This is a genomic window from Comamonas sp. wu1-DMT (assembly GCF_040187805.1).
GTDB classification, from domain to species: domain Bacteria; phylum Pseudomonadota; class Gammaproteobacteria; order Burkholderiales; family Burkholderiaceae_C; genus Comamonas; species Comamonas thiooxydans.
In genome coordinates, this window is the sequence record NZ_JBANEM010000029.1 from 1 (window position 1) to 52,179 (window position 52,179).

Genomic DNA, 52,179 nt, shown 5'->3' on the forward strand with positions numbered 1-52,179 from the left:
CATCACGCCCGTGGTGTTGGGGTCGACTTCTATTGGGACGCCCCAGAGTTCATCAGGCTTACCGAAGGAGTTGACGATGTTGAACTGCCGCAGCTCTTCGGGCGGCATCTTGATCAGCTTGGGGTAGGCGTTGTTATGGGCCTTCCAGTGCCTCAGGAACGTGTAGCAAACGCGCTTGTGGACTGTGTGGATCGGTGATTCATCGGTCATCGCGCGATTGTCTCAGAGGAGGGTGCTGCTCCGGTGCGTATGACTGGGAACGGCCAGAAGTAGACCTCAGACGTGTTCCTGACGCTGACTGCGTCTGGCTAAACCGAGCCATTCGCTGTCCAGTACCTGAACGGCAGCAACCGCCAACACCGGTCGTTGAAGACCGCCTGTCCTGAACGGCCCCTTCACAATGCTCTTGTGGGCTGCAGCCAGTTCGACTTGCTGCCACTTAATCCTGCTGTCTGCCTCTTGTCGTCAGTGCATGTCTATGAGTGACGTGACTGATAACGCAGCTGCCAAGAGATCAATTAAAAGGCCTTAGGGAAATTTCCTCCCTCGCGAAGAAATTTTCATTACCTGAATCAAGGTACATTGACTTCCCACAAATTATTACGCTTTGTGGAAATTTTTCATGTTAAACAGCCTGCGCGCTCGCCTGATCGGTATCTGTGTAGCTATCACCACACTCTCACTGCTTGCCCTGGCGCTCTCCACCTTTTTCTCGGTGCGTAGCAGTACCGAGCGCTCGCTCAACGAGCGCATAAGCCAGCTCACGAAGCTGCATGCCAATGATCTGGCCGAGTGGGTGCGAGACAAGCAGCGCATCACCAGCTCGCTGCAGCAGGCAGTGGGTAAGCAGGAGCCCGTGCCCTTTCTATTGGCGGCCAAGCAGGCCGGCGATTTCGACGACACCTATTTCGTCTACGCCAGCGGTGCCCACGTGTTCTCCCACCCCATGCCAGAGAACTATGTCGGTACGGAGCGCCCCTGGTACAAGCAGGCCGTGCAGGCAGGCAAGCCCAGTGTGACACCTCCCTACATTGATGCCAGCACCGGCAAGCTGACGATCAGCTTCGTCGAGCCCGTAGGGCCGGCCGGCCAGTACACCGCCGTGGTTGGCACGGACATGCATCTGGATACCGTGACGCGCAAGGTGAACTCCATCCACGCCACGGGCCAGAGCTTTGCTTTCCTGCTGGACGGGCAGTCCAACATCCTGGCCTATGCCAAGGCGGAACTGGTAATGAAGCCCTCCACCGGCATCGCGCCGCAGCTTGATGGCGGGCTGCTGCAGAAACTGGCCCAGGACGGCGGCAGTGCCGAAGTGGACGTGAATGGCGCAAAGCAGCTGGTCTATGCGTCCCGAGTGGAGGGCACGCCCTGGTTGCTGGGCGTGGCCGTGGACAAGACCGAGGCTACGGCCGCCGCACGCAAGCTGCTGCAGATGGAGATGCTGATCGCGGCGCTTTGTGTGGTGGTGGCCGTGGCGCTGCTGTCGGCCAGCGTGAACCGTCTACTGCGCCGTCTCTTAGTCGTTCGCGATGCATTGGAGGATATTGCCTCGGGTGAAGGCGATCTAACGCGGCGCCTGGATACCGCGGGCAAGGACGAACTGACCCAGATCGCCACTGCCTTTAACCATTTCACAGACAAGATAGCCGCCGTGCTGCTGCGCATCCGCCAATCCTCGGAGTCAGTGCGAATTGCCACCAGCGAGATCGCCAGCGGCAACCAAGACCTGTCCTCGCGCACCGAGCAGCAGGCCAGCTCGCTTGAAGAGACCGCTGCCGCTATGGAGCAGCTCACTGCCACTGTTCAGCAGAACGCGGCCAGCGCGCGCCAAGCCAGCGAGCTGGCGAGCAATGCCTCCGAAGTGGCCACCCAAGGCGGCGCCGTGGTGGGCCAGGTGGTGCAGACCATGGGCGGCATCGAGGCCTCGGCGCGACGTATCGTGGACATCATCCAGGTCATCGACTCTATTGCCTTCCAGACCAACATCCTGGCGCTGAATGCGGCTGTGGAGGCCGCGCGCGCCGGCGAGCAAGGCCGCGGCTTTGCCGTGGTGGCATCCGAAGTACGTCAACTGGCGCAGCGTTCGGCAGAGGCCGCTAAGGAAATCAAGGCGTTGATCGACGATTCCGTGAGCCAAGTCAGCACGGGCAGCCGCCTAGTGAATGCGGCGGGCACCACCATGCGGGACGTGGTGGACAGTGTCAACCGCGTCACGGCCATCGTGGCCGAGATCAGCAATGCCAGCCAGGAGCAAAGCCGGGGCATTGCCGAGGTCGGCTGCGCCGTTACCCAGATGGACCAGAGCACGCAGCAGAACGCCGCGCTGGTGGAGCAGGCCACGGCAGCAGCGCAGTCGTTGCAGCAGCAGGCGAACCAGTTGGCCGAAGTGGTGGCCGGCTTCAAGCTACAGGCCCACGATGCGAGCGAAGGCAGTAGTCGGTTGGCCGGATCTGCGGTTGGCTCGCATCGCTTGATGTCCCCCGGAAACCTCCGACAGGCCCAAACTAAAAATACGGCCCCTTCCCAAGGCTTCGAGAAGGATAAGGAGGCCCTCTCTCAAATTTGAGTGCTGATATGACCGTCATCCGGCTCACTGGTACATTTCATGGACGCTAGGGAGCGTCCTGGAGAACGCTTGAGCGGCTTTAGCCGTGAATCGTCGGTACGGCACAATCAATAGCCTCGACCCCAAAGCTATCCCTGCCAAGATCAGCAACAAGGAAGCGATGCTCCCTAGGGGGCATCGTTTTTTATGGCCTAGCCTATGATAGGCGTGTCCTCGTCACGCTCATGATCTTGACTGCTGATGGGTGACCGATAAGTCACGATGCAGCCTTGAGCCGCAGCAATCGCCGCATACCAGGCATCGGTTGTCAAAGCTCAGTTGACTGCAACGGCTCGCAAGCTCCTGTTCGCACGATGTGACTGCAGACATCCAGCGACCTATCTGCCTGCACTTGATGGTCGCTGTCCCCTGCACACCTGAAACCCGTCATTGGGCAGTCACCCGCGTCAATGCTCGGATGGCTGGTATGAGACGGTGACCGTTAGGAAGCATTGCGGCGACGAGCAGCGGTAATCGCTGCATAGAAGTCTTGGCCGACTGAAGACCGAAGGACAGCAAAGGGTCGTTTACGGACTTAGGTTTTGTCGAGGCTCGCATAAGGCTTTGCGCCAATCTCATGGCGCGATTGGCTCGGCCTCTCGCCAAAGTCCAACTTTTCGAGCCTTGGCCTCTTGCTCTGCAAACTCGTATTGCCCGCGCTCCTGCGGCGACTGTTCGCGGGCATATGCGCGAGACCACCAGCAAACAAGCGCGTTTTTGTGCATGGCATCGTCTTTAAAATCAAATAATTAGGTGATTTTGATGCCATCAACTGCAGAAGGCAGGGCTGATGGTATCGACGAGGCGGATGGTATTGGCGATGCTCGGTGCCATGCAAAGTGCCATCGAAACCCGCCGACTTCGTAAGACCGGCTAGTTCCAGATAGAGCCAGATAGAAATGAAAAAAGCCCGCGATATCGCGGGCTTGCATGAGAAAAGGTCTAAAGCTTGCGTGTCAGTTCACGCCAGCGCTTTATTCCCACTCAATTGTCAATGAAAAAAATAGGCTGGACTTTTTTGCATTTAAATGCATAGCTTTGGCTCATCAAAAGTGGCGGTGAAAAGTGCACATACCGTCAAAAGTACCGTCATCAATTTCCGTTGAGTCAACCTGTTACCTATGCAAGGCGGCAATACGTTGAAAGCATGCTTCTGGTTGAAATACCGACAGGACGTGACCCTAGACGTAGCATCCTACGTCGGCCAAGGTTTTGTAGATAGCGGAAGGTCATTCGAGCGCTTTGCGTTGATAGGCGCAAGCACCTCTTCGGATATAGCTACTAACTCGGAAAATTTTTGTACCGTAGGACCTCAATTAGCCGTGTGCAGCACGGGGGCGCCATTTCAACTTCTCACTTAATTCGGGGAAGAGAAGACCAAGGAAGGGGTTGAAACGGGTGTTGGGGTAGTACTGGTCTTCGGGCTTACGGCAGCCGTTGGCCACAGCATCCCGCCATACCTTCACACGGCCGACTGCTTCAGAGTTGGCTAACAGAGGCTTGTAGGTTTGCAGCGCCAAGTGATAGTGAACATGAAACTTGCGGGAGCTGGAGTTTTCCATGTCCCCTAGGATGGCGTTGACAACCTGCCAGATGCTGTCCAAGCGATAACCCACCACCTCGTTGCGCTTCATGGTGAAGAGCCGCTGCAGCGGCCGCGTGAGGATGCCACGGTGTTTGAGCACATCAGCGCCAACGTAATCCCTTTTCTCCAGTTCACGTCCAACCCGTTGCAGTTCATTCTCAATGGTGGCCAAAGTCTGGTCCATCGGAATATTGGGGAGCAGGTAATACGGATGATTGGACTGTTGCACGAACAGTTCCTCGAACCTAACAGCCAACTCTCTATCTGTGGTCGTGAACAGGCCTCCTTCCACGTGGTCAAGCACTTGGCGCTGCAAGATGGCCGTGCCAGGGTGAAACAACCAGTGCTTACGGTCCGAATCTCTGCTGAGGATGCGGTATAGCAAGTCGTAGTTGATTGCACGGTCGTCCCCTGATAGGTCCACTTCGAGGAAAGCGATGTTTTCCGCCTCAATGCGAACCATCCGCTCAGCATCAATGTGATTGGAGACGGTTACCTCAATGGCCAGTGAGCCATTCCAGATATGGCCGGGGTCTCCCTTAGCCTCAGCCAGAACGTCAGGCCGGGTCCGGCCAACGCGAGTCTCAAGTCGAATGTCCTTGAGGTCCAGCGTGGTAGCATCCACTTCACAGTCCTTATGCGTAAGGCCGGATCGCGAATAGCCGTCTTTCCATGGCACCCAAATGCCTGGAACATCAAGGCAGTCCATTTGGTGGAGGATTTCTTTGGCTGTCCAGTGCAGTAGCGTTTCGCGCGCAGGTGTTCTGCCGATTTCTGGCACAGCCTCCTCCGGCACCAAATCCAAGGCACTAAGCGCAGCTTGCCGAGCCTCCGCCGCTACTTCATCGGAGAATCCCGAATCAATGTCGGGACCCGTCCATAGTCCATCCCCAATTAGCACTGAGAGCCGTTCCCGAAGCTTCTCAGGAGTAAGCGATGCGACAAGGGGATCGTCGCTCTGTATGTGGATGGTCGGAGTTAGTGCGCCGGAGTCAGAAACCTCCAGCTTGCCAGAGAGCCGAACAATGAGCTGGCTGCCATCGTCCAGGAGCAGGACCGCTTCCACATCGCTCGACATAACCACGTCATTCACCACGAGATGCCTGGCGGGGCGCAGACGAGATGCCTTGTACTCCCGACCTGAAAGCCCCTGCTGAGCCACGACAACCTGGCGGGACGGCAAAGAGAGTGCCTTGAGGGCCTCAAGTTCGGTCCGCAACAGTATCTTGGAGACAGTCTGGCTGCACATGCCGCTGTCAGGCAGTTCTTTATGCCTGAAATGCGGAGTGATGAGCGCCTCGGGGTTGCCTGCATTCACGGCTTCCAGTCGCTCTCCACAGCCATAGCAGACGCAGCCGCACTTCAAGCCTGTGCGAATGCGTGGCAACTCGCCAACGAACCGTAGTTGCCCCGTTTCCTCTTCCTTGGCCCAAGCCATCTGCTGACGCTGGTTCTTTTTTTGCCTTGCGCGCAGCGGCCTGAGATTCGTTGGATTGCTCAATTTGGATATTGCTGGTCAAGTCTCCCCCAAGTTCTAGGCCAACCAGCCGGAGCCAGCTTGTATCGGAACTGTACCGTTATCTCCATAGGCTACCCAGATGAGCGGTTCTCCGAAGTGTGATGGTCATGGATGTTTCAAGACTTGTGACGACCAACAGCAGCGCACAGAGGTAATACGTGCAATAGGTTGGAATTCGCCTCCTTCCAGTGGGTAGAAATATCGCCTATCGTTGAGAGACATGACAACATCTCATCGAAGCTGGAAACCGACGTTACTCGGAAAGTTCTTCACTGCATCACCGAGCTGGAGCCTCGAGCTTTCTGGCGAGCGCTTCACCCTAAAGCTCGCAGGCAGAGAGCGTACCGACAGCGTGTTAGTCATAGAAGGTCTGACTGTTCATCGTGGACTGCCCTGGGCAACTGTGGAAGTGCCTACTGGCAATGGCAAAGCCCTCCACCTCAAAGGCATCACCAACAAGCAGGCCAAGCAACTTGAAGATGCAGTTGCTGATGGAATAACGGATGTTCGTATCCGGGAAGCGTCCGAGCGCCGTATTTCTGAGTTCAATGCCCATGTTGTAGCACTCATGGGATGGTCACAAGCAACCGCAGAGGCATACAACATCCAGCTCCGCAGACGTGGATGGATTGGTCAAGAGTTGTTGTCGCGAGTTTCAGCCAACAAGCCCATGCACTTGGCTAATCTGCTGAAGTTCCCGGATGTTCAAGCGCATTTGGAAGCACTGAGCGAGCCTATCAAGAAGGCTATTGATTTCTGGAAGAAGCCGGTCGACGCTTTCGTTGCAAGTGAGAACCGGAAGATGGCTGAGCACGCTTGCCGAGAGGACGCGACATTTTTTGACAGCGTTGAAAGCTCCCCCTTGACCGATGAGCAGCGACAGGCAGTAGTCTGCTTTGATAACCGTGTGCTTCTTGTCGCATCTGCAGGCTCGGGCAAAACCTCGACCATGGTCGCCAAAGCTGGCTATGCACTCAAACACGGTTACTTCGACGCGGACAAGATGCTTCTGCTCGCTTTCAACACAGATGCAGCAGCGGAGCTGCGAGAGAGAATAAACAAGCGGCTCACCCCACTTGGACTACCTGCCGGAAAAGTTGCTGCAAAGACTTTTCATGCCTTTGGCCTAGAGGTCATCGGGATGGCTACTGGTAAACGCCCCTCCATTGCATCATGGCTGGACGGAGGACAAGACCAAGAGGCAATCCTAGCTATCGCAGATGACCTCAAAGACAAGGACCCGGCATTCCGCATAACCTGGGACATGTTCCGCTTGGTCTTCAGGCAGGACCTACCGAAATTTGGCAAGGAACGCGAGGAAGCAGACTCGTGGGACTACAAGAATCGTCGCCCTGGCTTCTGGACGCTTAACAACGAGTATGTGAAAAGCCGAGGTGAGTTGCTCATTGCAAACTGGCTCTTCTACAACGGCGTCAAATATGAGTACGAGCGCCCATACGAGATCGATACAGCAGATAGTCAACACGGTCAGTACCACCCAGACTTTTACCTGACCGACGCCAATGCGTATCTCGAGCATTGGGGCGTTGACCAGGATGGAGAGCCACCAAAGGAATTCGTGGGCTACAAAGCGTCTATGGGCTGGAAGCGTGAACTTCACGCCAAGCATGGGACGACGCTTCTCGAAACGACGATGGCCGATCTGTGGAACGGCAGTGCTTTCCGATACCTCAGTGAGCAACTGCCTAAGCTTGGTATACAGCTTGACCCGAATCCAGATCGCGAGGTCCCTGGCCGTCAACCGATTGAGGCGCCAAGGCTAGCCAATACGTTTCGTTCCTTTCTTACTCACGTTAAGAGCAATCGTCTTTCGATACAAGACCTGAAGAATCGGCTGGAAAGCGGTAGCGCTGGTGCATTCCGTTTTCGACATGAGATGTTTTTGCGTTTGTTTGAGCAGATTTTTATCGCCTGGGAAGCAAAGCTACGGGCGGAGAATTGCATCGACTTTGAAGACATGCTCAACATGGCTACCGACTGTGTGGAAAGCGGTCGTTTCAAAAGTCCGTACGAACTGGTAATGGTCGACGAGTTCCAAGATGCGAGCCAAGCTAGGTCACGCTTGGTATCGAGCCTTACGCGCGGCCCCGACAGATACCTTTTTGCGGTCGGTGACGACTGGCAGAGCATCAACCGCTTTGCCGGCGCCGACCTCGCAGTAATGACCGACTTTGAAGCTCAATTCGGAAAAGGAACATCGTTGCGGCTCGAGACCACTTTCAGGTGTCCACAGTCACTGTGTGACATCAGCGGAGGGTTCGTGCAAAAGAATCCGAGTCAGTTGAAGAAGAAGGTTCGCTCCGCCAAGCCTGAGGTTGTGGAACCCATCCGCATCATCAGTGCAGAACAAGAGAGCCATATCTGGGGTTTGGTGCAACTGCGAGTCAATGAAATCGCACAAGAATCTGCTGCAGTAGGGAAGCGTTCAAAAGTCTACGTGCTAGGTCGCTATCGGAAGGAGCTTTCCTACATGCCTATGGCTTACGACGCCCAGTCAATTGACTTGAAGTTCATCACAGCTCATTCATCGAAAGGGCTCGAAGCTGACCACATCATCATTCCAGGAATGCATACCGTCGGCCTTGGCTTTCCCAGCCGAGTTGAGGATGACCCTGTTCTGCAACTGGCAATGCCATCCGAGGATGCATACGCTCATGCCGAGGAGAGGCGATTGTTCTATGTTGCAATGACCCGCGCACGGTTCTCTGTGACGCTCATCACAGTCGCTCAAAAAGAGTCGCCATTCCTCCACGAGCTCGTAAAAGACCACAAGCTTGAAATTAAAACTGCCGATGGAGAAACGTCGGCGGCTGAGGTCTGTCCTGACTGTGGCAAAGGATTTGTGATTGCAAAGAAAGGAAGGTGGGGACTGTTTCACTCTTGCAGCAGGTATCCACGATGCGAGTTCAAGCGCAGCCTCCCTAAAGATCAGAGATGGCCTACTCATAGCAAGACGGAGACTCGCCTTTGAGTACTTGGGCTTTGGCTACTTTTGAGGAGGCTTCACTCCCTCTGAGTTGTCATTGAGGCAGGGGGCAGAAGGCAAATGATGCTCAAGCATGGGAGTGTCGCTAACCAAAAAAAATGGCGAATACTGGACTGCGAGTATGAGCTAACAAAAAGTAAAGCTCTACTGACAAAGTATCATCCCATGCGATAGCGCTGACTCAAGATCAGACAGTAAATCGGGGGCTACCTGTCGTCACTGTGAAGAAATAGTGGCGGTGGTGCAGGCGAGGTCAAACAAAGAAAACTGGACTCGGCAAAGTGTCAGACATAAGAAGTTTTAGCGACAAGACCAAGGCTGACGATAAGAGTATTGGGTTTGATTTTCAATACTACTATTTCCTGTATCGCATCCTTAATTTGAAGACGGGCCAGACTGTCGGACTTGAGGTCAAAGACGACGTACATAGCGAGTTGGATGCCGACTTCAATATACTTTTTCAAATAAAACACACGGTAAAGAAGAACGCAGAGGGCGGAGCCATTGCGCTCACTGAACTGGATACTGACCTTTGGAAGACCATGCGCAATTGGTCTGAGATAATTATCGATAAATCTGAAGGAAGAACAGGAGTTCCTCAGCAATTAGATTACGTCCGAAAAACAGAGTTCCACTTGGTTACTAATAAGTCGCTCTCTACGAAGAATGAGTTTATCGCGAAGATCGTGGAATTTCAGGATGGTATGTGCGACGTAAATACTCTCCAAGTGCATCTGAAGTACTTAGAAGAAAAAACAGAAGATGACACCATTAAGGGATATATCCGTACGGTAGCGAAGCTCGAAAAGACGGTGTTAGATGCATTTCTTCGCCATCTAAAGTTCGAATTGGAGGTCGACGACATCATTCAACGATGTAAACAAGCACTTCGAGAAAAAATTATCGCTGAGGATAAGATTGACTTCGTCTTTGAAAGACTCGATTCAAACATCAGGAGCGAAAATTTTTTCACTGTCAAGAACGGTGAGTCTATCGTGATAAGTTTTGAGCAATTTTCCGCGAAGTACCGACGACTCTTTGATGGTGGACGGAGCAAGCAGCTTCAGTATTACCAGTTTTCCCCTGAAGTTCCTGCGGACATCTTTGCGCAAAGGTTTATCAAACGTCTTGTCGAAATTGAAGATATATCGCCAGACGATGAGGAAGATGCTGTCGAGTACACGAGGCACAAGCTGCGGATGACAACGCTACTTAGTCGCTGGGTACAAGCAGGCGACCTCGTTCAAGATGAAGTCATGGCCCTTCACGAAGACGTCGTACTACGGTGGAGGAACAACTTCAGGGGTGCATTCAAAAAATGCACAAATTCAGCCGCAGTTATTGAGGTTGCCACTGCAATACTTAAAACTCTGAGGAATGAGAGGTTTCAACTGAGCGCGGACCAACTACCCACCGAACTTAGTAACGGGGAGTTGTACCACCTGTCCGATATTGGTCGAATCGGTTGGCACCAAGACTGGAAAGAAAATGACTAGCGTATGGTCCGGGTATAACAATGTTGGAATTTGTGCTACGGCACTCATTAGCGTTCTCCAATACGCTCGGCATATCAGCGTTCCGAAAGCGCTTCTGGTGATGCCTCTCGTTATGCACGAGGCAACAGTGCGCCACCTCTCAGATGCCCGTGTTTTACATCGTGGACCGGCAGCCCTCGCTGCACAACGTCCCGACCTCTTCACCAATTTTTCAGAGAGGTACGATTCGAGCCTTGTTGCCTCTGTAAACGCCATTCAGTTGCTTGTTGCTTACGGGTATGCAACCTTCAATGACGGCCTTTCCCTAAAAACTCCACTGCAGATTGATGACTCATTTGGGAAACGCGCAGTAAAGATTGATAGAGCTTCCCGTCACATTGCGTCTTTGATGTCGAGTCCCGTTGACGAACTATATTTGAATTTCAGGGTGAAGATTTGAACTTCGGTTTTGATGCCATTACAATTTGGTCCCGCAGCGGGCAACAGCGTCAGCTTAAATTTGAGCGAAACCGCGTTAACGTGCTTACTGGGTGGAGTCATACAGGCAAAAGTGCACTGCTTGACATCATCGATTACTGCTTTTTAGCCAGTAGTCACAAGCTGCCAGATAGCGTTATCAACGAAAACGTCGGATGGTACGGCATAACGTTTTATATCAACGACAAGACTTTTACTATTGCTCGCCGAAGTCCGATAGAAAACGACGTTTCTAAGGACTACTACTTTTCCAGCGTTGGCACAATTCCTGAAAAGCCGGAGCCCGATACAGCGGAAGACGACATCAGAATTATCTTGGAGTCTGAGTTCAGTATCGATGAGAACGTGAAGCTTTCCTATGGGGGGGGCGGCGATTCGAGCCAATTCCAAAGTTTCGTTTCGATATTTTTTTCTTTTCAATACTATTTCGGAAGACATCATTACCAATAGTCGTACGTTCTTCGACAAGCAGTCTGAGGATCGATATCGGGAGGCACTGCCACGCATTTTCGATATGGCATTGGGAATTGATGACATCGCGAATATGAACGCTAGAGAGCGGCGGGATGCTCTGATGAGGGAGCTCCAGCGACTAGAGCGAAAAACAGCGTTACTCACGAATGGCCGAAGCACGTTTGATGAGGAGATTCGGGAAATCGCTCTGAGAGCGGCAGAGTATGGTTTGCTTGATGTAAAGCCCGCTGAGGTAACCAGAGAGGTGGTGTTGCAAGCTATAGAAGGCGCTGTGTCACAAGATGTGGGTCGCGATAATGACCGATACGCGAAAGTAAATTCGGAACTTATCTCCGTGAATCGGCGCCTGAGAAAGTTGCATCAATTTACTGATGAATATCGCTCTTATAAAGGGAATCTGCAGGGAGCGGAGGATAGTTTGCGTCCGATTCAGTTGCTTATTGCAAGATCGTCAGAAGTAGTGAAATCCGAGATATTTGATGAACTCATTAGCTGCCTTAAGGCGGACCTTGTTACCATCAAAGCTTCATTGACAGGTAAGCAACCTGTAGATGGGCAAATTCGGGCCATGCTTAAGAAGCTCGAAGTGCAGCGTGAGAAACTTCAACAAGAGTTAGCGCTATTGCCACAGGAGTCCAAATCGTTTGCTACGGAGAGAGATAAGTGGCTATTCGTTGGAGAAACTAAGGGGCGCCTCAAGTTGTTCTCCGATAAGACGTATCCAGCATCGATTCCAGAAAAAGCACGCTCGGTGAGCGACGTTAAATCAGAAATTGATGCCATCTTGGTCCGCGATGTTGACGAAACACGCGATGCTATTATTTCTGTAATTAACGAAATTACGCTTGCGCTTCTAAAGGAGACTGGAGAGGCCCTTGCCAACTATGCAACGTATCAGACCGATTTCGCGTACAAGGAGAAGCGCCTTCGACTTCGCAAACCGCGTTCACGGTTAATTGAAAACGTTGGTAGCAGTTCGAATCACATGTTTCTGCACCTTCTGCAGTTCTTGGCGCTGCACGAGGTCGCGATAATTCATCAGTCTCCCTTTGTGCCCAACTTTCTTATCATAGATCAGCCGAGCCGGCCGTACTATCCTGACGATAAGCCAAAGAATGATGTTGTACTAGCGAATAGCGACAGCGAAAAGGTGCGTATCGCGTTCCAACTTCTAAACAATTTCGTGGCCAGAATGAATAAACAATACAGCTCAGATTTTCAAATGATCGTGCTTGAGCACGTTCCTAAAAATACGTTTGATGGCATGGACTTCGTACATGTGCTCCCGGAGTTTCGCAATGGTGAGGCGCTGATTCCAGCCTCTTGGCAGTAGCACCTTATGACATGCCGGAGCCTGATATTTTGATCGTCATTTTTGGCCGATAGCCTGGGCTCAATGTGCAACGCACGATAGCGGCCAGCTGGCTGATAAGCCGCTATCGTTGGAAAGTAAGGATTTTTGCTGTAGGCCGCTCTTATCAACCTAATTTCACAACCATTGCTAAAGTCAATTGATTTGGCATATTCACAGCTATCGGTTCGTGGCCATGAAAAACAGAACATCCTGCACTGCCTGCTCTCGAGCTTTGGGATTGCTCTCTACTGTGATCCATAACGTAGCGGCGCATTGCTTAATGGCTGCATCTCGTTCTTGCGGCGTTGTCAGGGTTTGATTGGTCGCACGGTTATATGCAGGTCCCCATGGTGCGGGATCATTTGCACGGGACGGCATCACGGTGTCGATATCGCATTTGGCAAACGTGCCTTCTTGGAACTTGCGGTAGGGCTGGTTGGGCCTGTCGAATACGTGATACGCGCCAGGGTAGACCTTGTATGTGATGGGATTACCTTCGGCTGCGAGCTGTTGAGCTTCTTCAACGCAGGCCAGTGCTGGCGTCATGTCGTCTTTTTCCCCAAGCAGATACAGCACTGGAGCAGTGATCTTGAGTGTGTGGTTCTTGTAGCGCTGGTTGCAGCCAGGATAGAGCGCGATGCTTCCTGCCCATTTGATGGACTCCGACTTGGTGATGGGTAGACGGTAGTTCGGCCACATGGCAGAAGTCACGGCGCTGCCACCGCGAGACCAACCCATGTGATAGATGCGCGATGCATCAATCTGAGGATGGGTGCTCAAAAGCTTGAGTGCGTAGACAGCATCGGAGATGTTGACCGTGGTGTTCCAGGTCAATTGCTCTCCAGTGCCAGAGATTTTCTTGCTGTCTCGTGGTGTGAAGCTGTCCACCATGAAGACAGCAAAGCCAGCATCATTCAGCGGCTTGGCCCAGACCTCATGCATGCCTGTGGTGATGCCATCACTGCCGTGGCTCATGACGACGACAGGAACCTTGCCAGCCACATTCTTCGGCATCAGAAGATCACCCGTAATCACTTGCGGAGGACCCAGGCGTCCGCGAATCAACGCCCAGCGATGCTCTGGGTTCGATGCCATGAATTCAATGCGCCCGGTTTGTCCGCCAGACAAGTCGGCCAGCGGCTCCGCAATTGCTGCTTCCGTGAAGATGCCGGTAATCGACAGCGCGGCGAGCAGGGTTCTGGTGATGTACTGCATATGGTTCATTTCAAGTTCTTTTGTATTGGTTTTGAGAATCACGCCCGCAGGTCGCTCCGCTAGTCAAAAGCGACGACTGTGCGGGCATGCTTGATGTGTGGACTAACGCGAGCGCTCAGGGCAACATGAGTGGGCGCAGGTCTTGGCTGAGACCCATGCGCGGCAGTCTGGCGGTATCCAGCTCTGACAGGCGATCCGCTTGGCAATGCAGATTGGCAATGCGCTTGCCGTTTTGCTCCACCAAGATGCCCTGCATGGTGGCGCTTGTGCCATAGACCGCATAGCGGTAGCTGCCCTTGTCAAATGACACAAATGGCAGGGACTGGCCATTGGCACCAGCGTGCGTGCCTTGCTTGAAGGCCGTGTCGGTGGCAGCCGCATTAGCCGGATAGACCATCTCTGGTGCGGCGTCCAGTGGTGCCAGCCGATATATCAGTTGGTTGCTGCCGGTCATGCACAGCGATGCACGCTTTTTGCCGGTAGAACATGCAAACACCGGGGCCTCTTCGGCTGAGCACAGCGTGGGCACTGTCGCGGTCTGGCTAGGCGCAGGCAGCGCGGCTTGGATTTGCTGGTGTGCTGCAGGCATTGGTGTTGTGGCAGGAGCTGGGTCTGAGGGGACACCTTCAGACTCGGCTTCCATTTCGGCCTGGCTCTCTGATGGCGCAACAGGGGGCTGTGTTTCGGCAGCTTTCTTTGCCGCCACTTGTGCACGCAGCATGCGGTCATAGCGATCCATAGCAATGTCGTGGAAGTAGCCCATGAATGGCATGAAGCCGTTGAGTGCGACCTGCAATGCGCGAGTGTCTTCGGTGCGCTGTACGGTGTATGTCACTTGGCCTCGGAGCTTGGTGCCATCCAGCACTGCACCTTGCTTTTCATAGATGGCGCGCATGTACTGCTCCATCTGCGGCTCGGCCTTCACCGCATCTTCCGGGAAGACCGTTGTCAGCTGCGCCGAACACACAGCTTTGCCGGTGTTAGCGTTGCTGGCATCGGTGGTGATGTTCTCCAGCGCAACAGTCGTGTCCTTAACCGTGAACTTCACACGCTGCTGACGTTCTTCACTCATGGCGTTGTGCTGCTTGTCGAACTGCTGCTGGTAAATCTGTTTGACCAAGCTGACCGTCTCCGCATCAGCGCAAGCCGGGGTCTTGTTGCCGCACCCGGCAAGCATGGTCACAGCCATGCAGACACCGCTTATTAGAGTGTTTTTCATCATTCCTCTCTCCTGTTGTATGTGTTTTATACGACTCTAATATTAGCGCAATGTGTCGTATAAGACGTTGGCCTTAAAAACACATTGGCAGACCCTCAGCGGCCATGAAAGCCAAGGAGTCTGCCCCGTCGCAACTGAACACCACGCCAGTGGTGAAGCTGCCAAATGCCGTCACAAAAGCATTGGGGGCCAAGCTGCGCAGCTACCGTCTTGCTGCGCAATTGACGCAAGAGCAGCTGGCGCACGAAGCGGAAATTGAACGGACTAGAGTTGGCAAAATGGAGTCGGGTCGACTGAACCCCTCTTTGCTCACCTTGGCAACGCTCTGCCATTGTTTGAACATTACTCTTTCAGAGCTCTTTGACGGCGTGACTGAGACGATGCCGCCTGCATCGCAAGGTGGTGTTCTGCGCCGCCGCAACCAAGCACATGCCGAGAAGAGTCCAGCGCCGTCCAAAGTCGTCGGCGCCGATCACCGCGCCAAACGCGCCAAGGCATAGGCTGATCACTGCAGCTTGCGCACGCGCACCGCTGCCAATAAACGCACCAGCTCTGCAGACCACGATTCGGACTCGTAGTGCCAGAACACTGTCCATGGCTTGGCGTCATCAACAGGTAGGTGCAGTTGCTTGGCGCGACGACTGCCAAGGCTAGTGGTCGGCAATCGCAGCCGTGCATTGAATGCTTTAAAGCTTGGTTCACCACCGCCTGGGTCCAGCAGCAAGATGCGCTGCGGCTGATGCTTTGATCCAGAAGCCATGCCTTCCACACCGACCGCCAATGCCCAGTGCTTGGTGCGCTGGTGCTTGACCGATGCAAACGCAACCGCCACCAGCTCACCACGCATCAGCCAGTCGAGCGCGTGTCTATCCACGTGCTCTTTGGCTCCGTACTTGGCCGTCAGCTTCAAGGGCAGCTCTAGGCTTTTGACCAACTCCACCCACTCTTTGGCATGGATGCCGCTGAAGTACTTGGGACCGAATGCATTCCAGACCGCTGCGGCCACGCCGTATTTGCGCTGGCTCATGTCGTACATGGCCGAAGCTTTGGCCAGATCGAAGATCACCAAGAGCATCGCCAACACATGCGTGCCACAAGCGCCATCGAGCATGGATTGCTGCATAAAGCAGCGCACCGGCTCTTGGCGCTGCTGCTGCACGGTCAACGCATGGCCTGTCTGCAATGCTGCATGCACGCGCTGAAATCCATAACTCTGTGGTGCTGAGATAGACGTTCCTGGATGCATCAGTACTCCGATGGAAGCAATAGCGTGGTCACCGAGCGGTCGGCTTCTGTGATGATCCACAAGGTAGGCAAGCTGCTTCTTTTGTCCAGCGGCGTCTGCAGCAGTGTTTCTGCATCCACCAGCCGGTAAACGCTCATCACGCGCATACCTTGCCGAATCGCCAATTCGTTGGTCTCTTTGTCTTCGTCACAGCAGTCACCCCATGAACCTTGCGAGTGACACGAAATCAATGCCAATGCACTGAAGCCGGTTTGCTCTAGCAGCTCCATTGCGCCAGGCGTTGCCACCAACTGGCCGAGTGAAAAGCGCGGCGCATTGCTCATCAAAGTCATGCGGCGTGCCGCAGCAGAGCGAGAAGAATTTGCTGACATGGAAGTACTCCTTGGTTAAACGTCAGACTCAAAAACTCCACGAGCGAATCGCCGACACCGCCGCCCCACACGGGCGAGCGCAGTCCTCCGCATGCGTGGAAACGGATAAAAAAAAGGACCGGCAAAGCGGTCCATCAAGAGATTCAGAAATCAGCGTGGCGGCGACTTCACATCACCGGCACAGGCCAAAGCACAGGCGCTGCGCTACACGGACAATCCGAGCGCGGCGAAAAGCTCAGCGTCTATCGCATAGCTGAGACTCAGCGTCTGAACAGTTGCAGGCCAGATGCCCAGCAACGACTTCAAATCAGTATTGGCATCAACCGGCTCATACCGATCCAACAAGCCAAGCAGGCTCAGTTGATCATTCAGTGCCACATCAACAGCGGCCAGATCAACGTGCCACCATGCTGCCAGCAGTGCACGTAGGGATGAGGCTGGTAGCTCAAAACACGGCCACGCTGCACCGCCATAGTCCAGATACGTACACAGCAGCCGCTGCCACTGCGCCGAAGACAAGCCCAGGTGCTTACGAAGCAGCTCCAGATTGCGAGCTGCTGGTGCCACATCCACCGGCAGTGGTGGGCTTGGTGCTGCCATCAAACGCTCCACAACCAAAGCAGGCTCCATTGGCTGATCCGGCATCGCTGAGCCAAGGAAGGCAGGCACTTCAAAGAAGCATGGACTTTGCGAATGACCCAGCACCGGCCAGTACAGCAACTCCAGATCGCGTGACACATCTGCCAGTTGCTGCGTGTCCAACACATCCACCAGCACTGGCAACAAGTGCTGCAGCATCTGCAAACGGCGATGGCGGCGAAACGCCAGGTTGCTCTGCGAACTCAATTCAATGAGTAAACAAGGATTGGGATTAACTCTCTGCTCACTCATACTAAACCATTAATTTATATTAATGCTGCATTGCAGTATAAATAATAAATATTTGACTGTGCAAAATGGTATTATATCAACAATATAAGAAAAAGCCGTATTTTTAGATGTTTTATGGCTATTTAAGTCATATATTAAGAACAACAGTATCAATTCGGAAAATAAACGCTGAATTGCAAGTCGTTTATCACAACGACTCAACTCCCCAATCATCCCTCAATGCTAGCGATAGACACGCCCGAATCAGTGGCGCGCTCTGTCTGTGCGTGTTTTGAAGCTGGCGGAATCCCATTCAAATCCTGACTATCGATAATCAATCGTTATCAATAACTAAACTGGAGCTTTCATGAGCAACAAACACTCGAATATTTTAGTGGCAGATAAATATCGTACTCATCAAACAGCGAAAAACTTCAGAAGTAAGAATAAGCCAAGCCAAGTAATAAAAGGGGACCCAGTCCAAGAATATATAGACGCAAGTCAAGCAAGCGCCACAAAGCGAGCTTACGCCTCAGACTTGCGGCATTTCTTGACGCATGGTGGCAAAGTGCCCTGCACGCCGAAACAACTGGCAAAGTATTTGGCCGAATCTGCAAACGATGGTCTGGCTGTCGCCACGATGGATCGCCGCATCACCGCGATCCACAAAGCTCACATCAATCAAAAGCGGGCATCGCCAGCGCACAGCGAGATTGTCAGACAAGTTATGCAAGGCATACGCCGCACACTCGGTACCAAGCAGCGGCAAGTGAAGCCATTGATGAAAGATGATCTACTAGCCGCGTTGGAAGCCATCGAAAAAGTTCATATGCCTGTTAGAGCAGCACGCGATCGCGCCATTCTGTTGGTTGGCTTTGCATCAGCAATGCGGCGATCCGAACTCGTTGGCGTGCGCATGGAACATCTGACCTTCTCACCAACGGGGCTAGATATTGAATTGCCCACCAGCAAGACTGACCAGGAAAAACATGGCCGAACCGTTTTCATTCCCCGAGGCAGGGGCGGTCACTGTCCCGTCCAAGCACTGATGCACTGGCTCAAGAGCGCGGGCATTAGAACGGGGCATGTTTTTAGGTCAGTCAACCGCTATGACGGTATTGCCAAACAAGGTCTGACGCCGCAGTCAGTAGCACTCATTGTGAAAGCCGCCATGGTGCAAACTGGAGCCGATGCATATAACTTCAGTGGCCACAGCCTGCGCGCTGGTTATTGCACCAGTGCAGCGGAGCAAGGTCAACCGACCTGGCAGATACGCGAACAGACCGGACATAGATCAGACACAACACTAGCAAAGTACATCCGCAGTACTTCTCGAAAGACCACGCCGAGCTTGCTTTGACTGTTAACTCTTGTCATCTTGGATAGCCATCAAGAGGCGATCAAGAATTTCGCAAGCAACGAACTCATGCAACAGGCTGATGGCTGGTGTTCTGGCGCCATGGACCAATGTCGGTAGTGCAGCGATTTCGGCCCTTCAAGTTCTCTGCAGTAAAGGCTGCTCTTTGCTACACAGCAGCCATTCACAAAAAACAAAGATGCAATAGTGTGAAGCAGGGTGCTATCTAGGAAGTGATGGTCGATTCACTCCACCAAACCCAGTGCGATTCACACTACCATATGTTTTTCAAAAAGTAACTAAAGCAAGAAAGACACCGATGCACGCCGATGTGATTGACCCAGTAATCAAAGTGTTACGCCAGACGCTGACGCTCGCAGCGCAGTTTGATCGCACGCAGCAGCAACGCAGCACGCTAGGCTCGGTACTACGCAAGCTAATGGTCATCCGCGAGCTGCACTCGACCAGCTTCGTGAGCGTCACCGGCACCCAAGGCGCGGGCAAGACACGCCTGCTCAAGGAAATCTACGGTCTGGATGGTTGGCTAGATGACAACGCAGGGCGCGGCGAAAAGCGGCCCTTGTTTGTGCTGGAGTGCGATTGCAGCGAACCCAAGGCGACAGGGGTTACCGCTGAGGGCATTGAGGTGCCCATCGACCGAGAGACGCTGACCCGTGAGCTACGCAGTTTTTCTGATGCTGAGCAGTACCTTCTGCTGCGTCTGTACGTGCCACGCCAGCACTTTTCCCCTGGCTTCGGCTTTCTGTTGCTACCTGGCTATGAGCGCCTGAACCGAGACAACCAACTATGGCAGCGCGAAATGCGCGACACCCTGTGCCACTCGATGGGCAGCATCTTGGTCACCGATCAGACCCGTATGGCGGACTATGCCACGACAACGATTCTGGATGACTTGATGAAACAGTGCTTCGAAAGTCGAGCGCCAATCATTGCCATCAGCCGCACAGAAGGACTAACCGAGGCTGAGCGAGAGGCTTTGCGCTCATCGGCATCTGAAGTGTGTCAAGTCGATGGTAGCGATATGAGCCGGGTGATCTGCACTGGTGTTGGCGACGAGTGGCGCCAGCAGTGGTTGCCTGCGCTACTGGCTGCTGTACACAAGTACACCCGCCCCTCACGAGAAGTTAACCGCCAGCGCCTAGAAGATCTGAGTAACGTAGTGGATGTGGAGCTGGAAGAAGCATTCGCCTTGCTGGAGCAACTGATTAGTGAGGTCGATAGCCGTGGACGCGCACAAAGTCTGCTGCTCAACGAGATGATGGCTCGTTTTCGCAAATCCAGCGACGACTATCGTCGTCGCTTCGAGCGAAAGCTGCGTGAGCACAGTAGCAGCTACGCGGGAGTTGCAGCCCGTACGGCTAAGGAAGATTACAGAGACCAAGAGCAAGGGGCTAAAAATAGGGTAACTAACTTCATCTCTGGCGATGACGGGCGCTTTGTCAAGCGCATTGAGCAAAACTGGCAACAACAAGGGCAACGAAACCCGCTGGATGTGACCTACTTGGCACTCAGTGAAATGGCCAAACGCAGTCTGCAGCTGGGCTATGAAGGGGGAGAAGTACCGTCACCCGATCAGGTACGGCAAATCAGTGGGCAAGGCATGCCTGCGCTGTTGGGCTATGAAGATAGCAACGGGACGGTACAGCTGTTTGATAAGCAGAAGGTGGATCCGGCACAGCTTGAGCGTAGCCTGCGTCTGCTGCTACAGCGCAGCCCCTCGAGTGAGGCGTCTTTGGAGCGCCAGATGGTCGAGAGCCGACAGTTCTCCTACGCTCTAGAGCTGCTTCCCACCCTCAGCATGGAATACCTGCGTATTGCTCACGCTGCAGTGCTCGCTGTCGGACCAAGCTTGCTGCCCAGCAGCAACGTCCAAAAAGTCGAGCCAGAAACCGTGGTCGAGCAGATCAGAGAAGCGCTGCCCAAGGTCGCTGACGCGACTCGGGATGTGATGAAGACCATTTTGTCAATCGGCGCTGTGGATCTTGCCATCGATGGTACGTTGCATTTGCCAACTATCTTGGCTGGAGGAGGAGCCGTTGGCTTGGGCGCTACCCTTTCTGGAGTGGCAGCTGGTGTCATCACACTGGCTTTTATCGGTCATAAAGTTATCCAAAACATGCATCAGTACGACAGCGAGCAAAAGAACTACATCAGCTTCTGCATGGACCATCTAGCCAGCCACCAAGTAGAAAAAACCTTGTTCCTGTATGACGATGTCATTGAACAAATGGAACAGCGCTTGGTGCATAACCTTGAGCTGGCCTATGGCGTGGATCACGATATGTTCAGCGAGCGAGATGCGCTGGCCCGTGCGTTCTATGCGTTGCAGATCGCCCGCCGCGATCTGACCTCGGAGATTGATCGTGTACAGCAACGCTACCTGGCTTGAGCGTTACCGCAACCGCTATCAGTGGGCAGTACGGGCCTATGACCAGTTTGTGCGCGAGCTGGCCCCCGAGCTGCTAGGCAGCCTACAGCGCAGCGACACAATCACGGTGGTGGTGTACGGCGCAACCCAGGTCGGCAAGACCACTTTGATCCTAGATCTGCTCGGACTCAATACGTTGACGAGTGATGAAGTGGCAACGGTGTTGCGCGGTGGCCAGCAACTGGGAAAATCGGCCACTGCCATGCCAATTCGCTATGGCCGCGCGCTGGATGATCACTGGTACATCGCTACCGATGGGCCTATGACGGCCGAGCAGGCCTGTGAGAGGCTAGGCCGCGTTCGCCGCGAGGTCGAGTCGGGCGGCATCCGCGATGCCGAGGTGCTAGATATCCGCATCCCCGCTCGGCTTTTCCCGGCTGACGATGACAAAGCCCTAAGCCTTGAGCTGAACATCATCGACATTCCCGGCATCAACTCACGCAACGAAGACGAGCGCAGACTGGTAGCCAATCTCGCACGGCGTTATGTCTCCGTAGCTGACTTAGTGCTGCTGGTCGGGCGCGCAGACAGCATGGGCTTTTTGAACGAGACAGATCTGCAAATTGAAGCGCTAGCGGACTGGGCGGCACAGCCCTCGCGCTTTCGCATCGTTCTGACCTTTAGTTTTTCGCCAGATAGTCTCTACCAGCAATTCATGGCGGGTGAGCTGACCTGTGAGCATGTGCGCGACGTGGTGATTGCTGAAATGCAGACACACGACTACCACTTTCCGCCCGAATTTCGTTCCAACCTCTTCATGCTGGAGCTGGGTGACTCAGTGCGGGCCTTGCAACGCAACAATCCCCAATATTGCGAGCGCATCGTGCAGATTACCCAGCGCTTCAGAGAAGAGCTACTAGGCAACATCTCCCAATCGGCAGGCCCTTATGCTCGGCTGTACAGCGCCTTTCAGCTAGACCGCGTGATCAATGCGCGTATCGAGCGTTTGCAGCAGCTCCTGCAAGAGCAAGAAGCAGAGCTATTGGCCTGCAAAAGCCGTGCAGTGGCACAGCTTGCTGAGTATCGGCCAGAGTTTGTTAGAGGCCAAGCATCCGACATCCAGAAGGCTGCCGATGAGGTGCGCCTGCAGCTGCAAGCAATGACGCAAAAGCTCGAACAGCTGCATGCCTGCCGCAGAAGCTTAGAGGCCTTCAACTGTGCGCAAAAATTCAAGTACCCTGTGGGCATGGGCGAGCAGCGGGTCAGTTGGCTAAAAAAGAAGCTAGATGAGGCAGAGCAATACCAACGCCAGATATGCCAAAACGCTCCTCAATGGCTGGAGCAAAACGGCCTGATTCCCGACTGGTTCCGTGAAGATGTGCCAGTGCTGGAGTACAAGCGCGCTGCATTGATGGCCATCGAGACATGTCTGGATGACTATAGCCTCGATAAATACTGGTTCTCCAGCAACTTCAATGCTGATCGTGAAACCCTACAAAAAGCGTTAGATCAAAGCGCCAGCGAGCACGGCACACGCCTCAAAGCACTGCTAAATACAGCTCTGCAAACCAATGAAAAGAGCTTGAAGGCCAACGCCGATGATTTGGCCTCCCAGCGGTGCCTGATGCAAGTCAGTCTTGCTAATTTGCACATCGTCGCGCAGCAAGAGCGCCAATTAAAAGATCAGCATGCGACCGAACTCAAGCGCATGGAAGATTCGGGCAAGCTTGTTGGTCATTTTGAGTCGCGCCTGAACGAAGCATTCGTACAGGAGCTGCGTGCAACCCGCCAAGCGGCATACAACCATCCAAATGCGACGCAACGCTTTTACAGATTACTACATGCCCGAATGTTGTTGTCCGAGATTGATCGGATGTACCAAGGAAGAAAGTTTTGATGCAAGGATTGGATATTGAGCTGGAGCGCCAGCAGGCTGATGAAGAACTCACACAGTTGCTGGGGGAACTGGTGGTCAAACCGTTGCATAGTCAGTTAGGCGAGCGCCTCCAAAGCGAGCTTTTCACCTTTGGTGAGAAGCTGGATAGCAAGCTTCGGCAGCAGCTGGCACCACTTGGTAAATCTCGTGACCTGAAGCGCAGCTTTGAAGAACTTGAGCAGAGCCTAGAGGATGGCCTGCGCTTGCTCCAGCAGCAGCAGCGCGACCTTGGTTCGCAGCTGGCTGATGCCAAGCAGGCCAATAGCCAGTGTTCTGAAGCACTGCAAACAAGAGTGCAGGCTTTGGCTGGACAAGTGACTGCAGCCGAGCAAAGCCGGAATGACAACCACCGACAGTTGCACGGCCAGCTCAGTGCGCAGTTACAGCAGCAGGCACTTGCACTGCATGAGCAGCTGACCAAGCTTAACCAAGCTGACAGGGAGCATGTCGCGGCCCTACAAGTAAGTCTGCAGTCTCTGGCTGGACAAGTGACAGCGGACCAGCAAAGCCTAAATGACAACCACCGACAGTTGCACGGCCAGCTCAGTGCGCAATTACAGCAGCAGGCACAGGCACTACGCGAACAATTGTTGGACAAGCAAGAGCAGGGTACCCAAAGTTTGCTGGACCGCCTGCAACAGCAATCGACAACACAGCAAGATCAATTGCAGCGTGTGCATGCAGAGCTGTCGGCCATGCAGCACCTGCCACACGAAGTGGTCAAACTGCAGAAGCAGGCTGCTAGCGAGCAGCAACAGGTCTCGGGGTTGTTACAGCAGCAACAAGCATTGTTGGCGCAGCAGCAAAAAGAAGTGCAGCGATTGCGTCGCGCACTGTCAACCTTTGCTTGGACTGGGCTGGTGCTCGGGGGGCTTAGCTGCGCCGGTATAGCGCTACTGGTACTGCATACCCCAGCCATTCGAACACTGCTGGACTAGCCATCTAAAGGTATCGGATATCGATACCAAGAGGTGGCTCCTGTTTTTTGAACTGGTGGTTAAGTGAGATATTTCGCCGTGAAAATGGGCCTAGAGGTAGTGGACCGGCCAATTTTCCTAGACAACCCAAGGAAGCTTTAGGTCATGTTCAGACTTCTACGGCAGGCGCAACGCAATGACTGCTCTGCACATCATCAGGCATTGGCATTTCTGAGTTGAACGACAGCAAGCAGTCGGGACCTGCCGTTAGCGGCCACGCGCCGAACGACGGCCTCTGGCCGATCTGCGACTGTCGCTGACCGACCCGTTGCTGTCATCCATGCATCAGCATCAGATGTCTGCTGTGCAGCGATTGCTGCCTGTGGCAGCCGGCGGGCGTGGTCACGCTGCTTGCCACTAAGCAGTCATCGACCTCGGCGGGACTTGAGCGGCACCCATGTCATGATCCGCAATTCGACATCCTCCGAAACTCCTGTCTCGATACCTCGGAGCAGGTCAGTTGCAGGGATGTCAATTCGATTTCTTGAGCGGCCCTAATCTTCCCGCATCTTCTTGTCGAAGAAGTGCGTATGGTGGCTGCAAAGGCCACCATTATCCTGGTTATCTTGGTCAAGTGCTCCTTTTACAGAGTAAGCACTCCTTGTATTCGAGTTGAGCGCCACACCATAGACAATGCCGCTCATGGATGAGAAAGTAGATCGGCCACATCTATTTTTTAGTATTTTAAATTGATGGAATGCTGAAGTGTTTATAATGTAATTTTAAATTTTTGCATTCGATGATTCCATGTTATTGATTTTTAGTATGGGCGAATGAGATAAGGTGGAGTATTTCGATGGCGCGTAGTGTTCTGCCTTGCATTGAAGGGATTGACTTGTTCTGCGGTGCAGGCGGGCTGAGTCACGGGTTGAGGTCTGCCAAGGTCGATATCGTTGCGGGATTGGACCTGGATGCCGCTTGTCAGTACCCTTATGAAGCCAATCATCCTGGAGCAAAGTTTCTTTTGCGCGACGTCACCACTGTGGCTGGAGATGAGCTGGCGGCGCTTTGGAGTGATGACTGCATTCGACTTCTGGCCGGATGTGCGCCGTGTCAACCTTTTTCTAGTTATGCAAACACTCGAGTTGCTGCGGACAATGCCAAATGGGGTTTGCTGTTCCAGTTCTCAAGATTGGTTAGGGAGACGATGCCGCACTTGGTTACCATGGAGAATGTTCCAGGCCTACAGAACAAGGAGCCATTCAAGGATTTTCTGGCGACGTTAGAAGGGTTGGGTTATCACGTGAAGTACCAAGTCCTGAATGCAGCAGACTATGGGGCTCCTCAGCAACGACGTCGTCTGGTATTGCTTGCTTCTCGGTTAGGGCCTGTAGATATCCCTAAGCCCACCCATCCCGGAGCAGAGCACTGGATGACTGTGCGGGATGCTGTAGGAACACTCCCCAAGGTCGCGGATGGCGAGATATGTGAATCGGATCCCCTGCATCGTGCGCCTGCTTTGTCGGAGTTGAACAAGGCCCGGGTGAGAGCCTCCAAGCCAGGGGGCACATGGCGAGACTGGCCGCTAGAGCTCGTAGCCGATTGTCATCGAAAGGAAAGCGGCAAGCACTCTGCAGGAGTCTACGGACGGATGGTGTGGGATCGCCCCGCACCGACGATGACGACGCTTTGCAACGGCTTTGGAAACGGGCGTTTTGGTCACCCTGAGCAAGATAGGGCTATCACGCTTCGAGAGGCCGCTATCTTTCAGTCGTTCCCCCCCCGACTACAAGTTCGTGGAGCCGGGGCGTAGTGTCGTTGCTAAGCCAATCGCGCGCTTGATAGGAAACGCCGTACCTCCAAAGCTTGGTGAAGCAGTCGGGAGAGCGTTGAGGGACTCCGTGCGCTCCATTTGCAGCGTGCCAAATTGAGATTCGTGCTTCTTCGTGAGACTTCATAGATGTGGCTTCTAAAGGGTTCGGTGTGCCTGTCTACCCATTACTCAAAATGAGGCTTATGAGCTTTCAGGTCAAGAGAGCCTGCTAACAATTCCTGTATGGAGAATCTGGCTGCATGTGGAAAATCAGCGACTGGGATGAGGCCGAACAAAATAAAACTTCTCTGTCCACCGTCTTTGAATTTTCTCGGCTGAGCGGGAGGATTAGACCCTTTGAATCGACTGGTGAGGGAGCGCCTATGTCGTGTCTAAAGCCTCCAAGACTTTTGAGGCGGATTCAGCGAGAGCGGAACACCAAGCGTACCCGATTGCGTCACGAGTCGTTGGCCTGGTCGAACCAGCGCTCACGCGCGTCGGCCCTTGATGAGTCGAAAAAGCTTCTTTACTCCCCAAAGTCATCTAACCGCAAATGTTGGCGCACATTGGGCTGGCGAAGTTCATGTCGATGAATCTGCAGCGTGTTACACCGGTCAAGATCGAAGCGGCGCTCGTAACGTACTTCTTGGGGTCGAATGGATTAAACGGTGCTGGTCCCGTTACCTATCTGGACGCTACCGAGCCCGCATTATGCGAAGCGCTCGACGCACCTAATTTTGAAGTCGCGAAGGGCTGGCTTGGACAGGCCTGCGGTGGTGCCGAAGGGGTTGGAGAGGTCTTCGAGCACGGTTGGACTGCCGCATGGCCAGATAGTAATGCGCCTGGCTACTTTCGATTCTTGGTGCTGAGCTGCGCGGTGGTGGCATCGGCCCATGCCGATGAGGAGAGTCAGGACTTTGGGCACAACCTCAAAGGATTCCTGCGCACGGACAGAGCTATCGGTCGCCGAGCCCTCCCAGATCTCTGGAAGCGCTTAGAAGTCTGGAGTCGTCGTCAGTACGATGCAGGAAACGGCATTCGTCCTGTGATTCTTCCTCCCCCGGGAGTTGGAACACACATCGGCCTAACGAACGCCATCGCCTTTCCAAACTGGCGGGCCGTCAAGAAGTTGCGAATCGACATTCAAGTCAATGCAGGGTTCTCTACAGCGTCCAAGGACCCTGTCAAGACTGCCCTTCATATCTGTCCGATGGTCACCGAGGAGCGCGGTTATCGACCCGAGATGATTCAGGCGGCTAGGTCGTTCGGCATGCTTTATGGCCGCGGCAACTCCCTACTTGAGCTACACCGCTTCTGGCGCGTCGTTTGCTACGCGTCAGGTGACGTACGGCGAAACGCAAAGCACGGTCCAAACCGCGTCAGGCTGGAGTTGGCAGATGGAGTGATTGATGCCGATATGCAGGTGCTTGCGAGTTTCGTTGATGAAGGCAGCGGCAGGTCTGCGTCGCCGCGTGTGGCACTCCTCGTGCCTCCTGCGCGTTTCGTTCGTTCGGCCAAGGAATGGGGGGGGCCGGCCACCGATCGATGGTGTAGCTTCTTCGAACGTGGCGTTGTGCCATTCATGTCAGAGCGATTCGGTGTCTGGGTTGCCACTGCGGCTGCGCCGGATGGTATAGAGCCGCACAGGTACCTGATCCGTGAGGGCCTGAAGCGACGTCTTCCCGTGTCTTTTCAGCAGCGGCTTTCAGCGGTTGCAGAGGGTTGGCTTCATCTCGGTCCTGTTGGAGCCTCGGAATCAGTCGACATACATCGCGCGCTCGGTATTCAGGTCGAAGCAGAACGATCTCGTCCACTGCGTCTCGAGGGTGGAGTGCGTACCCGTGCTGGATGGTTGGGGCGGCAGTCGCTCTTACCAATGCTTCGGAGCGTCGGCACCGGAGACGTCGATGTGCGACCGGGCGCTGAGCAATCCGAGTCGCCGATGCTCCAGCAAGAGGGCCCAGGGCGCTTCGTCATCTCGACGGAGAAGACCATTGAAGGCTTGTTCCGCTTTCGGCTACGCGAATCCGTCGTGGGAGATGAAATTCTCGCGGTGGAGCTTCCGGTTCGATTCGTCGCCGACGCGCCCACGCACAGTGAACTTTCGATCGGGCGACGTGATACACGGACCGAAGTCGAGTTCGTTTCGCCGGTTTTGGCTTCAGCCATACCGCGTCCTTTTGTTATTTCATCCGCAGCGCTCGCTGAACAGGCGAACACTCCTCATTCTGATAGGTTTGATGATCTCCTTGAGGCGATATATGCATTGGGTCGCTCCGGCTGGGCCGAAGGAGCACTTGTCGAAAGCATAAATGACATGTGCCCAGGACCGCCGCCTTGGGACGTCCTCCGAGCACTGGAAGAAGCGGGATGGCTGGAGCGCCGACTGTCGGAGACATGGCGCGCCACGTACTGGATGTTGCTGCCTCCAATCCTCGTGCCGCTGGAATCGAATGATGTCAGTGCAACCTTGCTGGAGGGAGCTGCGCCGGCGGAAATCAGGGCTAGATTCACGCGCGCCACCTGTGCCATGGGTGGGCGAGTCGAAGTTCGGCAAGGGTTCGGCCCCTTCTCGCCACATAGCTTGGTCGCGCATGGTCCTCGAACCGACGAGCTGGCCAAGGAGCTCGGCTGGGCCGTGATGGATCGGTCATCCAGCGTTGAAGGTATCGCGCCCGACTGTTGGCCCAATGGTCAGGCTGCAACGACGGGATTCTCCCGCCATAAGGTTTGGAATTGGCAAGTCGCGGGCTTTCGAGGAGTCATCGATGCGCGCGGGGTCGTAGATCTGAGCTGGTGGCGACGCGAGGATGGCGATCGCCACGATCTATACGCGGTGACCGGCGCAGGTGCTGAATTCACCACTACGAGTCGCACGGCCGCAATTCTGGAAGCACACCGGCGCGCTGGCATGCCGCTCTTCAGACATCTAGGCAGCAGTTGGCTGCGCATTGCCGAACAGGGCTACATGCCACTTCCCATCGCAGTGCGACTACGTCGAGAGGAGCAGCTCGCCTCCGGTCCAGTCTTCGTCGATGGACGTTGGACCTATGCGTATGGTGAAGGAGCCGGCAGAGTGGCTGGGCGCATTATGGGCTGGAGCTTGTTCTGCGACCCCAATCAGATACTCGCGACAGATCGACCTCGGCGGGAAGCCGCTGCCATCGGACTCTCACGCCATCGGAGCGATGGCTGGTCAAGAGTTCGGGCTAACCGTTGAATCAGGAGGATCCAATACTCATGCAAGGCTGCGAAGATCTGTGGCTTGGTCGTCTAAAAAAGGCGGCAGGCCCGTTCAATACTCAATTCGGCTTCTCTGCGGTTGCTCGTTTCAATGGGGTGCATTGGGAGTCGGTCGCTGAGACGAACCGACGTGGCCGCAATGCCGCGCTGATCTACGGAGATGGAACCGTCACTACTGGTCAGCACGTGGATACCTCTTGGCTGTTTCGCCGCACGGCTGCTACGGATGGCGGAATCGCCGCGACGGCGGAATCTCCTCAACGCGCGGATTCCTTGCTGAACTTTTCGAGCATGTCGATGGCAAAGGCACGTCACTTGCTTTGCGATCGTGGGGTGACGCTTCCCGAAGGAAACGGAAATACGGCAGTCGTCCTGCTTGAGGATGGATTCTGCGCCCGCTTGAAATTCGGCAAGGTGGGGACGACCTGGAAGGCCAAATTGCCCGCTGATGGGGTCGTCGAGCTCTTGCGCGCGAAACCCAGCTGGGGGGCGGTGGATCCGGAAGGGCGATTCCCCTTTTTGCCAGAGCCATTGGACGCGGAAGTCGTTAGGACTACCTGCTGGCTGACGGATGCAGACTTCCTATCGCAGGCATTCGAAGGGTTTTCCGATGCCGTCTCGGCTTACCAGTCGATGCTTGCCGGAAGCGAGCAGCCATATAAGCGGCTCCAACGGGCGCTACGAGATGGGCGGCTCGCTGGCGAGGATGCAATTGACTTCCAGGCCATCGTGAATCGAATGCGTGCTGAATGGCCTACCGCTGCGCGTGCAATGTTGGGTCTTCGCGAGCTTTGCGACCTCTTACTAAAATCTGACGAGGCACGTGCGATGCTCGCTCGTGCCATCGAGCAGCGGACCGCAGAAGCTGCAGAGGAGATTGAGACCCGCGTTCGCGCAGAGATTGATCTACGCCTCACCTCGAAACGCGAAGAGCTCCAATCGTTGGAGCGACGCATCACCGAGAAGCGCACCTCCGAAGCTGCTCTCGATGGTCGGGTCCATGCGCTGCGCGGCGAGCAAGACCTTCTGGCGGAAAATACTAGAACCTTGCACGCCGAGATGGCGACATCAACCGACCTGATTCGATCGGCTCGCGAGGAGACGGAGCGATTGAAAGGGGAAGCGCAAGCCGCGCAGGAGGCATACGCATCGGTGCGGCATGGGCATGACGAGATCGTCGCCGCTTCCAATGCCGTTGAGCAGCGGCTGACCGATTTCGTGCAGGAGGCTCGTCGAGCTTTCGGGGCCGTAGGAGCATCCGATGTTGCCGCAACGGCAATTCTTGCCGAGCGCTTGCGTGATTGGCTTGCAGGGGTAGGGAAGGACGTCCCCTCATTCGTTCCGTCGAGCACCCCGCCCTGGGCCCTTCCGACAGCGATTCAGACCGGCAAGATTGAGCTTTCCAACCTTCACGAACGGTTGACACAGGAGGCCGAGAACTACGGTATCCAGCTCCAGGATCTCTCTTTGCTCGATGTCTTGGTTCGTGCGGGCGAACCCGTGCTCGTAGCGGGAAGCATGGCCGAAAATGCGTTGCAGGCCTATGCTCGGGCAGTGTCTGGTGGGCAAGTGCGAGTTCACGCCTTGGATCCCTCGATCATTGGGTTGGACGACGTATGGCGCATGGCTGCGACGGGGCGGCCTACTGCGTTCGCGCTCGCGTGGCATCGAGCTACCACCTTTCCTGAGGAAACGGTCCTGGTCTGTCTACGAGACCTGGATGCAGCCCCCTTCCGACTCTGGCTTGCATCGCTCATGTCCGCTCTCTCGTCGCCGGATCGTCCGTCAAACCTCCTCATCGTTGCTACGGCCTCTTGCATTGCGAGCGAAACGCGACAATTGCGATCAGGTGGAAGCGATCCGGCTAGGGCACTGGCAGTGGTCGTTCCTAGGTCCTCACAGAGTGCTACCTCGTGCAACGTAGTGCTGGGCGCAGCATTGGCAGGGGAGTCGACTCGGCTGGTGGCCGGCGTATATCCGTACGATCCATCACCACGCGTGGCCCGTGAGCTTTGTGGCCTAGACGTGGACCCGCCGTCCATCGGTAGGGCTCTCCGCATCGCAGGGATCGCACGCGACAGTGCGAGTGGCCCGAGCGTTCAATTGATCGCGGGCTGGGCGAGGTTCTGGGCGGGGGCAGAGCCGGACGCCACGCAGCAATCTTTGTGTGAGGCTGCGCGCACGATCGCGGGCCTCCGGGACATGAGTTGAGGGAGCTTATTCAATGATCGATCCATTCGGCGGCTTTCGTCGCATCCGTGAGTTCTGGCTCAGCTATCTGGACACTGCATTCCGCATTCGGGACGAAGCCGTCTCGGATGCGCGCAGAGACCTTCTGCGCCGCCCTGGTACGCTGGCTACCGAGCCTTATCTCGAAGTAGTTCCACGCTATCGGCAATGTGAGTTCGCGATTGAGCAAGTGGTGGATCTTCCCGAGGAATCCAATCCGTTGCGTGGCTTGTCCTATGAAGCACGTCGAGCATTCGCCGAACTGGTACTCTCAGGACTCTTTCCAGGCGTGCCAAGCGGTGATAGGGCAGTACGTTGGCGCAGTCCGGATCACGTTCGCCCGTACACGCATCAGTGGGCGATGCTCGAACGAGGAGTGACAGCCGGTAGCCCAGGGATCGTGACGTCCGGGACGGGGTCGGGCAAGACCGAGTCGTTCATGTTGCCACTGCTCGCTGCGCTTGCGGAAGAGGCCGTGCATTGGCCGAAGCCGAAGCGCGTCCTCGCAACGGAGCCGTGGTTCCTTCGTGGAGAAGATTTCCAAGCTTGCCGCGATGGTGAGGATGCCCGGCGTCCGAAAGCCGTTCGAGCCATCCTGCTCTATCCAATGAACGCGCTGGTCGAAGATCAGATGGCACGGCTGCGCCGCACACTCGACTCTCCGGATGCGCATGCCGTCATGGACGAGCGATTCGCGGGCAATCGTATCTTCTTCGGACGCTACACGGGTGATACGCCGGTCACTGGCCACCTTCATCATCCGCGTCTGGCTGACGATCCTGCGGAGATGAAAAGCCTTGAACGGCGCAAGGACACCCTGAGAGGGCGGTTGTCCGAGATGCATCGCGACCAATCTATCGCTCGCGAGCACGACGCTCGTGAACGCGAACTCGTGGATTCCGCGCGGAGTAGGGGAGAGGACGTCCCGAGTCACGAGGACACGCGTTACATGTTCGCGTCGTATGGCGGAGGAGAGCTGCTCAGTCGATGGGACATGCAGGCGAGCCCTCCGGATGTCCTCGTCACCAATACTTCGATGTTGGCGACGATGCTCGTTAGAGAGGTCGAGGCAAGTATTTGGGATAGCACCCGCCATTGGCTGGAGACCGACCCCAACGCCTACTTCTACCTCGTACTGGACGAACTTCATTTGATTCGTGGCTCGGCAGGATCCGAAATCGTCGGGCTCCTGCGTTCACTCTTCGCACGACTTGGCCTTGATCGGTCCGACCTGCGCCACAAACTGCGGATCCTTGGGTCAAGCGCCTCGTTGCCGACAGGTAATGAAGAGGGTGCAGATCAAACCGCGATCTACTTGCGCCAGTTCTTCGGCTCCTTTGGCACATCGGCAGGTGCAGGCGATGGAGGTTCCTCCGAGAGATGGCCAGAGGCGGTCGTCCCTGGTGAGACTCTGCATATCCCGGCGGCGGTGGCGTTGCCGCTGGCTGCAGCGCCGTTCGTCGACGTCGTGGATCGCTTCGCCGAAGGCGCGGATCGATTCGTCAGCCGCTTGGTGGAGCGCACCGATGATCTAGACCTTACCTTTGCGAATGCGGCGGCAGCGTTAGGGATCGGCGCCCGTGCAGGGGATGCCGCGGAGCTGTCCGTCGCGGTCATCTCGCAATTGGCTGCAGCTTTGGCGCATGTTTGTAAGGACTCGACGACCGGGCGGCCCAGGGCCACTTCAGCTGACGAGGTCGCCCTCCGGCTCTTCGGACCTATTCCGGATCGGCACGCCGCGCTCCAGGGGCTTTGTGTCCTTCGCGCTCTGGCAGACCGTGTAGGCGCACCAGCGATGTACGGGAAGCCTGTACCAAGCAATCTGCCCAGCCTCAGGCTACACATGTTCTTCCGAAGCGCCGAAGGCTTGTTCGCGTCGCTTCGAAGCGAGGAGCATCGGACTCGGTTCGAGAATCTCACTATCGAGAGAGGGACCACGCACGGAGCTTGCGCTGATGGAACCATTCGCCGTTTGGTGGAGCTCGTGTACTGTGAGGCATGTGGCGAACTGTTCGTGGGAGGACGCCGTACGCCCGATGGCAACTCAGTCACCGAGGTGCTCACCACTGCTCCAAATCTGGAGGAGCTTCCCGAACGGGCATCGGATGCGCTCTACGAGGAGCTGGCACACGTCGACTATGCGGTGTTCTGGCCAACGCGAAATGCTCCACGCGACAAGGCGGCTGGCGAAGATTGGCTTGCGCGTTCGCTCGATACGCGTAACAGCATTCTCACCAGCGCGCCAGGGGGGCAGTACGCAGTGCCAGGACTGTTGTTCTCCGCTCCAAAAGCGCTGGCACAGCAGGCTGGATCGGCATTGCCGCGTTGTTGTCCATCGTGTGCGACCGACTACTCCCAACGCAAGATCGGCGTCAAGTCGCCGCTGCGAAGCTTCCGAACTGGTTTCGCGAAGGCATCCCAGTTGTTGGCAAGCGAACTCTTCTCGTTGCTGCATGTCTCGGGGGCAGCCCCGAAGTCGATCGTGTTCTCGGACAGCCGCCAGGACGCGGCGCGCGCAGCTCTGAACATTGAGGCACGCCACCACCAGGACATGCGGAGGCAGCTTCTCGTCGATGAGCTCAAGCGGGTTGGGGCCTCCGCGGGAACCCCATCGCCACTGCAGCTCGCCGACATGGAGAAGGAGATGCAACGACTTTGGGCGGCTGGGGACAGGAAAGCGGCGTTCCTGCTGGATGAAGAGATCGAACGCCTGAAGAAGGTTGGGGATGGGTCAAGGGTCCCGTTATCGACGATCCTTGAGCCGCGGAGCCCTGGCGATCGAAGCATGAAGGCACTGATGAGACGTCACGTCGAACTCGGGGTACATCCTGTCGACCCTGCCGGCATCGCACCCATCAAGGGCATGCCTTGGCACTCCTGGATGGCCATCCGGGACGAAAAGGTCGAGTGGCGGTCCATCGACGAGTACGACACCGCTGGTGAAGCGCGCGCTGCGATGGTCAAAGCGCAAAGACCCCTGACTTACGAGGTCTTGTTCTCGAAGACCTACTTCGCGCTTGAGGAGACCGGTATAGGTTACCCGTCGCTCACCAGTGCCAGCGAGACGGACTCCGACAAGGTAGATGCCCTGCTGCGCGTTCTGGGGGACAGCTACCAGGTAGAAGGCAACCAGTATCGCGACGTCGCAGCCGTCTCCCGCCCCTCCGAGTTCCCGAGCCGGCTGAAGCGCTTCGCAAGCAAGACTGGTCAGGACCAAGAGCATGTCCTGCGCGACTTCCTTGCCCGGTTGGAAAGCCTCGGCCATAGCAACGGCATCGTGGTGTTGGACAAGATATTCGTTCGACTTGTGAAAGACACGGATCCCTGGTGGCGTTGTGGCGCCTGCGGTCGCGTACATCTCCACCAAGGCCTTCGGATTTGCACCAGGTGCTTCGAATGGCTCCCGTCTGAACCAGATGGGCAGATCAAGGAACTCAGGATGCAGAATTTCCTGGGCCGTCGTATCTCCCGTGGCGGAGAGGATGCGTCATCGGCGTTCCGTCTGAGCTGCGCGGAGCTGACGGGACAGACCGATCAGCCGGGGGAACGGTTGCGAGCTTTCCGTGGCATCTTCGTGGATGACGAAATTCGCGGATCTGGTCTGTCCAAACGCGCAAGGGAGATCGACCTCCTATCCGTGACTACGACGATGGAAGTCGGCATCGACATTGGTCCACTGCAGGCGGTCTATCAAGCCAACATGCCGCCACAGCGCTTCAACTATCAACAGCGTGTCGGACGCGCAGGTCGACGCGGCCAAGCGTTCTCACTCGTCACGACGTTGTGCAGGAGTCGTAGTCACGATCTGCATTATTTTCGCGTACCCGCTGCGATCACAGGTGAAGCGCCGCCGCCGCCGTTCCTGACCTCTGAGCATCCAGAGATCCCATCGCGGATCGTCCGCAAAGCCTGGCTGGTCGCGGCCTTCGCGCTCATCCGAGACGAGAGCAGCGGTGTTTATCCAGGGGACGAGATTCGAGACACCAACGGGGAGTTCCCTATGGCCTCGCTGGTGCTAGCCGACGACTCGCCCTGGCGGCAGTTGCTCGAAGTAGCACTTGCGCGCACAACCACTGTGAGAGATGCAGTCATAGCAGCTATTGCCGATGGCAGCCAGGATCTGATCGAAGCGTTGACCGGAAAGCTATCTGTTGCCAACACCATCGATGCCATCTGGAGCCTTCGAGGCAACGTCCACGGATCGGATATGCCGCTTGCCGAGTTCCTTGCGGAGCACGGTCTGTTCCCGTTGTATGGCATGCCTACGAGGGTGCGGTCTCTCTACACGGGTGTCGTCGGCACTGGGGAATCTAAGCGGTTCGCAACGGTCGATCGGGAGCTAGATCTCGCCGTGTTCGAGTTCGCGCCTGGCAGGTCACTGGTGAAAGACAAGCGTCGCTACGATTGCGCTGGGTTCTCACCGCAGCTGATGCCGCCGAGATTTCGATCGAGTGCGAGTGCCTTAGGGCACTGGGTCGACAGTCAACGATGGATTGCTCGGTGCGAGAAATGCGGCGCTGTCACAGGCGCCGCCCCGCAACCAGAGCATGACTCGGCTTGTCCGGACTGCAGAGCGGTGATCGCAGCCACGTCCTATCTCCGGTTCGTCAGCCCTGCTGCTTTCACGACCGATTTCGTGCCCAAAGATGTCAATGATGCCGAGCAGTTGCGCTCTTTCCGTCGCGTGGTCGCCCTTGAGGCCAATGAGGCCTTCTCAGCATCTCCCTGCGTCGGGTCGAACGCGCTCATAGGAGCATCTTCGACAGCCAAGGTCCTCCGCCTCAATGAGGGTCTGTCCGAAGCAGGTCAGGATGCCGAGCCTTTCGAGGTGCAGGAATATGAGAAGCACCGGATAGCAGCCGGCGCTGGTGCGCGATGGAATCTGCCCGGGCAGGCTCTACTCAAAGACGTGGGCAGAACGGCGCAGCGGCGCGGCATCGTCGAAGGTGCGGGCCAAGAGTCGATCGTGAGGCTGATGGCTCGGAAGAACACTGATGCCTTGTATTTGATGCCATCGACCATACCCGATTGCTTGGATGTCGCCCGTATCTCCCGACGCGCGACCGACACGGGCGTGCGAGCTGCCTGGATAAGTGCAACGCAGCTACTCCTTCAAAGAGCCGCTCTTGAGATGGATATCGACCCCGAGGAGTTCGACGCGCTTGAGCCGAGGCTTTCAGCCGATCGCCCCACTGTCTTGCTCGCGGACAATCTTAGCAACGGTGCTGGTTTCTGCCGTCGACTGGCCGATGGGCCCTCGCCGCTGGCCATGCGTCTGATTCGGAGCATGGTCGAAGAACCCGAGCGCGACGAGCTGGTAGGGCGTTTCTTTGGGGATAGGCATCCGACGAACTGTCGCGCAGCGTGCTATATCTGCATGCAACGCTATGGCAACCGTACCTACCATGGCTTGCTCGACTGGCGGCTGGGACTGTCTGCTCTCAGGCTGCTGTGCACGCCTGATTTTTCCGCAGGCCTCGACGGCGACTGGGATATTCCCGAGTTGCGCGACTGGAAAGACATTGCTTATGCACAAGCGCAAGATCTTGCCGCACTGAGGCCTGACCGCTTCGAGGTCGAACGGATCGGTTCGCTTGGCCTTCCCGCCATTCGCAGCACCACAACGGAGGACGCGAGGTTCGTCGTGGCGCATCCGTTCTGGTCGCACGGGGCGGTGAAAGCCATTGCAGACGCAGATGGCTTTGCTGGCCGGACTTTGGTGATCGACTCATTCCATGCCGAGCGGCGACCACAGCGTGTTCTCGAAATGGCGTTGAAAGGGCACTTCGACCGCAGTATCTGATCGTCGAGTTCTCTTCGGATTTCCGTTGGTATGGCGACTGGTTCGTAAAAATCTGAACTTCTTTGAAGAAGGTCATGAGAATGATTTTTCAATGAAGAGGACACAGTGAGCCAAGAATAACTTTCATCCATTAGTGCGGAGTAAGCAGCCGTTGCCGAGAATCAGATCGAAGAGTTGCAGAAGATTACGGACTATGAGATCCGGGAATGGCCCATCGAAGTGCTTGTGAGTAAGCTAATCGATGGTCAAGATACCGACGTGTCGGAAGTCTTCATTCCTGACTATCCATGAGAGCTCGTCTGGAGTGCCAAACAGCAGTCTTGGTTCAACGAGTCCATTCTGATCCGCCTTCCAGTTCCGTTCATCTTCGCTGCCAACGTGAGGATTGGGGGTCTGGTAGGTGCGTTGGAGATCATTGATGGATCACAGCGCGTGCGAATCCTGGACAACTTCCTCTCGGACCGCCTCCGCCTCTGGGATTTAGTCCGGCTCACCACAGCCAACGGAATGCGATTCTCCAATTTCGCTAAGCCGAGGCAGATACGTTTCAAGAGGTCGACCATTCAGGTCATCGAACTCAATGGGAAAGCCGATGAACGGGCGCGTAGGGAGATGTTCGGTCGACTCAACTTGGGAGGGAGCAAGTTCACTTTGGGCCTCACACCTGGAGAATCGAGAATTCATCGACAAATGGTGGCTCGATGATCGATCAGCCGCTGTCGACGAATGACGATGAGAGTCATGTCATGTTGCTGATGGCGCCCAGCGTCCGCTGTTGAGTGACGCGGTCGTTCATAGAGGGGCATGTGAATGACGGTTATCAGCGGCCTGAAGCAGTCAGCCACGAAAAACACTGGTTAACTTCTCCTGGCCGAACGCAGTGGCCCACAAGCCGTAGCAAGCGCAGATGGTCAGGTCAACTGGAGTGCACACCTCCGTAGTTGCACTGTCGTCTCCGGCATGGCTGTCAAAAACCGATAGGTCTTTTGGTTTCGGTCGACAGTCACTAATGGTAGGCAAGATGGCTACCATGGAGCGATAGGACGGACCGACGCTCACACCAGCCCTCATTGCATAGACCAATGGTGCAAGAAGCTGCCAGAACAGTCGTGGCGCTTTTTTTTTGCTCTTGGCAATAGCGCTCCAGCCATGCACATTAAAAACGCGCTTGACCAACAATAAAAAAGGCCGGACAGCGCATACCGCCATCCGGCCATTGAATTCCGAGCCGCAACTATCCAGTTGCGCAGTGCTGAGGTCCTAGATGCGCTTGTAGGGAGGCTCAAACGCAGAATCCGGGAAAATTCTGGACTCACGCAGTGCCGCACAAGCCTGCTCCCACAGCTGCTCCGGTTGCCACCACGTGGCTTGGTGGCTGCGCCAGAACTTGGGGACGCTGCGGGCATACTCCGTATGCTTGAACGCAGCTAGAGCGGCTTTTACGCCGTCTTGGCGGCACATCGCCAGAAACGCTTTCTCGATCAGAGGTGGCAACTCAGAGCCATCAACAGATAGATCAGCAAAGCGAAAGCGCTCAAAGCGGTTGGTTTGCTGTGGCAGCTTCCACAGCGGCAGGCTGAGCATCTTCTTGCCACGCACTTCAATACGTGTGGTCTCGCAACCGTGGATGGCTTTTTTGAGTTGCTTGATCTTGTTGTTGGTCAGCGGATCATCATCTGTGCCAGCGCTGCCCTTCTTTGCCAACTCCACGGCCGCTGCATGCACACGCTCCTGCCGCTTGTCGTAAGCCGCTGTTTGGTAGTTGCTTTTGACACTGCCAAAGTTATAGCCTTCGATGATGCCGCTCTTGATGTTCACGCGCTTGCCGAACACCGTCATGCGTTGGCCGTTTTTGTACTGCACCAGCACCTTGCTCAGGGCCAGATTCAGAACGTCCACAGCAACGTGAAATACTTGGAGCAACGGCTTACGCATCAAGCGGTTGTACTCACGATGACCGATGATGCGGCGAATGACAGCGTGAAGCTTTTCAGCATCTCCGGGCTGCAATTTTGCGGGGTTGCAATCAATGCGCAGTCCATACCTTTGCTTTTTGGAATTAACGGCAACCAACTGAACAAGAGCATTGCTTTCTCCGTTGAGCAGGATGTGGACGTTGATGCAGTACTTGGGACCGCTGAGATAGGCCCACTCACAATTCCCGGCTGCGATTTCTTCTTTGACGACGCTGAGCACATCTTGGTAGTCAGGATGATCGCGGTCATTGCTGCAACTCCACTTCAGCTTCCACGCAAGGCGATCAATAACTGGCTTCAGGACAACTGGGCGTAATTTCATACCATAGCTTTCTGAACTTGGTGTTTGGGGCAAATGGCCTAGCACAGCGACTCGATCAAAAAGAGTTCGTCTTGCCCATGACTCTCGTTGCCACGGGCTCAAAGAAATCTGAAGTCGACGCGCTGGACCAATGTGCTGTTAGGCGGGCTGGCAGTTAGCGCGGCACAGCTCTGTTTTGACGCTACGCGCCAAGCTGCTCAGATCGGGCCAGAAATCGCCAATCAACAAGAAGCCGTGCTTAGCGCTGCGCGGTGGCATTCCGAGCACACAAACATCCGCGTACTGCTGCCAGCCCCAGATGACGCGCGTCTCGTCAAAGATATGCTGGAGTACAGGAGGGGCCTGCTCCTCCAAGTAAGGCAGAGCCGTTTCAGCGTACTCCGCAAGGATTTGCACCAAGTTTTCATCGTTCGCAGACTTGCCCCAATGTTTGGTACTGGCATAGATATGATCCAGATCGATCAAGTGCCGGAGTTCAAAATGACTGCGCAACATGGCGCTGTCATTGTTTGCATCAGCCAAGCTGAGTTGCTCACGCAAAGCTCGACGCTGTTTCTTGGAGAGGGTGATCTGCAGCCGGTCTTTGCCAACACAGGTGACGGTGCTCATACCATCACCTCCTTGCACAAGGCTGCACTGCAGGGCAAGAGATGATGCAGGCAGGGATGCTTTACAGCAGGGTCACATACTGTTTTGACTTCGCTGCCAAACTGCGCAACGAATACCGAATGCTCTACGGCAGGCTTCAGAGGTTTAGGACGTAATTTCATACCATTGCTCTTTGAACTTGGTGGACGAACTTGATGGCCTTCGCGCATCGGTTGCATCTGGTGGCATGGAGCCGTGGCCCGATCTCCGCCAGTTCGAGCGCTATGTCGCAGGCGTGCCCGCGCCGTTGTGGTTTGCGGGCGCGGAGAGGCACAGAGCACCATGCTGTCGATGCTCAAGTTATTTACAGTTTTGATTTGCTCTGAGTGCAGATGAGCACTGAACAGAGTTGGTGCACCGAATACAGCTTGCCTAGCGTGGATGGCGCAAGCGCCTTCTTGCTGAGCTGCTGTGACGGTGGTGGTGTGTAGCTCTATGTTGGCTGTAGATCAGTACTGGTGCATATCTACATAGCTACAGCTATTGATTGCATACTTATTAGAGCTACCGGAAACATGGCCAATCGGAATGTGTTGATGCCCCAATTGCACGCAGAGCCCCAATACAAAACTGCTAGCGCGGCTTCTTTTTTGGCTTGATCTCGTTGCGCGTGTTGCGCTCGTTGCGATCATCCGGTGCAATGGTTTGAGAAGATTTCACGGTCCCACGATCACGAGCATTTTTGCCGCCATGTCGTTTTGCGGGATCAATTCCGCAGGCATTCAGCCACTGCACAAACATGTCGTCGTCCCAACCATCGGGGATGGTGGCAACCACATTGCGGAGCTTGCGGCTGACATTGGACTTATCCATCTCAAACAAGTCGCCAATCCTTTGCATGCTCCATCCACTCAACTTCAGAATTGCCATCAAACGGGTCTTGAGGTTATCAGAAACATAAGGAGTGATTTCAGTTTCAAGGCCAGAATCACTCATACGTGTGTTGCAGACCACCTTACCGAGCGAAGGCTGAAAAGAGCTGAAGAGATCAGGGCTGGCAATGGTGAAAGCCTCTTCGTACCCTGGGTCAGGCTCACCCTGACTCACAACAAGCAACTCGGTAACAATGGCTTGGTACTTGGCATGGAGAGTCATACCGGGGCAAATCACAATGAAGTAGGCATTGTTTGCCTCCCCTAAGCGACGAAGCTCCATCAAACCCTCATCAATGGGCAACATACCATCTGCCATCACAAGCAAAAAGCAGGATCTTTCCAATGCACTTTTGCGCTTGCAAGCAAACCGAGAAACCATCTCCGGGCTTGTTAGATTCAATGCAGTGGATGCTTGCAAATACTCAAACTTGAATGCGCTATTGGCATATGCAGCGATACCTGTCCGCACATGACTCCACTTGATCATCTCGAGTTGGCGGCGTGTTCCACTGTGAATGGATGTGATCAGATCACAACTTGGCATAGGAATCGGCAGTTCCGTCGATGCAGTTGCCAGCGCCAAGAGCAGCACGTGCTGGAAATAGATACTCAATGCGCCATAAGGTCCTGCCACCAACGTCACTCCGGGGTAAATCGCAGAGACATCAGCAGTCAGCGAAGGCAACATTTCAGTGCTGGTGTTCTCGCTGCGGAGGGCGCGTTTCATGCCGCACCGCCTTCTTGCTGAACGTCACGCTTCGCGATGCAAGATTGGATGTAGGCATCGATTTCGCTTGCAGGCCAGCCTTTCATACGCGGACCAATCGGAACCCCGGGCGGAAGCTTACCTGCCTTAATGAAGGCGTAGAACGAGCTGTTAGAAATGCCCAACAAGCGCAGCACCTCGTGCTTACGGAGCAGGGCTTCGCGCTTCTGCTCAAGCGCTTCTTTGATCAACTTTTGCATGGCTTTCTCCATCATTGCTATGAGCTTGCGATGGAGGCCAGGCGTCCCTGCTTGCATCCATCTGTATCGCGATGGATGCCACTATTTCAGGTTGTAGCTTGCTCGTCAGGAGGCCTTCCAGTTTGGCGAAAAGTTTCCAGGATTTCTAAAACTTTCCGAGATTTTCATGGCTTGGATACTTATCCGAGCAGCGCTTTGACGACCGCCTTGGCTTTGGCTACTTCATCAGCATTGGCATCCTGCTGGAAGCCATAAGGCACGGAGTCAGCTGAAAGTTCTTCTGCAAACGTTGCAACTGTTCTCTCAATAGCCAAGCCAATTTCTTGATTAGTTACTTTTTTATGTCGAAATATTTCCTTGCAAAATTTCTCGAATTTATGTTTGTTCTCGATGGACATACACAACAAGCGAATTAAGGCGGCATACCGGAGCAATGTTCTTTTATTTCCGATTCCCAATTTTTCTATTGAATTTATATTTTCCTTTTCTGTTATTGAAATTTTCTTTCCAGAAAATGATTCTGATTTATTTGTTGTGAGGTGATTGCGGAAATAATCATTTCCATCCCAGTCAAGCTCCGTTGCCAGCCTTGAAATAGCAGCCAAAGACAAAAAATCATTGCGTTGATTTTTTGCAAGAATTTCTGATACTGGCCTCAGATCAGAATCTGTAATTCGTCTTTTTAATATCACTGAAACTCTAAGATTGAATGAAGCGTATATTTCCGGAAAATTTTTTTCAAGGAATTCTTTATTTTTTAAAGTTGGTTTAATATTAAGAGTTAGTAAAGCTGCAGACCAACACTTAAGGACGGCTCCATCACGATACCTTATCCAATCGGCTTCGGTTGGGCGCATGGATTCAGGTATAGCTGTTAAGGCATTTTGTTTTTGATTTGTCATAAATTTATTATCAATAAAAATCTAGTGCAACATTGGCTGCAGATATTTTTGCATTTTTAATAATTTCTTGAACACTTTCCTCATTGCTCCAAGCATCAATCATGTCAGCCCATGCTTGGAGCAAGACGCGGCGTTGCTCACCGTACTCCGCTTTGTTATAGATGCCGCGAATACTACCTTCCTCATGAGCTAGGCATTTTTCAATCCAATCTCTATTAAAACCAGCTTCATTAAGTAGGGATGAGGCTGTTCTTCTTAGGTCATGGACGGTGAAGCTTTCAAAGGCTTCATTTTTAGAATTAATTGATTTAACCGCCGCTTCGATAACACGATTAAGAGTTGCATTGCTTATCGGCGTATTCATGTCATAACGGCCGGGGTGAAGGTGACTTGATGTTGAAAAGCATGTTTTAAATGTGACAAGAATATCTTGTGCTTGGTTGCTTAAATAGACTACATGCGGCTTTCCAGTCTTCATGCGCTCTTTTGGAATTGTCCAGGTCGCATTATCAAAATCAACTTCATCCCAGGTGGCATTTATGAATTCGCCCTTGCGAACCATTGTTAACATTACAAAGCGCAATGCTAGGCGGAGTGTTGCGGCAGTGGCTGTTGTATCTAAAGCTTCAAGAAATTTTCGTATTTCGCTTGGGCTTAGTGCGCGATCTCTCGCTTTGAAGGTCGCTATATCGCTGGGGCGAATGGCTTCAGCGGGGTTTGGCGCCGAAAACGACTTATCTTTTGCCGCTGCAAAGCGGTACACCAGCAAGACTATCTCGCGCACTTGAACAGCCGGTGCAGAGGCACCTTTTTCGCGAATGCTTTCGCAGTGTTTCATCAACTGCGCTGGCTTGATTTCGTCAAGCTTCAGCTTGCCAAAAGGGCCCTCCAGATAGCGCTTGTAGACAGAGCGCCGCATGGAGATGGTCGAGTCGGCCAAGCGTGCACTGTTGTTGGGGTCCGCTTTGTCAGCGAAATAGCGCTCAGCCCAGCTTGAGAAAGTCAGCGCGTCTGCTGCTTCTTGTCGCTTTTCAACTTTGCTTCTGGATGGTGATTCACCCGCTTCGACGCTGCGTCTAGCTATTGCAAGCAGCGCTCGTGCTTCTGCCAGGGAAACGGATAGACCGAATTCAAGCTCGCTTGACTCACGGGAGGACTTTGATCCGAGAGACTCGTCGTAGCGGCCAATGGTCAGCGTTTCACGTCTGCCATTGAGACGGTAGTCATATCGGAACGACTTGGTTCCAGCAGGGGAGACCGAGACGTACATGCCGTCTCGGTCGGCAATTTTGAATGCCTTGTCTTTAGGGCGCAGTTTGCGCAGTTCCGTGTCAGTGAGCATGGCTGCCTTTCTTTAAAAACTTTACCGTCACAACACGTGTCGGTAAAGGAAAGCAGCGCCTCAGGAAATCACGGATTTACCGTCAAATTTGCCGTAAAAATATGTGGTTCTCGTTGCACCGTATAGGATTGCGAAAAACACTTAACTCTTTGAATTTCAAAGAGTTATTTGAAATCCAAGACGCTGCTGGACGTCTTGGAATCACTGTAAATTATTCCCACTCGATGGTTGCTGGTGGCTTGGTGCTCACGTCATAGGTGACGCGGTTGATGCCGCGCACTTCGTTGATGATGCGGCCGGAGACCTTCTTGAGCAGGCCGTAGGGCAGCTCGGCCCAGTCGGCAGTCATGAAGTCACTGGTGACCACGGCGCGCAGGGCCACGACGTAGTCGTAGGTGCGGCCGTCGCCCATCACGCCCACGCTCTTGACGGGCAGGAACACGGTAAAGGCCTGGCTGGTCAGGTCGTACCAGCTCTTGCCGGTCTTTTCGTCGATCCAGTTGTTCAGCTCTTCGATGAAGATGGCATCTGCGCGGCGCAGCAGGTCGGCATATTCCTTCTTCACTTCGCCCAGAATGCGTACGCCCAGGCCGGGGCCGGGGAAGGGATGGCGGTAGACCATGCCGCGGGGCAGGCCCAGGGCCACGCCCAGTTCGCGCACTTCGTCCTTGAACAGATCGCGCAGGGGCTCCAGCAGCTTCAGGCCCAGTTGCTCGGGCAGGCCGCCGACGTTGTGGTGGCTCTTGATGGTGACGGCCTTCTTGCTCTTGGCACCGCCCGACTCGATCACGTCGGGGTAGATGGTGCCCTGGGCCAGGAAAGTGGCGCCCTTGGAGCCGGCGTTGGCAGCCTTGAGCTTTTCGGCCTCTGCCTTGAATACGTCCACGAACAGGCGGCCGATGATCTTGCGCTTTTGCTCGGGCTCGGACACGCCGGCCAGCTCGCCCAGGAACAGAGCCGAGGCATCGACGCGCACGACCTTGGCGTGCAGCTTGCCTTCGAACATGTCCATGACCATATCGCCTTCGTTCAGGCGCAGCAGACCGTGATCGACGAACACGCAGGTCAGCTGGTCGCCGATGGCGCGGTGGATCAGGGCTGCAGCCACCGACGAATCAACGCCGCCGGACAGGCCCAGGATCACTTCTTCGTCGCCTACCTGCTCGCGGATCTTGGCCACGGCTTCTTCGATGTAGTCGCCCATGATCCAGTCAGCTTGCGTGCCGCAGATGTCGAGCACAAAGCGGTTGAGCAGTGCCTGGCCCTGCACGGTGTGCGTGACTTCGGGGTGGAACTGCACGGCGTAGTAGCGACGTGCTTCGTCGGCCATGCCGGCGATGGGGCAGGAGGGAGTGGAGGCCATGACCTTGAAGCCCGGAGGCAGCTCGGTGACCTTGTCGCCGTGGCTCATCCAGACCTTGAGCATGCCGTGGCCTTCGGCCGTGGCGAAGTCTTCGATGCCTTCCAGCAGCTTGGTGTGGCCATGGGCGCGCACTTCGGCGTAACCGAATTCACGGGTGTTGGAGCCTTCGACCTTGCCGCCCAGCTGGGTGGCCATGGTCTGCATGCCGTAGCAAATGCCCAGCACGGGCAGGTTCAGCTCGAACACGGCGTCGGGAGCGCGGTCGTCCACTTCGTAGACGGAGGCATGGCTGCCGGACAGGATGATGCCCTTGAGCTTGCCGTCGGCGGCAAACTCGCGCACCCAGTCGCTGCTCACATCGCAGGGGTGAACTTCGCAGTAGACATTGGCTTCGCGCACGCGGCGAGCAATCAGCTGCGTGACCTGGGAGCCGAAGTCCAGAATAAGAATCTTGTCGTGTTGCATGGTGATCAAGGGCAAGAGGGTGGCAAAAAGGGATTAGAAATCTTCGGGAGCCCAGACAGTGACGCCGCTTTTGCGGGCGGCCGCGATCTGGGCTGCATCGAATGTGGCCAGTGGCAGGCGCAGCGACTGCGCCAGCCACAGGTATGCGGCATCGTAGGTGGGCAGGCCTGTGTCCAGCGCCACATCCAGCACGGCCTTGTGCTGTGCAGGAGCCAGGTCGTGCAGCTCCACGCGGTGGCGAATGGCTTCCAGCACGCCCCACAGGCCTTCGACCGAAGTCTGCGGGATACGGCCATTATTCACGCCCGATGCAATCAGGTTGCCGCATTCCCACTGCCAGAGGTTGGGGGCTTGCGGGTCGACTTCATCGCGGCGGATACGGGTGTAGAGGCGTCTGGTGTGCTCGCTGGCGTCGTCAGGCAGCAGCCAGGCAGCGGTGACGGATGCATCGAGCACAAAAGCGGTGGCGCTCATGCCTGGCTCCGTCCTGTGTGGCGCAAACCGGTGATGCTGTTCGCCGCCGGGTTTGTGGCTGCTTGATCTTTCACTGTCTGCTGCAGGGCCGAGATCTGCTCCAGCTCACGGGCAATCTGTTCATCGGTGATAACAGGCTTGCGGCGCATGGGCAGCATGCGCACGACTTCTTTGCCATGGCGCGTGATGCGAACTTCTTCGCCTTGCTCGACCATTTCGACCAGGGCGGAAAAGCGGCTTTTGGCTTCGTAGATACCGATAGATTGCATGGCGGAAAACAAAAAATCTGGCTAGAACCAGTAGTTCAGGCCAGATTTTAGCATTCTGACCAGATTTTTCAATCTGGTCAGATTTCAAGGGACTTGCTTAGTCAGCGCGGTAGTTGGGCGCTTCCTTGGTGATCTGCACGTCGTGCACGTGAGATTCGCGGATGCCGGCTGCGGTGATTTCCACAAACTCGGCCTTTTCGTTCATCTCGGAGATCGTGGCGCAACCGCAGTAGCCCATGGAGGCGCGCACGCCGCCAGCCATCTGATAGACGATGGAGACCATGGAGCCCTTGTAGGGGACGCGGCCTTCGATGCCTTCGGGAACCAGCTTGTCGGCATTGGGGTTGCCGGTGGAGGATTCCTGGAAGTAGCGGTCGGCCGAGCCTTGCTGCATGGCACCGATGGAGCCCATGCCGCGGTAGCTCTTGTACGAGCGGCCCTGGTACAGAATCACTTCGCCAGGAGCTTCTTCGGTGCCGGCAAACATGCCGCCCATCATGATGGTGGATGCGCCAGCGGCCAGGGCCTTGGAGATATCGCCGGAGAAGCGGATGCCGCCGTCACCGATCAGGGGCACGCCGGTGCCCTTCAGGGCGTCGGCCACATTGGAGATGGCCATGATCTGGGGCACGCCAACACCGGCCACGATACGGGTGGTACAGATGGAGCCGGGGCCGATACCGACCTTGACCGCGTCGGCACCGGCTTCCACCAGAGCCAGGGCGGCAGCGCCGGTGGCAATATTGCCGCCGATGACGTCCACCTGGGGGTAGTTCTGCTTGACCCAGCGAACGCGATCGATCACGCCCTTGGAGTGGCCGTGAGCCGTGTCCACCACGATCGCGTCCACACCGGCCTTGACCAGCAGTTCCACGCGCTCTTCGGTGCCAGCGCCCACGCCGACAGCGGCGGCCACGCGAAGGCGGCCCGATGCGTCACGCGCGGCATTGGGGAAGGTGGTTTGCTTGTTGATGTCCTTGACAGTGATCAGGCCCTTGAGTTCAAAGGCGTCGTTCACCACCAGGATTCGTTCGAGCTTGTGCTTGTTCAGCAGTGCCTTGGCTTCGGCGGGGCTGGTGCCGTCTTTTTCATTGACGGTGATCAGCTTTTCGCGGGGCGTCATGATCTGGCTGACCTTGACGTCGTAGCGGGTCTCGAAGCGCAGATCGCGGCTGGTCACGATGCCGACCACCTTGCCGCCGTCGCACACGGGGAAGCCCGAAATGCCGCGTTCTTCCGACAGCTGCAGCACTTGCAGCACGGTGTGTTCGGGGGTGATGACCACAGGGTCGTGCACCACACCGGATTCGTGGCGCTTGACCTTGGACACTTCAGCGGCTTGTTGCTCGGCTGTCATGTTCTTGTGGATCACGCCGATACCGCCTTCTTGCGCAATGGCGATGGCCAGACGCGCTTCTGTGACCGTGTCCATGGCGGCAGACACCAGGGGCAGGTTCAGGCGGATATTGCGAGTGAATTGGGTGGCGAGGGAAACGTCCTTGGGCAGGACTTCGGAGTAGGCGGGAACGAGCAGGACGTCGTCAAAGGTCAGTGCTTTTCCGAGAAGGCGCATGTGATGGCTCCAAAAGAAAGATTGTACCTGTGACTTGCCGCACAATGTGGGCTCGTGACCCAGAATCCCCAACGCCAGTCCAAGACTTATTGACTCCATGCACGCCATCAAGTTCGCTTTGTTTGCAGCCATTGCCTGCTGCACGGTCCCCGCAATTGCCCAGTGGCAATGGATTGATGGTCAGGGGCGCAAGGTGTTCAGCGACAGGGCTCCGCCGGCCGATATCCCAGCCAAGAATGTTTTGCGCAGCCCCGGCGGTGCCAGGCCCGCAGCACCTTCTGCGGTGCCGGAGGTCGGCGCGACCAAGCCCGTGGCAGACGCCGGTGTCGGTGTGGACAAAGGGCTGGAAGAGCAAAAGCGCAAGATGCAGGAGCAGGAAGCAGCCAAGGCCCAGGCCGACAAGCTGCAGAAGGAAAGGCAGCGCCAGGACAACTGCAATCGTGCCAGGCAGGCCAAGGCAACCCTGGCGTCAGGCCGCTTGCTCTCTCATGTGAATGCCAAGGGCGAGCGTGGCTTCATGGATGAGGCCGCGCGCGATGCCGAGATCAAGCGCGCCGATGCCGTGATTGCTTCCGATTGCGGGCCGATGGCCGAGCCGGCGCAATAGTCACCGGAGTCTTCGCCGGAGAATCTCGATAAGAAAAGCGCCTTCCGAAGGCGCTTTTTTTTGTCCTGCTGGCTGTTGGCTACTAGTAGCCCGCCTTGGCTCCGTCTCTCTGACGCTTGAAAAGTCCGGCGCCGCGCGCGCCCTGGCGGGCAAAGCGTTCGCGTCGGGCAACCTTGGGGTCCACGGTCAGTGGTCGATAGACCTCCAGACGATCGCCATGTTTGAGAACCTGGCCCGGATTCGCGACCTTGCCCCAAATACCGACCATGCCGGTCAAGGGTTCGGGCAGTTGCAGGTCCGGCAAGGCTGTTGAAGCGGTCACTGCGTCCAGCGCTTGCTGGACGGTGCTGCCTGCGGGAAGCTGCAACAAGGCTTCCTGCACGGTGCCGGAGCAGGGCGATATGCAGACCGTGATGTCGATCACCTCGGGCAGAGCATCAGCCATAGATTTGTTCGGCTCGCTTGATGAAGGCGTCGACCATGGAGCCTGCGATGCGGTCGAAGACCGGGCCGATGATGGCGGCTACGGCACCGTTCTCGAAGCCGTAGTCCAGCTGCAGCTCGACCTTGCAGGCGCGTTGCGTGCCGTCGCCTACAGGATGAAAGCGCCAGTGGCCTTCAAGACGCGAGAAAGGTCCCTTGACCAGACGCATGCTGACCTGCTTGCCACCGTCATCCATGCTACTGTTCGTGTTGCGCGTCACGAAAGACTTGCGCAGTCCGCTGAACGCAATACCCACCTCGGCTGTCATGCCTGTGTCGTCCTGCTCCAGAATCTTGGCATGATCGCACCAGGGCAGAAAGTCGGCATAGTGGGCCACGTCCGTCACGAGGGCAAACATTTCTTCGGGGCTGTACCAGATGAGGACGGACTTGTTGACGTTTTTCATGAACAAAGAGCAATCAGCAGGGCGCAAGAGCAGGGAATTGGCCTAAGCCAATGCACCCAGAGGCGCGATGCGAAACTAAAATCATCGCTCAGAGGCGAGACGGCAATCCAGTATTGTAGGGAGAGCTTTCATCTCCGGTCCGCCTGCAACTAATATTCCATGGCCAAGAAACCAGAAACATCGTCGCGCATTGCCGACAATAAAAAAGCAGCTTTCAACTATTTCTTCGAGGAGCGCCACGAAGCCGGCATGGTGCTGCACGGCTGGGAGGTCAAGGCCCTGCGCAGCGGCAAGGTGCAGCTCACCGATGGCTATGTGCTGATCAAGGACGGCGAGCTGTTCCTGCTGGGCTGCCAGATCAACCCGCTCAAGACGGCTTCCACACACGTCAATCCCGACTCGGCACGGATCAAGAAGCTGCTCTTGAAAAAGGACGAGATCAAGCGCCTTGTCGGCAAGGTGGAGCAAAAGGGCTATACCCTGGTGCCCATCAATCTGCATTGGAAGAACGGTTACGTGAAATGCGAGATCGCCCTGGCCAAGGGCAAGGCCGAGCATGACAAGCGCGATGTGATCAAGGACCGCGAAGGCAAGCGCGAGGTGGAGCGCGCCATGAAAAATCGCAACCGTTGACCTGCCGCGCCTGGATCGATCTTCCGCACTGACACAGTTTTGACATCAAGGCCCGCTATGTTGGGTCTTGCTTTACTGACATATCGCAGCAAGGAGTTTGGTCATGGGCACTTGGTCGCACGGCAATTTCGATAACGACACCGCATTGGACTGGCTGGCCGATATCACGGGCCAGCTCATCGATGAAATTGCCGAGGCCCTGGACTCGCCCGAGGCCTTGCAGGCAGGCGAGTCTGAGTCCGATCTGGTTCCCTGCCGCATCGAGCTGCTGTGCGCCATGGCCGAGGGCGGCATGCATCCGCTGTGGCCGGATCTGCAGACGCTGGAGCAATGGAAAGCCACTTATCTGCAGGCCTGGGACCAGAGTATCGACGAGCTGGAGCCCGAGGAGGGCTACAAGCAGGACCGCCGCATCGCGATCATCGAGACCTTCGATCGCATGATCGCGCTGGCTGCAGCAGAAGAGGAAGAGGGCGCGGACGAAGACTGGGGCGAAGAGTAAGCCCCTCAGTCACCCAGGACGCCTGCTCCGGGCTTGCCGCATCGCGGCTGCCTCAAGGGTTTTCGCCGTAGCGGGTCTTGAAGTCGAACTCCAGGCGTTCGCAGTCCTGAGGGGTTTTGAACTCCTGGGTCTTGCGCTCGGCCTCGGGCTTGGCCGTCTGTTTCCAGCAGATCTTGATGGTTTCTGCTTCCGTCCAGCGCTGTTTGCTGAGCGGATCGTCCATGAACTGGCCGATGAGCATGAGCGCGCCAAAGATGATCACGGGCAGGGCGATGAGCCAGACCACCAGGCGGTTTTTGGCAGGGGCAGCGGGCTTGGAGGTCTCGGTTTGGGGTGTGTCGCTCATAGTGGTTGCCGATTATCCGCAAGCCGATGATGAAGACATTAATGCAACGCATGAAAATTCATGATCGCTGTTATCGGCACAAGGCCGCGCGGGTATGTAGCCGCAAACCTATAATGTTCGGCTGAGTGCGACACGTTTGTCGCTCTGTTAGACGGTTGAGCCTCTGAAAACCGTACAACCGACCTCCCAAGGGTCTGGTGCGAGGCACATTCTTCCCATCAGGCTGTACCCCACAGGGGACAGTCCAGTCTCTGGCTCCGAACTTCGGCAGCCTCATCAGCTTGGCTATTCCTGCAATAGTCCGGCGTAGCCGTGCTCGCGTGCAATGTACGCCCCGGCCGTATCACACTGACCGCCACAAGCGGACATTTCTAAGAAACAGAAATCCTTCACTGGAGGACTTTTTACGTGCATACGCTTTGACTGATGGAAGAAGTACAGAGTGCAACTCTGACCTGCCTTGTCATGCTCTCTAGCAATGGAGTGCCATGACCTTGTGTGCGACCACAAGTAGCCTACGGTGACGTGCAAGACCAGCAATGGGCTTGTGCGAAGCTCACCCGACAAAGTACCCCTGCGCAAGCGGCATCTCTTACCCGCGAGGGTAGAGGTGGACACTGCCAGCAGAAAAGCGGTGAAGGGGCCAGGCTAGTTCCGCATGGGCAACGTAAAGTGAATCATCGCTTGAACCTGGGTAAACATTGAATGGCCAAATCTGCTGATAGGCCATAACCAAAAGGTACGCTGAAGGATGTGTTTGTTCAGCCTAGACACACGTCGTCAACATCAGCTCCAGGAAAGATGAGTCCTAACCGGATAGACATGCAGCGATGCGAATCGCCCGTGTCGGCAAGTCAGGGAACGTGGTAAGCCCCACTATCCGCCAGCACGCGCAAGC

General features: G+C 55.5%; 38 protein-coding genes. 18 read left to right on the forward strand and 20 right to left on the reverse strand.

Going from position 1 to position 52,179, the window contains the following annotated elements; translation table 11 throughout:
- On the reverse strand, positions 1–210 hold a 210-nt coding region (locus V8Z78_RS24950; RefSeq protein WP_349732347.1), incomplete at its 3' end, for a hypothetical protein.
- Between the two features lie 412 nt (positions 211–622).
- Between V8Z78_RS24950 and V8Z78_RS24955 the strand changes: the two genes are divergently transcribed.
- The gene (locus tag V8Z78_RS24955; protein WP_081033963.1) at positions 623–2,569 is read left to right on the forward strand and encodes a methyl-accepting chemotaxis protein; all 1,947 of its coding nucleotides are present in this window, start codon (positions 623–625) and stop codon (positions 2,567–2,569) included.
- A 1,355-nt stretch (positions 2,570–3,924) separates the two neighbouring features.
- Here the strand turns inward: V8Z78_RS24955 and V8Z78_RS24960 are convergent.
- Complete coding sequence (locus V8Z78_RS24960) at positions 3,925–5,694, reverse strand: hypothetical protein (protein WP_349732348.1); 1,770 nt, start codon at positions 5,692–5,694, stop codon at positions 3,925–3,927.
- Between the two features lie 238 nt (positions 5,695–5,932).
- Here V8Z78_RS24960 and V8Z78_RS24965 point away from each other — a divergent pair, with 238 nt between their 5' ends.
- The 5 genes from V8Z78_RS24965 (at position 5,933) to V8Z78_RS24980 (ending at position 12,499) form a co-directional block, all read left to right on the forward strand.
- Entirely contained in the window at positions 5,933–8,704 is a 2,772-nt protein-coding gene (locus V8Z78_RS24965) for a UvrD-helicase domain-containing protein (RefSeq protein ID WP_349732349.1), read from the forward strand.
- Positions 8,705–9,000: 296 nt separating this feature from the next.
- On the forward strand, positions 9,001–10,215 hold the full coding sequence (locus V8Z78_RS24970) for a dsDNA nuclease domain-containing protein (protein ID WP_349732350.1): 1,215 nt from the start codon (positions 9,001–9,003) through the stop codon (positions 10,213–10,215).
- Entirely contained in the window at positions 10,208–10,654 is a 447-nt protein-coding gene (locus tag V8Z78_RS27245; protein ID WP_502878873.1) for a three component ABC system middle component, read from the forward strand. Before V8Z78_RS24970 ends, V8Z78_RS27245 begins: the two co-directional genes overlap by 8 nt.
- Positions 10,651–11,142 (forward strand): hypothetical protein, encoded by a 492-nt coding sequence (locus V8Z78_RS24975; protein WP_349732351.1) that lies wholly within the window; start codon positions 10,651–10,653, stop codon positions 11,140–11,142. The genes V8Z78_RS27245 and V8Z78_RS24975 overlap by 4 nt, the downstream gene beginning before the upstream one ends.
- 64 nt (positions 11,143–11,206) lie before the next feature.
- Positions 11,207–12,499 carry a DUF3732 domain-containing protein gene (locus tag V8Z78_RS24980; RefSeq protein ID WP_349732352.1) on the forward strand — a complete coding sequence of 431 codons (1,293 nt, stop codon included), beginning with the start codon at positions 11,207–11,209 and terminating at the stop codon, positions 12,497–12,499.
- 198 nt (positions 12,500–12,697) lie between these two features.
- Here V8Z78_RS24980 and V8Z78_RS24985 read toward each other — a convergent pair whose 3' ends face one another.
- Both V8Z78_RS24985 and V8Z78_RS24990 read right to left on the reverse strand, forming a co-directional pair.
- Positions 12,698–13,777, reverse strand: a complete 1,080-nt coding sequence (locus tag V8Z78_RS24985; RefSeq protein ID WP_349732353.1) for a dienelactone hydrolase family protein — start codon at positions 13,775–13,777, stop codon at positions 12,698–12,700.
- Positions 13,778–13,850: 73 nt separating this feature from the next.
- The gene (locus tag V8Z78_RS24990; RefSeq protein WP_349732354.1) at positions 13,851–14,855 is read right to left on the reverse strand and encodes a hypothetical protein; all 1,005 of its coding nucleotides are present in this window, start codon (positions 14,853–14,855) and stop codon (positions 13,851–13,853) included.
- Positions 14,856–15,058: 203 nt separating this feature from the next.
- Between V8Z78_RS24990 and V8Z78_RS24995 the strand changes: the two genes are divergently transcribed.
- On the forward strand, positions 15,059–15,454 hold the full coding sequence (locus V8Z78_RS24995) for a helix-turn-helix domain-containing protein (RefSeq protein ID WP_349732355.1): 396 nt from the start codon (positions 15,059–15,061) through the stop codon (positions 15,452–15,454).
- 5 nt (positions 15,455–15,459) lie between these two features.
- Here the strand turns inward: V8Z78_RS24995 and V8Z78_RS25000 are convergent, their stop codons facing one another.
- From V8Z78_RS25000 to V8Z78_RS25010, 3 genes are all read right to left on the reverse strand, one after another.
- Positions 15,460–16,149: a hypothetical protein gene (locus V8Z78_RS25000; RefSeq protein WP_349732356.1), complete on the reverse strand. Its 690-nt coding sequence runs from the start codon at positions 16,147–16,149 to the stop codon at positions 15,460–15,462.
- 50 nt (positions 16,150–16,199) lie between these two features.
- On the reverse strand, positions 16,200–16,571 hold the full coding sequence (locus tag V8Z78_RS25005; RefSeq protein WP_349732357.1) for a type I restriction endonuclease subunit M: 372 nt from the start codon (positions 16,569–16,571) through the stop codon (positions 16,200–16,202).
- Positions 16,572–16,775: 204 nt separating this feature from the next.
- Entirely contained in the window at positions 16,776–17,462 is a 687-nt protein-coding gene (locus V8Z78_RS25010) for a hypothetical protein (protein WP_349732358.1), read from the reverse strand.
- 346 nt (positions 17,463–17,808) lie between these two features.
- On the opposite strand from V8Z78_RS25010, the gene V8Z78_RS25015 reads away from it, so the two are divergent.
- From V8Z78_RS25015 to V8Z78_RS25050, 8 genes are all read left to right on the forward strand, one after another.
- Entirely contained in the window at positions 17,809–18,801 is a 993-nt protein-coding gene (locus V8Z78_RS25015; RefSeq protein ID WP_349732359.1) for a site-specific integrase, read from the forward strand.
- Between the two features lie 316 nt (positions 18,802–19,117).
- Positions 19,118–21,208, forward strand: coding sequence for a hypothetical protein (locus tag V8Z78_RS25020; protein ID WP_349732360.1), 2,091 nt, complete (start codon positions 19,118–19,120; stop codon positions 21,206–21,208).
- Complete coding sequence (locus tag V8Z78_RS25025; protein ID WP_349732361.1) at positions 21,183–23,084, forward strand: GTPase family protein; 1,902 nt, start codon at positions 21,183–21,185, stop codon at positions 23,082–23,084. Before V8Z78_RS25020 ends, V8Z78_RS25025 begins: the two co-directional genes overlap by 26 nt.
- On the forward strand, positions 23,084–24,061 hold the full coding sequence (locus V8Z78_RS25030; RefSeq protein WP_349732362.1) for a coiled-coil domain-containing protein: 978 nt from the start codon (positions 23,084–23,086) through the stop codon (positions 24,059–24,061). Before V8Z78_RS25025 ends, V8Z78_RS25030 begins: the two co-directional genes overlap by 1 nt.
- A gap of 835 nt (positions 24,062–24,896) precedes the next feature.
- Positions 24,897–25,853, forward strand: coding sequence for a DNA cytosine methyltransferase (locus V8Z78_RS25035; protein WP_349732363.1), 957 nt, complete (start codon positions 24,897–24,899; stop codon positions 25,851–25,853).
- Between the two features lie 583 nt (positions 25,854–26,436).
- Complete coding sequence (locus V8Z78_RS25040; protein ID WP_349732364.1) at positions 26,437–29,073, forward strand: hypothetical protein; 2,637 nt, start codon at positions 26,437–26,439, stop codon at positions 29,071–29,073.
- 20 nt (positions 29,074–29,093) lie between these two features.
- Positions 29,094–31,307 (forward strand): hypothetical protein, encoded by a 2,214-nt coding sequence (locus V8Z78_RS25045; protein WP_349732365.1) that lies wholly within the window; start codon positions 29,094–29,096, stop codon positions 31,305–31,307.
- Positions 31,308–31,320: 13 nt separating this feature from the next.
- Positions 31,321–37,128 (forward strand): DEAD/DEAH box helicase, encoded by a 5,808-nt coding sequence (locus V8Z78_RS25050; protein ID WP_349732366.1) that lies wholly within the window; start codon positions 31,321–31,323, stop codon positions 37,126–37,128.
- 1,260 nt (positions 37,129–38,388) lie between these two features.
- Here V8Z78_RS25050 and V8Z78_RS25055 read toward each other — a convergent pair.
- The 10 genes from V8Z78_RS25055 to guaB all read right to left on the reverse strand — a co-directional run bounded on the left by V8Z78_RS25055 (position 38,389) and on the right by guaB (position 48,303).
- Positions 38,389–39,426 (reverse strand): hypothetical protein, encoded by a 1,038-nt coding sequence (locus V8Z78_RS25055; protein WP_349732367.1) that lies wholly within the window; start codon positions 39,424–39,426, stop codon positions 38,389–38,391.
- Positions 39,427–39,564: 138 nt separating this feature from the next.
- Positions 39,565–40,035, reverse strand: coding sequence for a hypothetical protein (locus V8Z78_RS25060; protein WP_349732368.1), 471 nt, complete (start codon positions 40,033–40,035; stop codon positions 39,565–39,567).
- A 612-nt stretch (positions 40,036–40,647) separates the two neighbouring features.
- Complete coding sequence (locus V8Z78_RS25065; RefSeq protein ID WP_349732369.1) at positions 40,648–41,676, reverse strand: hypothetical protein; 1,029 nt, start codon at positions 41,674–41,676, stop codon at positions 40,648–40,650.
- The gene (locus tag V8Z78_RS25070; protein ID WP_349732370.1) at positions 41,673–41,915 is read right to left on the reverse strand and encodes a helix-turn-helix transcriptional regulator; all 243 of its coding nucleotides are present in this window, start codon (positions 41,913–41,915) and stop codon (positions 41,673–41,675) included. The genes V8Z78_RS25065 and V8Z78_RS25070 overlap by 4 nt, the downstream gene beginning before the upstream one ends.
- 179 nt (positions 41,916–42,094) lie before the next feature.
- Positions 42,095–42,817: a hypothetical protein gene (locus tag V8Z78_RS25075; RefSeq protein ID WP_349732371.1), complete on the reverse strand. Its 723-nt coding sequence runs from the start codon at positions 42,815–42,817 to the stop codon at positions 42,095–42,097.
- Between the two features lie 10 nt (positions 42,818–42,827).
- Positions 42,828–44,159 carry a tyrosine-type recombinase/integrase gene (locus V8Z78_RS25080; RefSeq protein WP_349732372.1) on the reverse strand — a complete coding sequence of 444 codons (1,332 nt, stop codon included), beginning with the start codon at positions 44,157–44,159 and terminating at the stop codon, positions 42,828–42,830.
- Positions 44,160–44,370: 211 nt separating this feature from the next.
- Positions 44,371–45,987, reverse strand: coding sequence for a glutamine-hydrolyzing GMP synthase (gene guaA / locus V8Z78_RS25085; RefSeq protein ID WP_003064855.1), 1,617 nt, complete (start codon positions 45,985–45,987; stop codon positions 44,371–44,373).
- Between the two features lie 33 nt (positions 45,988–46,020).
- Positions 46,021–46,461 carry a type II toxin-antitoxin system VapC family toxin gene (locus tag V8Z78_RS25090; RefSeq protein WP_003064858.1) on the reverse strand — a complete coding sequence of 147 codons (441 nt, stop codon included), beginning with the start codon at positions 46,459–46,461 and terminating at the stop codon, positions 46,021–46,023.
- Complete coding sequence (locus tag V8Z78_RS25095) at positions 46,458–46,730, reverse strand: type II toxin-antitoxin system Phd/YefM family antitoxin (protein ID WP_046462812.1); 273 nt, start codon at positions 46,728–46,730, stop codon at positions 46,458–46,460. Before V8Z78_RS25095 ends, V8Z78_RS25090 begins: the two co-directional genes overlap by 4 nt.
- A 97-nt stretch (positions 46,731–46,827) precedes the next feature.
- Entirely contained in the window at positions 46,828–48,303 is a 1,476-nt protein-coding gene (gene guaB / locus V8Z78_RS25100) for an IMP dehydrogenase (RefSeq protein WP_003064862.1), read from the reverse strand.
- Positions 48,304–48,400: 97 nt separating this feature from the next.
- Between guaB and V8Z78_RS25105 the strand changes: the two genes are divergently transcribed.
- Positions 48,401–48,910, forward strand: a complete 510-nt coding sequence (locus V8Z78_RS25105) for a DUF4124 domain-containing protein (RefSeq protein ID WP_003064864.1) — start codon at positions 48,401–48,403, stop codon at positions 48,908–48,910.
- A gap of 82 nt (positions 48,911–48,992) precedes the next feature.
- Here the strand turns inward: V8Z78_RS25105 and V8Z78_RS25110 are convergent, their stop codons facing one another.
- Positions 48,993–49,355 carry an RnfH family protein gene (locus tag V8Z78_RS25110; protein WP_003064866.1) on the reverse strand — a complete coding sequence of 121 codons (363 nt, stop codon included), beginning with the start codon at positions 49,353–49,355 and terminating at the stop codon, positions 48,993–48,995.
- Entirely contained in the window at positions 49,348–49,800 is a 453-nt protein-coding gene (locus V8Z78_RS25115; RefSeq protein WP_003064868.1) for a type II toxin-antitoxin system RatA family toxin, read from the reverse strand. Before V8Z78_RS25115 ends, V8Z78_RS25110 begins: the two co-directional genes overlap by 8 nt.
- A gap of 159 nt (positions 49,801–49,959) precedes the next feature.
- Here V8Z78_RS25115 and smpB point away from each other — a divergent pair, with 159 nt between their 5' ends.
- Both smpB and V8Z78_RS25125 read left to right on the forward strand, forming a co-directional pair.
- Entirely contained in the window at positions 49,960–50,433 is a 474-nt protein-coding gene (smpB, locus tag V8Z78_RS25120) for an SsrA-binding protein SmpB (protein WP_003054725.1), read from the forward strand.
- A gap of 103 nt (positions 50,434–50,536) precedes the next feature.
- Positions 50,537–50,935, forward strand: coding sequence for a DUF4259 domain-containing protein (locus tag V8Z78_RS25125; protein WP_003064869.1), 399 nt, complete (start codon positions 50,537–50,539; stop codon positions 50,933–50,935).
- A 52-nt stretch (positions 50,936–50,987) separates the two neighbouring features.
- Here the strand turns inward: V8Z78_RS25125 and V8Z78_RS25130 are convergent, their stop codons facing one another.
- Positions 50,988–51,281 carry a hypothetical protein gene (locus V8Z78_RS25130; protein WP_003064870.1) on the reverse strand — a complete coding sequence of 98 codons (294 nt, stop codon included), beginning with the start codon at positions 51,279–51,281 and terminating at the stop codon, positions 50,988–50,990.
- Positions 51,282–52,179: the final 898 nt, after the last annotated feature.

Excerpts from the sequence above, each read along its gene's own strand:
- guaA (WP_003064855.1), bottom strand. The coding sequence starts at position 45,987 with ATGCAACACGACAAGATTCTTATTCTGGACTTCGGCTCCCAGGTCACG.
- V8Z78_RS25020 (WP_349732360.1), top strand. The coding sequence starts at position 19,118 with ATGCACGCCGATGTGATTGACCCAGTAATCAAAGTGTTACGCCAGACG.
- V8Z78_RS25030 (WP_349732362.1), top strand. The coding sequence starts at position 23,084 with ATGCAAGGATTGGATATTGAGCTGGAGCGCCAGCAGGCTGATGAAGAA.
- V8Z78_RS25015 (WP_349732359.1), top strand. The coding sequence starts at position 17,809 with ATGAGCAACAAACACTCGAATATTTTAGTGGCAGATAAATATCGTACT.
- V8Z78_RS25105 (WP_003064864.1), top strand. The coding sequence starts at position 48,401 with ATGCACGCCATCAAGTTCGCTTTGTTTGCAGCCATTGCCTGCTGCACG.
- V8Z78_RS25065 (WP_349732369.1), bottom strand. The coding sequence starts at position 41,676 with ATGAAACGCGCCCTCCGCAGCGAGAACACCAGCACTGAAATGTTGCCT.
- V8Z78_RS24965 (WP_349732349.1), top strand. The coding sequence starts at position 5,933 with ATGACAACATCTCATCGAAGCTGGAAACCGACGTTACTCGGAAAGTTC.
- V8Z78_RS25130 (WP_003064870.1), bottom strand. The coding sequence starts at position 51,281 with ATGAGCGACACACCCCAAACCGAGACCTCCAAGCCCGCTGCCCCTGCC.
- smpB (WP_003054725.1), top strand. The coding sequence starts at position 49,960 with ATGGCCAAGAAACCAGAAACATCGTCGCGCATTGCCGACAATAAAAAA.
- V8Z78_RS25045 (WP_349732365.1), top strand. The coding sequence starts at position 29,094 with ATGCAAGGCTGCGAAGATCTGTGGCTTGGTCGTCTAAAAAAGGCGGCA.
- V8Z78_RS25010 (WP_349732358.1), bottom strand. The coding sequence starts at position 17,462 with ATGAGTGAGCAGAGAGTTAATCCCAATCCTTGTTTACTCATTGAATTG.
- V8Z78_RS25110 (WP_003064866.1), bottom strand. The coding sequence starts at position 49,355 with ATGGCTGATGCTCTGCCCGAGGTGATCGACATCACGGTCTGCATATCG.
- V8Z78_RS25125 (WP_003064869.1), top strand. The coding sequence starts at position 50,537 with ATGGGCACTTGGTCGCACGGCAATTTCGATAACGACACCGCATTGGAC.
- V8Z78_RS25095 (WP_046462812.1), bottom strand. The coding sequence starts at position 46,730 with ATGCAATCTATCGGTATCTACGAAGCCAAAAGCCGCTTTTCCGCCCTG.
- V8Z78_RS25050 (WP_349732366.1), top strand. The coding sequence starts at position 31,321 with ATGATCGATCCATTCGGCGGCTTTCGTCGCATCCGTGAGTTCTGGCTC.
- V8Z78_RS24995 (WP_349732355.1), top strand. The coding sequence starts at position 15,059 with ATGAAAGCCAAGGAGTCTGCCCCGTCGCAACTGAACACCACGCCAGTG.
- V8Z78_RS24980 (WP_349732352.1), top strand. The coding sequence starts at position 11,207 with ATGGCATTGGGAATTGATGACATCGCGAATATGAACGCTAGAGAGCGG.
- V8Z78_RS25035 (WP_349732363.1), top strand. The coding sequence starts at position 24,897 with ATGGCGCGTAGTGTTCTGCCTTGCATTGAAGGGATTGACTTGTTCTGC.
- V8Z78_RS25005 (WP_349732357.1), bottom strand. The coding sequence starts at position 16,571 with ATGTCAGCAAATTCTTCTCGCTCTGCTGCGGCACGCCGCATGACTTTG.
- V8Z78_RS25055 (WP_349732367.1), bottom strand. The coding sequence starts at position 39,426 with ATGAAATTACGCCCAGTTGTCCTGAAGCCAGTTATTGATCGCCTTGCG.
- V8Z78_RS25080 (WP_349732372.1), bottom strand. The coding sequence starts at position 44,159 with ATGCTCACTGACACGGAACTGCGCAAACTGCGCCCTAAAGACAAGGCA.
- V8Z78_RS25090 (WP_003064858.1), bottom strand. The coding sequence starts at position 46,461 with ATGAGCGCCACCGCTTTTGTGCTCGATGCATCCGTCACCGCTGCCTGG.
- V8Z78_RS25060 (WP_349732368.1), bottom strand. The coding sequence starts at position 40,035 with ATGAGCACCGTCACCTGTGTTGGCAAAGACCGGCTGCAGATCACCCTC.
- V8Z78_RS27245 (WP_502878873.1), top strand. The coding sequence starts at position 10,208 with ATGACTAGCGTATGGTCCGGGTATAACAATGTTGGAATTTGTGCTACG.
- V8Z78_RS25115 (WP_003064868.1), bottom strand. The coding sequence starts at position 49,800 with ATGAAAAACGTCAACAAGTCCGTCCTCATCTGGTACAGCCCCGAAGAA.
- V8Z78_RS25040 (WP_349732364.1), top strand. The coding sequence starts at position 26,437 with ATGTCGATGAATCTGCAGCGTGTTACACCGGTCAAGATCGAAGCGGCG.
- guaB (WP_003064862.1), bottom strand. The coding sequence starts at position 48,303 with ATGCGCCTTCTCGGAAAAGCACTGACCTTTGACGACGTCCTGCTCGTT.
- V8Z78_RS25070 (WP_349732370.1), bottom strand. The coding sequence starts at position 41,915 with ATGCAAAAGTTGATCAAAGAAGCGCTTGAGCAGAAGCGCGAAGCCCTG.
- V8Z78_RS25075 (WP_349732371.1), bottom strand. The coding sequence starts at position 42,817 with ATGACAAATCAAAAACAAAATGCCTTAACAGCTATACCTGAATCCATG.
- V8Z78_RS24955 (WP_081033963.1), top strand. The coding sequence starts at position 623 with ATGTTAAACAGCCTGCGCGCTCGCCTGATCGGTATCTGTGTAGCTATC.